Source organism: Mycolicibacterium komossense, from assembly GCF_025822605.1.
In the GTDB taxonomy this organism is placed as follows: domain Bacteria; phylum Actinomycetota; class Actinomycetes; order Mycobacteriales; family Mycobacteriaceae; genus Mycobacterium; species Mycobacterium komossense.
In genome coordinates this window covers 113,429-171,099 of sequence record NZ_JACKTY010000028.1, presented here as the reverse complement: position 1 = coordinate 171,099, position 57,671 = coordinate 113,429, and the positions used below count along the sequence as shown (strand labels likewise).

General features: G+C 64.3%; 50 protein-coding genes, 1 tRNA gene and 1 pseudogene (1 of these 52 cut by a window edge). 25 read left to right on the top strand and 27 right to left on the bottom strand.

The window, feature by feature from the left end:
* Both H7J73_RS11800 and H7J73_RS11795 read left to right on the top strand, forming a co-directional pair.
* Positions 1–998 (top strand): annotated as a pseudogene (locus H7J73_RS11800) (MFS transporter); it begins 417 nt to the left of the window's first position.
* Between the two features lie 11 nt (positions 999–1,009).
* On the top strand, positions 1,010–1,879 hold the full coding sequence (locus tag H7J73_RS11795; protein ID WP_264067549.1) for an SCO6745 family protein: 870 nt from the start codon (positions 1,010–1,012) through the stop codon (positions 1,877–1,879).
* A gap of 7 nt (positions 1,880–1,886) precedes the next feature.
* Here the strand turns inward: H7J73_RS11795 and H7J73_RS11790 are convergent, their stop codons facing one another.
* Positions 1,887–2,612 carry an MgtC/SapB family protein gene (locus tag H7J73_RS11790; RefSeq protein ID WP_264067548.1) on the bottom strand — a complete coding sequence of 242 codons (726 nt, stop codon included), beginning with the start codon at positions 2,610–2,612 and terminating at the stop codon, positions 1,887–1,889.
* 88 nt (positions 2,613–2,700) lie between these two features.
* Here H7J73_RS11790 and H7J73_RS11785 point away from each other — a divergent pair, with 88 nt between their 5' ends.
* The 3 genes from H7J73_RS11785 (at position 2,701) to H7J73_RS11775 (ending at position 4,407) form a co-directional block, all read left to right on the top strand.
* On the top strand, positions 2,701–3,468 hold the full coding sequence (locus H7J73_RS11785; RefSeq protein ID WP_264067547.1) for a DUF899 domain-containing protein: 768 nt from the start codon (positions 2,701–2,703) through the stop codon (positions 3,466–3,468).
* A 79-nt stretch (positions 3,469–3,547) separates the two neighbouring features.
* Positions 3,548–3,618 (top strand) — tRNA-Cys (locus H7J73_RS11780).
* 369 nt (positions 3,619–3,987) lie between these two features.
* Positions 3,988–4,407, top strand: a complete 420-nt coding sequence (locus H7J73_RS11775) for a nitroreductase family deazaflavin-dependent oxidoreductase (RefSeq protein WP_264067546.1) — start codon at positions 3,988–3,990, stop codon at positions 4,405–4,407.
* Positions 4,408–4,599: 192 nt separating this feature from the next.
* Here the strand turns inward: H7J73_RS11775 and H7J73_RS11770 are convergent, their stop codons facing one another.
* Entirely contained in the window at positions 4,600–5,004 is a 405-nt protein-coding gene (locus H7J73_RS11770; protein ID WP_264067545.1) for a phage holin family protein, read from the bottom strand.
* 28 nt (positions 5,005–5,032) lie between these two features.
* Positions 5,033–6,598: a glycosyltransferase family 39 protein gene (locus H7J73_RS11765; protein ID WP_264067544.1), complete on the bottom strand. Its 1,566-nt coding sequence runs from the start codon at positions 6,596–6,598 to the stop codon at positions 5,033–5,035.
* 336 nt (positions 6,599–6,934) lie between these two features.
* Here H7J73_RS11765 and H7J73_RS11760 point away from each other — a divergent pair, with 336 nt between their 5' ends.
* A complete protein-coding gene (locus H7J73_RS11760) occupies positions 6,935–7,381 on the top strand; it encodes a universal stress protein (protein ID WP_264067543.1) in 447 nt (148 codons plus the stop codon).
* A gap of 7 nt (positions 7,382–7,388) precedes the next feature.
* Here the strand turns inward: H7J73_RS11760 and H7J73_RS11755 are convergent, their stop codons facing one another.
* Positions 7,389–8,747, bottom strand: coding sequence for a flavin monoamine oxidase family protein (locus H7J73_RS11755; RefSeq protein ID WP_264067542.1), 1,359 nt, complete (start codon positions 8,745–8,747; stop codon positions 7,389–7,391).
* A gap of 52 nt (positions 8,748–8,799) precedes the next feature.
* Complete coding sequence (locus tag H7J73_RS11750) at positions 8,800–9,477, bottom strand: MBL fold metallo-hydrolase (protein ID WP_264067541.1); 678 nt, start codon at positions 9,475–9,477, stop codon at positions 8,800–8,802.
* Positions 9,478–9,611: 134 nt separating this feature from the next.
* On the opposite strand from H7J73_RS11750, the gene uvrA reads away from it, so the two are divergent.
* Positions 9,612–12,527 carry an excinuclease ABC subunit UvrA gene (gene uvrA, locus H7J73_RS11745; protein ID WP_264067540.1) on the top strand — a complete coding sequence of 972 codons (2,916 nt, stop codon included), beginning with the start codon at positions 9,612–9,614 and terminating at the stop codon, positions 12,525–12,527.
* A gap of 2 nt (positions 12,528–12,529) precedes the next feature.
* Here the strand turns inward: uvrA and H7J73_RS11740 are convergent, their stop codons facing one another.
* The 7 genes from H7J73_RS11740 to H7J73_RS11710 are packed head-to-tail and all read right to left on the bottom strand — an operon-like array spanning position 12,530 to position 19,094.
* Positions 12,530–13,486, bottom strand: a complete 957-nt coding sequence (locus tag H7J73_RS11740; RefSeq protein ID WP_264067539.1) for a PDR/VanB family oxidoreductase — start codon at positions 13,484–13,486, stop codon at positions 12,530–12,532.
* On the bottom strand, positions 13,467–14,507 hold the full coding sequence (locus H7J73_RS11735; RefSeq protein ID WP_264067538.1) for a Rieske 2Fe-2S domain-containing protein: 1,041 nt from the start codon (positions 14,505–14,507) through the stop codon (positions 13,467–13,469). Before H7J73_RS11735 ends, H7J73_RS11740 begins: the two co-directional genes overlap by 20 nt.
* A 33-nt stretch (positions 14,508–14,540) precedes the next feature.
* Positions 14,541–15,305, bottom strand: a complete 765-nt coding sequence (locus tag H7J73_RS11730) for an SDR family NAD(P)-dependent oxidoreductase (RefSeq protein ID WP_264067537.1) — start codon at positions 15,303–15,305, stop codon at positions 14,541–14,543.
* A gap of 1 nt (position 15,306) precedes the next feature.
* Positions 15,307–15,723: a VOC family protein gene (locus tag H7J73_RS11725; RefSeq protein WP_264067536.1), complete on the bottom strand. Its 417-nt coding sequence runs from the start codon at positions 15,721–15,723 to the stop codon at positions 15,307–15,309.
* 19 nt (positions 15,724–15,742) lie between these two features.
* Positions 15,743–16,804: a C45 family autoproteolytic acyltransferase/hydrolase gene (locus tag H7J73_RS11720; protein ID WP_264067534.1), complete on the bottom strand. Its 1,062-nt coding sequence runs from the start codon at positions 16,802–16,804 to the stop codon at positions 15,743–15,745.
* Positions 16,801–17,628, bottom strand: coding sequence for a polysaccharide deacetylase family protein (locus H7J73_RS11715; RefSeq protein WP_264067532.1), 828 nt, complete (start codon positions 17,626–17,628; stop codon positions 16,801–16,803). The genes H7J73_RS11720 and H7J73_RS11715 overlap by 4 nt, the downstream gene beginning before the upstream one ends.
* Complete coding sequence (locus tag H7J73_RS11710) at positions 17,625–19,094, bottom strand: APC family permease (RefSeq protein ID WP_264067530.1); 1,470 nt, start codon at positions 19,092–19,094, stop codon at positions 17,625–17,627. Before H7J73_RS11710 ends, H7J73_RS11715 begins: the two co-directional genes overlap by 4 nt.
* A 240-nt stretch (positions 19,095–19,334) precedes the next feature.
* Here H7J73_RS11710 and H7J73_RS11705 point away from each other — a divergent pair, with 240 nt between their 5' ends.
* Positions 19,335–19,793: an Lrp/AsnC family transcriptional regulator gene (locus H7J73_RS11705; RefSeq protein ID WP_264067529.1), complete on the top strand. Its 459-nt coding sequence runs from the start codon at positions 19,335–19,337 to the stop codon at positions 19,791–19,793.
* A 70-nt stretch (positions 19,794–19,863) separates the two neighbouring features.
* On the opposite strand, the gene H7J73_RS11700 is transcribed toward H7J73_RS11705, so the two are convergent.
* From H7J73_RS11700 to H7J73_RS11685, 4 genes are all read right to left on the bottom strand, one after another.
* Positions 19,864–20,211: a hypothetical protein gene (locus H7J73_RS11700; RefSeq protein ID WP_264067528.1), complete on the bottom strand. Its 348-nt coding sequence runs from the start codon at positions 20,209–20,211 to the stop codon at positions 19,864–19,866.
* Between the two features lie 39 nt (positions 20,212–20,250).
* On the bottom strand, positions 20,251–21,102 hold the full coding sequence (locus tag H7J73_RS33980) for an alpha/beta hydrolase (protein ID WP_435405483.1): 852 nt from the start codon (positions 21,100–21,102) through the stop codon (positions 20,251–20,253).
* 749 nt (positions 21,103–21,851) lie between these two features.
* Complete coding sequence (gene lysX / locus H7J73_RS11690) at positions 21,852–25,175, bottom strand: bifunctional lysylphosphatidylglycerol synthetase/lysine--tRNA ligase LysX (protein ID WP_264067527.1); 3,324 nt, start codon at positions 25,173–25,175, stop codon at positions 21,852–21,854.
* Between the two features lie 44 nt (positions 25,176–25,219).
* On the bottom strand, positions 25,220–25,594 hold the full coding sequence (locus H7J73_RS11685; protein WP_264067526.1) for a DUF1844 domain-containing protein: 375 nt from the start codon (positions 25,592–25,594) through the stop codon (positions 25,220–25,222).
* Between the two features lie 205 nt (positions 25,595–25,799).
* On the opposite strand from H7J73_RS11685, the gene infC reads away from it, so the two are divergent.
* Genes infC through H7J73_RS11665 form a run of 4 tightly spaced genes read left to right on the top strand, consistent with a single transcriptional unit; the run spans position 25,800 to position 27,983 of the window.
* Positions 25,800–26,504 (top strand): translation initiation factor IF-3, encoded by a 705-nt coding sequence (infC, locus tag H7J73_RS11680; RefSeq protein WP_264067525.1) that lies wholly within the window; start codon positions 25,800–25,802, stop codon positions 26,502–26,504.
* A 42-nt stretch (positions 26,505–26,546) separates the two neighbouring features.
* Entirely contained in the window at positions 26,547–26,741 is a 195-nt protein-coding gene (gene rpmI, locus H7J73_RS11675) for a 50S ribosomal protein L35 (RefSeq protein WP_264067524.1), read from the top strand.
* Between the two features lie 52 nt (positions 26,742–26,793).
* Positions 26,794–27,183, top strand: coding sequence for a 50S ribosomal protein L20 (gene rplT / locus H7J73_RS11670; RefSeq protein WP_264067523.1), 390 nt, complete (start codon positions 26,794–26,796; stop codon positions 27,181–27,183).
* Positions 27,184–27,221: 38 nt separating this feature from the next.
* Positions 27,222–27,983 carry a TrmH family RNA methyltransferase gene (locus tag H7J73_RS11665; protein ID WP_264067522.1) on the top strand — a complete coding sequence of 254 codons (762 nt, stop codon included), beginning with the start codon at positions 27,222–27,224 and terminating at the stop codon, positions 27,981–27,983.
* Positions 27,984–28,010: 27 nt separating this feature from the next.
* Here the strand turns inward: H7J73_RS11665 and H7J73_RS11660 are convergent, their stop codons facing one another.
* From H7J73_RS11660 to H7J73_RS11635, 6 genes are all read right to left on the bottom strand, one after another.
* Entirely contained in the window at positions 28,011–29,504 is a 1,494-nt protein-coding gene (locus tag H7J73_RS11660) for an amino acid permease (RefSeq protein ID WP_264067521.1), read from the bottom strand.
* 24 nt (positions 29,505–29,528) lie between these two features.
* On the bottom strand, positions 29,529–29,756 hold the full coding sequence (locus tag H7J73_RS11655; RefSeq protein ID WP_264067520.1) for a hypothetical protein: 228 nt from the start codon (positions 29,754–29,756) through the stop codon (positions 29,529–29,531).
* 142 nt (positions 29,757–29,898) lie between these two features.
* Positions 29,899–30,780 (bottom strand): hypothetical protein, encoded by an 882-nt coding sequence (locus tag H7J73_RS11650; RefSeq protein WP_264067519.1) that lies wholly within the window; start codon positions 30,778–30,780, stop codon positions 29,899–29,901.
* A 10-nt stretch (positions 30,781–30,790) separates the two neighbouring features.
* Positions 30,791–32,989, bottom strand: coding sequence for a S15 peptidase family protein (locus tag H7J73_RS11645; RefSeq protein ID WP_264067518.1), 2,199 nt, complete (start codon positions 32,987–32,989; stop codon positions 30,791–30,793).
* 15 nt (positions 32,990–33,004) lie between these two features.
* On the bottom strand, positions 33,005–34,447 hold the full coding sequence (locus H7J73_RS11640; protein ID WP_264067517.1) for a DUF2252 domain-containing protein: 1,443 nt from the start codon (positions 34,445–34,447) through the stop codon (positions 33,005–33,007).
* Positions 34,448–34,512: 65 nt separating this feature from the next.
* A complete protein-coding gene (locus H7J73_RS11635) occupies positions 34,513–35,301 on the bottom strand; it encodes an Rv3717 family N-acetylmuramoyl-L-alanine amidase (protein ID WP_435405469.1) in 789 nt (262 codons plus the stop codon).
* Positions 35,302–35,538: 237 nt separating this feature from the next.
* On the opposite strand from H7J73_RS11635, the gene cbiM reads away from it, so the two are divergent.
* From cbiM to H7J73_RS11615, 4 genes are all read left to right on the top strand, one after another.
* Positions 35,539–36,630 (top strand): cobalt transporter CbiM, encoded by a 1,092-nt coding sequence (cbiM, locus tag H7J73_RS11630; RefSeq protein WP_264067515.1) that lies wholly within the window; start codon positions 35,539–35,541, stop codon positions 36,628–36,630.
* Entirely contained in the window at positions 36,627–37,565 is a 939-nt protein-coding gene (gene cbiQ / locus H7J73_RS11625; protein WP_264067514.1) for a cobalt ECF transporter T component CbiQ, read from the top strand. The genes cbiM and cbiQ overlap by 4 nt, the downstream gene beginning before the upstream one ends.
* Positions 37,543–38,355, top strand: a complete 813-nt coding sequence (locus tag H7J73_RS11620) for an energy-coupling factor ABC transporter ATP-binding protein (protein ID WP_264067513.1) — start codon at positions 37,543–37,545, stop codon at positions 38,353–38,355. The genes cbiQ and H7J73_RS11620 overlap by 23 nt, the downstream gene beginning before the upstream one ends.
* Positions 38,356–38,427: 72 nt before the next feature.
* Positions 38,428–38,889: a Fur family transcriptional regulator gene (locus tag H7J73_RS11615; RefSeq protein ID WP_264067512.1), complete on the top strand. Its 462-nt coding sequence runs from the start codon at positions 38,428–38,430 to the stop codon at positions 38,887–38,889.
* A 48-nt stretch (positions 38,890–38,937) separates the two neighbouring features.
* Here H7J73_RS11615 and H7J73_RS11610 read toward each other — a convergent pair whose 3' ends face one another.
* The gene (locus H7J73_RS11610) at positions 38,938–41,268 is read right to left on the bottom strand and encodes a GGDEF domain-containing protein (RefSeq protein ID WP_264067511.1); all 2,331 of its coding nucleotides are present in this window, start codon (positions 41,266–41,268) and stop codon (positions 38,938–38,940) included.
* Positions 41,269–42,162: 894 nt separating this feature from the next.
* Here H7J73_RS11610 and H7J73_RS11605 point away from each other — a divergent pair.
* The 6 genes from H7J73_RS11605 (at position 42,163) to H7J73_RS11580 (ending at position 48,953) form a co-directional block, all read left to right on the top strand.
* Positions 42,163–43,266: a tyrosine-type recombinase/integrase gene (locus H7J73_RS11605; protein WP_264067510.1), complete on the top strand. Its 1,104-nt coding sequence runs from the start codon at positions 42,163–42,165 to the stop codon at positions 43,264–43,266.
* A complete protein-coding gene (locus H7J73_RS11600; protein WP_020729198.1) occupies positions 43,263–43,610 on the top strand; it encodes a helix-turn-helix domain-containing protein in 348 nt (115 codons plus the stop codon). The genes H7J73_RS11605 and H7J73_RS11600 overlap by 4 nt, the downstream gene beginning before the upstream one ends.
* Positions 43,611–43,686: 76 nt before the next feature.
* Positions 43,687–45,138 carry a hypothetical protein gene (locus H7J73_RS11595; protein ID WP_264067509.1) on the top strand — a complete coding sequence of 484 codons (1,452 nt, stop codon included), beginning with the start codon at positions 43,687–43,689 and terminating at the stop codon, positions 45,136–45,138.
* Positions 45,125–46,093, top strand: coding sequence for a hypothetical protein (locus H7J73_RS11590; RefSeq protein WP_264067508.1), 969 nt, complete (start codon positions 45,125–45,127; stop codon positions 46,091–46,093). The genes H7J73_RS11595 and H7J73_RS11590 overlap by 14 nt, the downstream gene beginning before the upstream one ends.
* Positions 46,094–46,197: 104 nt before the next feature.
* Positions 46,198–46,386 carry a hypothetical protein gene (locus H7J73_RS11585; RefSeq protein ID WP_264067507.1) on the top strand — a complete coding sequence of 63 codons (189 nt, stop codon included), beginning with the start codon at positions 46,198–46,200 and terminating at the stop codon, positions 46,384–46,386.
* Positions 46,383–48,953, top strand: coding sequence for an ATP-binding protein (locus tag H7J73_RS11580; RefSeq protein ID WP_264067506.1), 2,571 nt, complete (start codon positions 46,383–46,385; stop codon positions 48,951–48,953). The genes H7J73_RS11585 and H7J73_RS11580 overlap by 4 nt, the downstream gene beginning before the upstream one ends.
* A 148-nt stretch (positions 48,954–49,101) precedes the next feature.
* Here the strand turns inward: H7J73_RS11580 and H7J73_RS11575 are convergent, their stop codons facing one another.
* The 4 genes from H7J73_RS11575 to H7J73_RS11560 form a co-directional block, all read right to left on the bottom strand.
* The gene (locus H7J73_RS11575) at positions 49,102–49,860 is read right to left on the bottom strand and encodes a hypothetical protein (RefSeq protein WP_264067505.1); all 759 of its coding nucleotides are present in this window, start codon (positions 49,858–49,860) and stop codon (positions 49,102–49,104) included.
* Between the two features lie 105 nt (positions 49,861–49,965).
* Positions 49,966–51,066, bottom strand: coding sequence for a hypothetical protein (locus tag H7J73_RS11570; protein WP_264067504.1), 1,101 nt, complete (start codon positions 51,064–51,066; stop codon positions 49,966–49,968).
* A 511-nt stretch (positions 51,067–51,577) separates the two neighbouring features.
* The gene (gene mdlC / locus H7J73_RS11565) at positions 51,578–53,191 is read right to left on the bottom strand and encodes a benzoylformate decarboxylase (protein WP_264067503.1); all 1,614 of its coding nucleotides are present in this window, start codon (positions 53,189–53,191) and stop codon (positions 51,578–51,580) included.
* A 176-nt stretch (positions 53,192–53,367) separates the two neighbouring features.
* Positions 53,368–54,171: an alpha/beta hydrolase gene (locus H7J73_RS11560; RefSeq protein ID WP_264067502.1), complete on the bottom strand. Its 804-nt coding sequence runs from the start codon at positions 54,169–54,171 to the stop codon at positions 53,368–53,370.
* 235 nt (positions 54,172–54,406) lie between these two features.
* Between H7J73_RS11560 and H7J73_RS11555 the strand changes: the two genes are divergently transcribed.
* From H7J73_RS11555 to H7J73_RS11545, 3 genes are all read left to right on the top strand, one after another.
* Positions 54,407–55,432 (top strand): helix-turn-helix domain-containing protein, encoded by a 1,026-nt coding sequence (locus H7J73_RS11555; protein WP_264067501.1) that lies wholly within the window; start codon positions 54,407–54,409, stop codon positions 55,430–55,432.
* Positions 55,416–56,405 (top strand): helix-turn-helix domain-containing protein, encoded by a 990-nt coding sequence (locus tag H7J73_RS11550; protein WP_264067500.1) that lies wholly within the window; start codon positions 55,416–55,418, stop codon positions 56,403–56,405. The genes H7J73_RS11555 and H7J73_RS11550 overlap by 17 nt, the downstream gene beginning before the upstream one ends.
* A gap of 350 nt (positions 56,406–56,755) precedes the next feature.
* Positions 56,756–57,589 (top strand): bestrophin-like domain, encoded by an 834-nt coding sequence (locus tag H7J73_RS11545; protein ID WP_264067499.1) that lies wholly within the window; start codon positions 56,756–56,758, stop codon positions 57,587–57,589.
* Positions 57,590–57,671: the final 82 nt, after the last annotated feature.

The following is a 57,671-nucleotide window of genomic DNA, read 5'->3' as shown; positions in this document are numbered from 1 at the left end:
CAATCACTCTGGATCAAAGGATCGGCCCTGGTTTCGGCGATGTGGGGTGTCGGTATCCTCGTCGGGCCCGCGATGGGCGGGCTGTTCGCCCAATTCGGTTCCTGGCGCTGGGCGTTCGGTACCCTGGCGATCCTGACGGTTGCGATGGCCGCGCTGGTCCCGGTCGCACTGCCTGGTCCCAGCGCCGAGGAAGCTGCCGTGGCGACCGGTGCCGGCCTGCGGATCCCTATCTGGTCTCTGCTGCTGTTGGGCTGCGCTGCGTTCGCAGTGTCCGTGGCCGGTATCCCGCGCAACCCGGTGGTGACCGCCGGCCTGCTGGTACTGGGCGTGGTGCTGGTCGGGCTGTTTCTGATCGTCGACCGGCGGGCGGCCGTATCGGTGTTGCCCGCCACGGCTTTTCGGCCCGGCCCGTTGAAATGGATTTACGTGACGCTTGGGCTGTTGATGGCCGCGACGATGGCCGACATGTATGTGCCGTTGTTCGGTCAGCGGCTCGCGCACCTGGAGCCGGTGGTGGCCGGGTTCCTCGGGGCCACGGTGTCGATCGGTTGGACGACGGGGGAGCTGGTCAGCGCGTCGATCAAGAAGACTGCGCTGACGGTTCGGGTGGTCACCGTGGCCCCGGTGGTGATGGCCGCCGGGCTTGGCCTCGCGGCGCTGAGCCAGGTGGACAATGCCGCGGTCGGCGCCATCATCGTGTGGGCGGTGGCGTTGGTGATTGCCGGCACTGGCGTGGGTATGGCGTGGCCGCACCTGTCGGCGTGGGCGATGGGCGGGGGGATGATCCGGCCGAGGGTGGCACCGCCGCCGCGGCGATCAGCACCGTGCAGCTGATCTGCGGCGCGTTCGGCGCCGGGCTGGCCGGCGTCATCGTGAACATGACGGACCGCGGTGATGCCACTGCACCGCGTTGGCTCTTCGGCGGGTTCGCGGTTGCGGCCGTTCTGGGTTCCATCGCCTCGTATCGCGCGAGCCGTGGTCGGGTCACCACGAGCTAGAGTCGACAGCCGTGGACGCCTTCGCTGCCGGCCAACTGAGCCGTTCCCTGGATGCCCTGCACTCGGCGAGCTATTTCGTGCCTGAGGCGGGGGAGAGGTTCGGGGCTCTCGGCCTGGGCGGCCGGATGGCGTACTTCGCCGCGCGGTCGGCCCCGATGGGCGCGGTCGGCCCGAAAGTCGTTGCTGCGACGTTCTTTAACTTCAGCCCGGACCTGATTGCCTCGGCCATTCCGGCGGCCTGGCATCTGGCCACTCCGGATACCGTGACCCGGGTTCGCTACGAAGTCGTTGAGCACGCTCTGCCGAGGCTGTTGGGCCCGGAACTGGCGCATTCAGCCGAGATCGTTCAGGCGGCCGAGTTGTTGCGCCGCACCGCCGAGTCGATCCCCGCCGCCGACGGCAGGCCGCTCTACGCCGGCCACGCTGAGCTGGACTGGCCCGAACAGCCGTATGCGCAAGTGTGGCATGCCATTACGCTGCTGCGTGAGTACCGTGGCGACGGCCATATCGCTGTTCTGGTGGCTAACGGACTCAGTGGCATCGAGGCTCTGGTCACCCACACCGCGACGGGAATCGGATTCGACCCCGAGTTCGGTCGCTGGTTGCGGGGGTGGACCGCCGAGGAGTGGGACGCCGCCGTCGACCGCTTGCAGCAGCGCGGCCTGCTCGACCGGGACGGCGCACTCACCTCGGCCGGGGTCGACCTGCGCGGTGTTATCGAGGATCGCACCGACGAACTTGCCTACGCCCCCTGGGCCACACTCGCCGAGGACGAGGCCGCCGAGCTCACCCGGACTGCAGCGACGCTGCGGGCAGCGATCCAAGCCGCCAAGGTCTTCCCGTCAGGTGCATTCGGGCCACGCCACGGCCAGCATCGCTGATTCCCGATCACTCGGGCTCGTCGTCGAGCTGGCGCAGCGCTGTGACACCGTCGACTGCAGCCAGAATTGCGGGCGCCTGAAGAATCGAGGTGCCGCTCAAGGTGAGGAGCACGCCGACCTGGCCGGTGTTCTCGGTCCCCGGTGCGTCGGAGGAGAGCTCGTTGAGCGTCCAGCGGTGTCTGTCGCAGAGCTGCAGGATCTGGTGCATGGCGCCATGCCCGTCCTGGTAGGTCAGGTGTAGTCGGACGGTTCCGCTGAGCCGCGAGGCCAATCTGCGGGCCAGCGGATTGAGCCCCACCACGATCACGAAGTGCAACCCGGTCACGGCGATCGCCAATGTCAGCAGACCGGACCCCGCGGCCATACCGATCGCCGCGCATTCCCAGATCGCGGCGGCAGTGGTCAGGCCGTGTACGGCTCCGCTACGGGTGATGATCAAGCCGGCGCCGAGAAAGCCGATTCCCGAGACGATCTGGGCCGCGACGCGGGACGGGTCGACCATGACCAGACCGGGCTGCAGGACGTCGGCGAAGCCGTACTTACTGATCAGCAAGATGAGCGCAGCCGACGTACCGACGATGGACTGGGTGCGCACGCCTGCGCTCTTGCCCCGGATCTCGCGTTCCAGGCCGATCAGCGCGGTAAGGCCGAATGCGACCAACAACTCGACGATCTGGCGGGTGCCCTGCCCTGCGCCGCCGAATAGTGGGGGGTCTGCGAGCCAGATCTCCATGACCACTAGTTAACCGGGTGGGACCCGCGCGATGACTTTTGACACGCGGTGCGGTCTGACTGGGTGAGACCAACTTCGAGGAGAACCCATGCCCCAGATCCCCGCCGCCTTTCCCGCCGTCTCGGGCCGTGACGAATGGCTGACCGCGCGCAGGAAGTTGCTGACCCGTGAGCGTGAGGTCACGCACCTGCGTGACGCCGTCAACGCCGAACGGAAGCGGTTACCGATGGTCAGGGTGGAGAAGGACTACGTCTTCGAGGGACCTGACGGTGAGCTGCGCCTGGTCGACATGTTCGAGGGCCGCAGCCAGCTCTACATCCACCACTTCATGTGGATCGACGCCGTCGATGCGGGCTGCCCGAGCTGCACGGTCGCCGGTGATCTGCAGTTCAACGAGCAGAGCCTGGCAATGCTGCACGGTCGAGACCTGAGTCTGGCCTGCATATCTCGCGCGCCGTATGCGAGCATCGCTCGCCACCGGGACAGTCACAAATGGACGTTCCCGTGGTATTCGTCGCGCGACAGCGACTTCACCTACGACTTCCACGTCACGCTGGATCCGGCGCGGGCGCCGATCGAATACAACTACATGTCGCTCCATGAACTGCACGACGCAGGTTTCACCGACGATGAGCTCCGCGGTGACTTCCCGGGTGCCAGCGTGTTCCTGCGCCGCGGTAGCGACGTCTTCCACACATACTCCGCCTACGCGCGCGGTCTCGACCACGCGTCGGTGGGCTATCCGTTCCTGGACCTGACGCCGTACGGCCGGCGGGAAGCCTGGGAGGACGCGCCCGCCGGCTGGCCGCAGGACGGCGCCGCCGAAGGAGTGCCACGTGACGTGGTCTGCCACTGAGCTGCTTCGATCAGGCCGATTCAAACGGTAGGCGGGCCAATACCGTGCTGGCATTGTCGTAGACACGACACAACACAACGCGGGTGTGGCCGAGTGGCTAGGCACCGGCCTGCAAAGCCGTTCACGCGGGTTCGAATCCCGCCACTCGCTCGCGTATTTGGGCTCGCTGCACCCACACCTCGGCGTAGCGTGCTGATGTGTGACAACGATGTCCGAATGGAAGAGGACCGGCGCCGTTTGTAAGAACGGCAAGCCGGTCGAAGAACGTGAGATAACCACCCACTTTGCCAACGGCGAACCGTTGATCGAAGTGGAGACGCGGTGCTGTGAGGCCTGCGAGCCTCACGATAGTTAGTGCCCGCGGTGACGGGACGTATCCCTCTTGTTCTCTCTCACCTCGGAGATTCCGATGTCTCTTTCGCTCTACCTGACCCACACCAGCCCTCCGTTGGGCATCGAGGGGGCGTCGGAGCCTCATCGAGCGCGGTCCCTGGGTAGCTCCGTGGTTAGGGTGGCGGTATGACATCGAGACAAGAGCATCCGAACAACGCGCCCGGTGTCCCGATGCTGATCCCACCGTGGCTCGAGAACCTCCAGATCAAATACGTCAACCGGCTGATGTTCCCGTTGACCAAGCGGATGCCCGGGTTCGCCGTCATCACTCACCGCGGACGTACTTCCGGTAGACGCTTCGAGACCATCGTCACCGCTTACCGTAAAGACAACGTCCTGGCCATCGGTCTCCTGCACGGGAAGACCAACTGGGTCAAGAACGTCCTCGCGGCCGGGGAGGCCGATATCCGTATCGGTGGCAACGATCTGCACCTGGTCAACCCCCGCATCCTGCCGGTGGGCACCGTCGACCCGACGCTGCCGCGGGTTCCACAGATGCTGGCCAAACGTCAAGGCACGTTCGTCGCCGACATCGCGCCCGCCTGAGCCCTGGCGCGCCACGCCGTCACGGGTGGTCGGCCCGTTGCAGTTCCTCGGGGGAGTCGGGTTGGCGCCGCGATAGCCTCCAGCGTTGCGAGCTCGATCGGTTCGGATTTGATGTCCGGCTCGTGCAGTTTCGCGCGCAGTTCGGCGGTCCGTCGTCTCGACCCTCGACCGGAGGCATCGGGAGTAACTCGGTCAGATCTGGCGGGCGGGCTTGGTGGATTCCGGGATGATCACCGACAGACCCCAGCTGACGATCGACAACACAATCGCAGCCCAGATCGCCGTCCACCAGAATTCGTCGATGTGCAGGCCCCAGTGCGTGGTGTTGTCGGTGATCCACGACGTGATCCACAGCATCAGCGCATTGATCACGATGTGGAACAACCCGAGGGTGAGGATGTAGAGCGGGATCGACAGGATCTGGACGACGGGTTTGATGATCGCGTTCACCAGGCCGAAGATGACGGCGACGACGAGGATTATGCCGATCCGGTGCAGCGTTGTCTCGCCGCCGACGAAATCGATCCCCGGCACGATCAGCGTCACCACCCACAGTGCGAATCCGGTCAGTGCGGTACGGATGACAAATGGCCCCATGGCGATGATCTTGTCACGGCTGCCTCGGTCAGTGGGTGGCCTTCACCACCTGGGCGAAATGGAACTGCCACCGTTCGACGATCCGGAAGCCGTGACCAGCGGCGGCCTGGAATGCGGGTACCGAGTTCAGCCGTTGCCCGGGCGTGAGCCGGTCTCCAGTCTGGTGATCTGGTTGCGTCGCGTCACGATCGGACACCAGCCACAACGCAGGGCATGTTCTCAGTCGATCGGCCCAGCTCCAGATCGAAAGATGGCTGTCCCACAACATATTTCGATCTACAGCGAGGCGGCCCCGGCCGGGATCGACGAGTTTGTCGTACACCCACGGCCTGGCCGCCGTCAGCGCCCGAATCGGACCTGGTTTCCAGGTCTCGGTATTGTCCAGTGCCAGACAGTCGCCGGGGGCGGCGTGTGCGGAGAGGACATCGGCTACCTGGCTGAAATCCATCCCTTCGTTGGCGTACGGGCCGCGTTGTACGACAAGGTAGTTGGGCGAGGCCGCCGCGCCGAGGAGGCCAACGAGAACAGCCACCGGGACCATCGACCGGCCCAGTGCAACCACGCTGACCCCGAGGAACAAGGCCATCGCCGGTGCGGTGAAACTCAGGTACCGCGGGTAGTAGACGGGTGTGCTGAGCGCCGAGTGCACCAACAACACGACGGTGGGGACGACCATCCATACCAGCGTGACCAATACCAGCCGCCATGCGCCGTGGTCGGGCAACCATCTACTCGGTCGGCGCAACAGCGCCGCCGCCACCACCACAACGGCGGCCAGCAACGCGAAGGGAACGCTCTCGGTGAAGTACTGTGCGCGCAGCACGTCGCCGACACTGTGCCGGCCCAGCGGCGAGATCCACTGCACCTGGGCGATCTGAGCTCGGCTGAAGACCAGAAACGGCACGGCAGTGAGGATTCCGGCGCCGACGGCGAGAACCCACGGGACCATGGCGTGGGGCCGGCGCTCGGCCGCCAGCGTAACCACCACAGCATGGGCCGCGATGACCAGCAGCACATAGACATTCAACGCGGTGGCCATCACCACTCCCACTGAGTACATCAGCCACCAGGGCGCTGCCCGGCGCCGAGTCGCGGTCACGCACAGCACGGTCAGCCACACCGCAGCCGCCATCGTCAGTGCGTACGACCGAGCTTCGATGCCGGCCCAGGTCACCCGGGGCAGTATCGCGAAGATCAGCCCGGCGGTCAGCGCCACCGCGCGCGTCGAAAGCTGTTTGGCGAGAACGACTATGCCAGCGGCGGCGATGCCCACCGCGGCGGTGCTGGGCAGGCGCAGGACCAGCTCGGTTGGGTGGACGCCCGGGGGCAGGATGGCCAGCCAGCAGTGCATCAAGAGGTAGTACAGGCCGTGGACGGCGTCGATGTTGTGCACCATCGACCACAACTCGGGCAGCGGCCGCGATGCTGCCGACAGCGTCGCCGCCTCGTCGTACCACAGCGATGGCTTATCGACTCCGATGACAGCGACCACCATCGTCACGGCCGCGATGACGCCGGGGTCCGGCGCGCCGCGGTGCCGCCCGGTCGGGCCGCGCAGAGTCTCGACACGCTCGAAGGTAGGTGTCAAAACCATGCAGTCACCCGCATTCCGGTGTCGGCGCTGTGGGGCCGGGATGCCACACGCTAACCCCGTCGGCTCGGTCTCGCGCGCCGAGTGGAACCGCGGCCGCAGATGGGCTACGAGTTTTGTTGGCGGACAGCCGAAAACATGTGTCCTGGATAACGTCGCAAGTGCGATACCCGTCACGTGTCGGCTGACACACGTCATCCCGCCGACTGGCATCACCAGTGGTTATGCGGTAATAGACGCGGCGATCGCGGCAGGGGTTGTACGCAATCGCGCCCATCGCCGCCGGGCTACGGGTTACTGTCTCGATTGGCGTTGCAACTGAACACTTGGAGGCTATTGATGAGCAGCTACAAGACCGTTGTCGTCGGCACCGACGGCTCAGACTCGTCGCTGCGTGCTGTCGACCGGGCGGGTGCGCTCGCTTCTGGGCCGGATGCAAAGGTGATCATCGCTACCGCGTACTTCCCGTCGTCCGACGATTCGCGCGCAAGTGACGTACTCAAGGACGAGGGTTACAAGCTTTCCGGCAACGCGCCGATCTACGCCATCCTGCGCGAGGCCAGGGACAGGGCCAAGGCTGCCGGAGCGACCAACGTCGAGGAGAAGGCCGTGGTCGGCGCTCCTGTCGACGCACTGGTCGAACTCGCAGAGGAGTCCAACGCTGACCTGCTCGTGGTCGGCAACGTCGGCCTGAGCACCATCGCCGGCCGTCTGCTGGGCTCGGTGCCCGCGAACGTCGCGCGCCGGTCGAAGACCGACGTGCTGATCGTTCACACCACGGGTTAGGCCTGGTTCAGGCCAACGACTGCAGTACTTCGCCGACCGCGCGTTCGGCGGACTCCACGGCACCTTCCATGTAGGCGCTCCATTGGGTGGCGGTATCGGTCGACGCCCAGTGCAGCGGTCCGATCGGCGCGCTGAGCGCATGGCCGTAGGTGGTCCACACGAACGGGCCCATGTTGGCGTTGTAGCAGCCGCGCGTCCAGGGCCGTTCGGTCCACTCACCGTCGACGTAGGCGATCGGGTGCGCGGCTTTGGGGCCGAAGACACGGACCATTTGGGCGATCAGCGCTTCACGACGCTTGATCTCGTCCCACCGGTGGAACGTTCGGGCTTGCGCGCCCTCGAGGAACGCCAGGATGACGCCTTCCTCACGCCCCTCGATGCAGGTGTCGTTGGACATGTGGGCCGGCCCGACATCGGAGATGAACTGGCCGTTGAAGCCGTCTTCGCGCCAAAACGGCTCCTCGTAGATGAAGAACGCCTTCATCGCGGAACCGTGGGGCATCCGCTGGGTGACCTGGTCGCGTACGCCGGGCAGCGCCGGGTCGTACAAGATGCGTGAGGCCAGGGTGGGTGCGATCGCCACGATCGCCCGTTTGGCCCGGAACGTGCGGCCACCACGGCAGTGCACCGTGACGGAGTCACCACTGTGCTCGATCGTCTGGACCGGCGCGTCCAAGATCAGCTGATCGCTGAGCTGCGCGGCCAGCCGGTCGGTGAGCTGCGCGGTGCCCCCGACGAACCGGGTGGTCTGCGCGCCCCCTTCGGCCTCGGAAAACAGCGCCGCGCCCACCCCGCACGTCTGAATGGTGAACAGCAGATGCAGGAAGGACACCTCGACGGTGGGGACAGCCAGAATTCCGACCGTGCAGATCTCGAGCAGCGTGCGGGCGATCGGCGTCAGCCCCTGCGCGTCGTACCAGGCACCGGCGGTGATCGCATCCCACTGCGCTGCCTCGGGTGCCAGCCACGGAGCCTCGGCAGACACCGTCGCCGCCAGTGTGTCCAACGTCGCGAGCACCCGGTTGACCGACGCCACGTCGTCACCGAAGCGCTGGTAGAACTCGGTCTGGTCCAGCACACCGGTGCCGCACAGCTCGTATTTGGTCTCCCCGGCCTCGAATTGCGGGTAGGTCTGGACGCCGAGTTCGGCGGCCAGCCGGAACATCCGGGTGTGGGTGTCACCGATCCACTGCGCGCCGATCTCCAGCGGGATCCCGGGGAGGGGGGATTCGGTCAGGATCCGGCCGCCGGTGCGATCGTTGGCCTCCAGGATCAGCGGCTCGTAACCGGCCGCCTTGAGTTCCCGGGCGGCGTAAAGGCCTGACAGACCGGCCCCCACGATGATGACGTCAGCCTCGCGCTCCATGCACAGGGACAGTACTGAAGTGGTGGCCGGCTATCCCGCCGTTGAACAGCTGTCACCAACCGCGTTCGCGCCATTCCGCCAGGTGTGGGCGCTCGGCGCCGAGCGTGGTGTCGTCCCCGTGGCCCGGATACACCACCGTCGAGTCCGCGTAGACGTCGAAGAGCCTGGTGGACACGTCGTCGAGCAGCTTCTCGAAATCGCCCGGTTGCCATGTTTTCCCGACACCACCGGGGAACAGGCAGTCGCCGGTGAACAGCTGGGTCACCCCGCCTACCGCGTCACCGGACAGCGCCAGCGCCACCGACCCCGGGGTGTGTCCGCGCAGGTGGATCACATCGAACGAGAGGTCACCGACGGTCACGGTGTCACCGCCGGCGAGGATCCGCGACGGGGTCACCGGCAGCGGCCCGGCGTCGAGCTCGTGGGCGGCGGTCGGCGCCCCGGTCGCCGCGGCCAGTGCCTCGAGCGCGAGCCAGTGGTCCTGATGTTGATGCGACGTCACGATGAGGGAGACTGAGGGGGCGTATCGCTTGACGACGTCGACCAGGGTGTCGGCATCGTTGGCGGCGTCGATGAGTAGCGATTCGCCGGTGCGGGAACACGTGACCAGGTAGGCGTTGTTATCCATCGGGCCGACGGACACTTTCACGATCGACGCACCGGGCAGGACGCGACGTGCGCCAGTACCAGGTTCGACATGGCCGGTGTACTCGTCGTCGACGACAGTCATGGTGGCCACGTTATCCCTGCCGTCGAACTCTTGTCGGTGGGGGCACCTAGCATGGATAGCGACGTCTACGGTTTGTCGCTGACGGCGTTGTGAACTGCATGAATGAGCACTATTGAGCTTGTGGAAGGGGCCGGGTGGCTGATCGCCTGATCGTCAAGGGAGCGCGTGAGCACAACTTGCGCAGTGTCGACCTTGATCTGCCCCGTGATTCCCTGATCGTCTTCACGGGACTGTCGGGGTCCGGTAAGTCGTCGCTGGCGTTCGACACGATTTTCGCGGAGGGCCAGAGGCGCTACGTGGAGTCGTTGTCGGCCTACGCCCGGCAGTTCCTCGGGCAGATGGACAAGCCCGATGTCGACTTCATCGAAGGCCTGTCGCCTGCGGTGTCGATCGACCAGAAGTCGACCAACCGCAACCCGCGATCGACCGTCGGCACCATCACCGAGGTGTATGACTATCTGCGCCTGTTGTATGCCCGCGCGGGTAGTCCGCACTGCCCGGTGTGTGGCGAGCGGATCGCCAAGCAGACCCCCCAGCAGATCGTCGACCAGGTTCTGGCGATGGATGAGGGCATCCGGTTCCAGGTACTCGCGCCGGTGGTCCGCACACGCAAGGGTGAGTTCGTCGACCTGTTCGAGAAGCTCAATGCGCAGGGCTACAGCCGGGTCCGCGTCGATGGGGTCGTGCATTCGCTGACCGAAGCGCCGAAACTCAAAAAGCAGGAGAAGCACGATATCGAGGTGGTCGTCGACCGCCTCACCGTCAAGGCGAGCGCCAAACAGCGCCTGACCGACTCGATCGAGACGGCGCTGAACCTGGCCGACGGCATCGTCGTCCTCGAGTTCGTAGACCAGGAAGAGGGCACGGCGCACCGCGAACAGCGTTTCTCGGAGAAACTGGCCTGCCCGAACGGGCACGCGCTTGCCGTCGACGACCTCGAACCCCGGTCGTTCTCGTTCAACTCGCCCTATGGTGCCTGCCCGGAGTGCTCGGGCCTCGGCATCCGCAAGGAGGTCGATTCAGAACTCGTCGTCCCCGACCCTGAGCTGACGCTGGCCGAGGGGGCGATCGCGCCGTGGTCGATGGGGCACACGTCGGAGTACTTCACCCGGATGATGTCAGGTCTGGGCGAAGCACTCGGCTTCGATGTGAACACTCCGTGGAAGAAGCTCCCGGCCAAGGCGCGTAAGGCCCTTCTCGAAGGTTCCGACGAGCAGGTGCACGTCAAGTACAAGAATCGCTACGGGCGAACCAGGTCGTATTACGCCGATTTCGAAGGCGTCATGCCGTTCTTGCACCGCCGGATGGAACAGACCGAGTCTGAGCAGATGAAGGAGCGCTACGACGGCTTCATGCGCGACGTGCCGTGCCCGGTCTGTGAAGGTACGCGCCTCAAGCCCGAGATCCTGGCCGTCACGTTGTCCGCGGGTGACCGTGGCGAGAAGTCGATCGCCGAAGTGTGTGCCCTGTCCATCTCCGATTGCGCAGATTTCCTCAATGCGCTGACCCTGGGACACCGCGAGGCGGCCATCGCCGGACAGGTTCTCAAAGAGGTGCAGTCGCGGTTGGGCTTCCTGCTCGACGTCGGCCTGGAGTATCTGTCACTCGAGCGGGCTGCGGGCACGCTGTCCGGTGGTGAGGCACAGCGCATCAGGCTTGCCACCCAGATCGGCTCCGGGCTCGCCGGTGTTCTCTATGTGTTGGACGAGCCGTCGATCGGGCTGCATCAGCGCGACAACCGTCGACTCATCGAAACCCTCACCCGTCTCAGGGATTTGGGTAACACGCTGATTGTCGTCGAGCACGACGAGGACACCATCGCCCACTCCGACTGGGTGGTCGACATCGGCCCGGCGGCCGGTGAACACGGCGGCACCGTGGTGCACAGCGGGTCCTATGCGGATCTGCTGAAGAACCCGAACTCGATCACCGGTGCCTATCTGGCGGGCCGGGAGAGCATCGAGATCCCGGCGATCCGTCGCCCGATCGACCGCAAGCGGCAGCTCACCGTGGTGGGGGCCCGCGAGAACAACCTGCGCGAGATCGACGTCGCGTTCCCACTGGGCGTGCTCACCTCGATCACCGGCGTATCCGGGTCCGGCAAGTCCACCCTCGTCAACGACATCCTGGCTTCGGTGCTCGCCAACAAGCTCAACGGCGCCAGGCAGGTGCCGGGCCGACACACCAGGATCAACGGTCTGGATAACCTGGACAAGCTCGTCCGGGTGGATCAGTCGCCGATCGGCCGCACGCCGCGCTCGAACCCGGCGACCTACACCGGAGTGTTCGACAAGATCCGCACGCTCTTCGCGGCCACCACCGAGGCGAAGGTGCGTGGGTATCAGCCGGGCCGCTTCTCGTTCAACGTGAAAGGTGGCCGGTGCGAGGCCTGTTCGGGTGACGGCACCATCAAGATCGAGATGAACTTCCTGCCGGATGTGTACGTTCCGTGCGAGGTCTGCCACGGCGCCCGGTACAACCGGGAGACCCTCGAGGTGCACTACAAGGGCAAGACCATCTCCGAGGTCCTCGATATGTCAATCGAGGAGGCGGCGGAGTTCTTCGAGCCGATCTCCAGCATCCATCGCTATCTGAAGACGCTGGTCGATGTCGGGCTGGGCTATGTGCGGCTGGGGCAGCCGGCGCCGACGCTCTCGGGTGGTGAGGCGCAACGGGTCAAGCTGGCCGCCGAACTGCAGAAGCGGTCGACGGGTCGGACGGTCTACATTCTCGACGAGCCGACCACCGGCCTGCATTTCGAGGACATCCGCAAACTCCTCAAGGTGATCAACGGCCTTGTCGACAAAGGTAATTCGGTGATCGTCATCGAACACAACCTGGATGTCATCAAGACCTCGGACTGGATCATCGATATGGGGCCCGAGGGCGGCGCCGGCGGTGGCACCGTGGTGGCCCAGGGCACCCCGGAGGACGTCGCCGACGTACCGGAGAGCTATACCGGAAAGTTCCTCGCCGAGGTTCTCGGCGGTCGGGCACCGGTGGCAGCAACCCCGAAACGGGCGCCACGCAAGCGGAAGGTCAGTGCCTAGAACTACAGGTCGAGGACCAATCGCGGACCCGCGGCGCGGGACACGCAGATCATCATTGTCGATCCCTGCCGCTTCTCGTCGTCGGTGAGCAGGTCGTCGCGATGGGCGACGGTACCGGACAGCACCTTGGTCTCGCAGGTGCCGCAGATCCCCATCTCGCACGATGCCGGAGCGTCGACTCCGGCAGAGCGGACCGCCTCGAGCACGCTCTGGTTGCGTCCGACGTCGATCGTCAGCCCAGACCGCGCGAGTTCGACTGTGAACAGTTCAGAAACAACGCTTCCGGACGGCGGGTTGGCTGTGGTGAAGCGCTCGATGTGCACATCGTCGCGACCGGCGGCGGTCATCTGCGCAGCCAACGAATCCATCAGGCCGGCCGGTCCGCAGCAGAAGACGGCGGCGCCATCAGCATCGGCGACCAGTGTGCCCAGATCAGGCCGGCCATCGACATCCTCGGCCAGCAGGCGCACCTTGCCGCCACCGAGCGAGCGCAGCTCCCCGGCGAAGGAGAAGTGTTGCGCACTGCGCGCGCAGTACGTGAGCTCCCACGGGGTGCCGGTGCGCTCCAGGCTGTTGATCATCGGGAGCAACGGTGTGATACCAATTCCGCCGGCGATGAATACGTACCGTGCCGCGTCGACGAGAGCAAACGCCGAGCGCGGGGCCGAAGCACCGATGACGACACCGGGTCGCAGCTCGCGGTGCGCCTCGACGGAACCACCACGGCCACCGGTCAATTCGAGCACGGCAATGCGATAGCGGGTTCGATCGGCAATATCGCCACACAGGGAGTACTGCCGAACTCTTCCGGACGGAAGATGAATGTCGATATGCGCGCCGGGAGTCCACGCCGGCAGCGTCGCACCGTCGGTCGCGGCCAGTTCGAATGATGTGACACCGTCGCTTTCGAAGCGGGCGGCCGTCACCCGGAGCAGCAGATCAGGCTTTCCGGGTGTCATCGTCCACGTCCTCCAGGCGGCCCATCAGCTCGTTGAAACAGCGCCGGTAGTTCAGGGTGAACCTATCGGCGGGCACGGAGAACTCATGAACCTCGTTATCCCAAGGGATCTCCCGCGGGTCGAGGTCTTTGACCACCGGAGCGTCTTCGAGATACACCATCTCCTCAAGACGCAGGCATTCTTCGAGGCTCTCACCTCGGTAGCCGACCTCGTTGGCCACTCCCCAGAAAATCTTGACGTGTTCGTAGCTGATGGGCGACGGGAATCCGGCGACAACTCGGCGGCCCAGCTTCTCATAGTCGTAGGTGATCGACGCCAGGCCCGGGGCAACGCAGTGGTAGCGCATCATGCAGTTGCCGTCGTTCGCCCATTCGCCACTGCCAGCATCCAGTGGGCGGTCCATCCAGGTGTCGATCCCGTCACGGTTGACCTGCAGCGGCTCGACCACTTCCGGGCTTGGGCCCATCGAAACCTGGTGCACGAAGGGGAAATGCGCGACGTCGCGAAAATTCTCGATGGTGGCTCCGACCCCGACGGGGGAGTCGATCGGGCTGGCGGCCAGCCACTCAAGGTCGATACCCCGCCATTCGGCCAGATCGTACATTTCGGTGATTGGGTCCTCCAGTACCGTCCATACGTGACCGTACTTCAGGACGGCCGGGTAGGTGGCGATGCCGGCCTTCGGTGGGATTTTCGACTGATCGGCGAGTGACGGGATCCGGCTGCACCCACCGTGGCTGCTGTCGAATTCCCAGCCGTGGTAGGGGCAGGCGATGGAGCTCTCGTGGACCTGGCCGATGGACAGATCGCCGCCGCGGTGGGGGCAGCGCCTGGACTGAACCGATACCACACCCGAAGGGCCCCGGTAGACAACGAGTTTCACCCCGAGCAGGGTGGCTTGTTGCGGCGTGTCGAGGTCGGCGATTCGTGCGACAGGGAACCACGAACGCCGCATTGCAGCTTCGGCGAGCTCACGTTTGGTGGTCTTCGCGGGCGTAGGGGACAGCACGGCGGCGGTCATCGTTAGTACCTTTCGGATGGACTGTGAAGTGGGTCAGATGCCGACGAGCAAGGCGCCGCCGTTAACGGGGATCGTCTGGCCGGTGATGAAGCCGGCGCCGTCAGAGGCCAGAAACGCAACAGCGGAGGCGATCTCGCTCGGTTCGGCGAGCCGGCCGAGGGGGACGGCGGCCACCTCGGCCTCGTAGTAATGGTCGGGGATCATCCTGGTATGCACCGCGCCGGGGGCGATGGCGTTGACCAGGATCCCGTCGGTGACCAATTCCTGGGCCAGTGCTTTCATCAGCCCGAGTTGAGCGGCTTTGGACACCATGTAGCCGTAGGAGTGCCCGTCCGGCACCTGGCCCCACTGCGATGAGATGAAGATGACTCGCGGCGCATCGCTGCGACGCAGGTGAGGCACCGCCGCTCGGGTGATGTCGAACGGAGCGAGCACGTTGACGTTCAGATAGGGCTGCAATTGGTCGGAGGTGGTATCGGCCAGCGTCGTGAAATTGTGCATGAGACCGGCGTTGTGCACCAGCACATCCAGGCGACCCCACGTTGTGATGGCAGCGTCGATGATCCGCGCGGATGCTTGCGGTTCGGTGATGTCACCGGCGACGGTGACGACCTCAGCGTGCCTGTCTTCGCGCAATTCCTTCGCGACGGCGTCGAGTTCGCCCTGGTCCAGATCGGTGAGTACCAGACGGGCTCCCTGTGCGGCCAGCGTGTGGGCGTGGGCTGCCCCCATGCCCCTGGCTGCACCGGTGACGATCGCGACGCGGCCGTCGAGCCGACTTCCGGGCAGTGTGTTCATCTCAGGTGTCCGACGAGTGCGGCTCGGTGATGTACAGCATGTTTCCGTCGGGATCGAAGAACGGCCGGTACCGGTACCAGGTTCCGTTCGGGTGTTTCCATTCGATCCGCTCGTCGACCCATTCAACCTTGCCTTCGAGATAAGCCTCGGATTCGTCGAGGTCGTCCACCTCGAATGCGAATGAGTCGATCCCGGGAGCGTTGTCGGGATTGACCGCGGTGCGCCGGGGCGCATGCTCACCGACCTCGGATTTGAAGATATAGAGCGTCAAATTACCGAAATCGATTGCCGCCCAATCTTCCTCGGCCTCGTATGGCAGGTAGAACGGCAGGCCGAGCGTGCCGTGATAGAAGTCGACAAGGGCCTGGACGTCCTTGGTCAGGATGTCCATGTTGTCGATACGCTTGAGCTTGAGCATGAGGAATCTCCTTGCGGAACTAGGTATTACGAGGGAACGTGCACGGGCCACCGTCGTGTGCGGTAAGGGTGCCGCCCACGACATCGAGGGCGACGGTGGCCAGAGTCTGGAATTGCGCAGCGGCGGGCAGCGCCGGGTCGGCATGGCAGCACAGCGCACCGCCGCCGAGCAGGTGCGAGTTCATTGCGCTGACAACGTCGCTCACGTCCAGGTCTGCGCGGCCGGCCAACCGGCGGCGCAGGGTGTCATAGCGCAGTACGGTGTCCGGTCCGGTGCGTAACTCGGTGTCGTGGAACGCGGCCGGCGTGCTCAGAAAGTGGTTGGTGTGCAACAACAGTCCGCCGTCATCGGGAAGCGCGTAGCCGACGCCGCCAGGGTTGCACTCCACGCTGACCGCCGCACTCTCGCCGTTCGACGCCGCGATCAGTGTCAACGACGATGATGCTGACACCGGTGCCGTCGAGAGGCGCACCAGCGCCTGGTTCAGATCCTGCGCATCATCGAGCACGGCGCGGGCCAGGACGTGCACCGGCGCACCGATTCCTGCACCGTCGGACCCGTGGTGGAGGATGTTGAAAAGTACGCCGAGTCCGCGGGTACTGACACCGATCTTGCCGACGATGCCGTATTCGGTCAGTGTCGTCGTGACATGGCCATCGGGGTGCGGGATTTCCCACACGAACCACAGGTCAGCCAGGTCTGCGTACCAGTCCCATGCCTGAACCGCAACGGGTTGCCCGTGCCCGAGCAGGACGGCCGTCGAACATTCGTGGACACCGATTGCCCCAACCGCGGCCAGGATCTCGGTTCGCGCATTGACCGCCGCGATCGAGGTGATCGGCAGCCCGGCTCCCTCTGCGATACCGCTGATCTCCGCTGCCAGCGCCGGGGAGACGAGCGCAATCTGCTCTGCGGCCAGTGCGCCGAGGTGCGCGAGGTCGACGGGCGCGCCGGCTGCTCTGTCGAACAGCCGCTGGTAGGCATCGACAGTGGCGGTGATCTCATCCGCGAACGCCCGGCCGAGTTCTCGACCGCGGCCCTCGGCCGCGGTGGCCGACGAGCGGAAGGTCCGCACGGTCATGACGGCCCGGTCAAGCGCGGTGCGGCGTGTTCGGCGACCTCGTCGAGGCGGGCGAACCACACATCATCTGAGGATGCGATGTGCTCGACGACCTTCTCCAGTTGCGCCATCCGGTAGGGGCGCCCGATCACCTCCGGGTGCATGGTGAAGCTGGTGTGCCGCTGCTCGCTTCGGGCCGCTTCGAACTCCGCGATCCAGCTGCGGGTCAACTCGGCCGGATCCGCGACGTTGCCGCCGCCGTCGATGTTCCAGCCGAACCTGGGCCAGTCGTCGAGCGACCAGTGCACGGGTATCTCCAGGATCGAAAGGTGCTTCCACCGCTCGAGGTACGGGCGGTCGTCGCCCATGCAGCTCGAGTCGTAGCGGAAATCGTTGTCCACCAAGAGTTCCAAGGTCTCGGGTGTGAGCTCCCAGGACGTCGAACGATAGCCGACGGGCCGCGGTGCACCAGCCTTCGCCAGCGCCTCGAATCCCCGGTGGATTTCCTCGGTCTGCTCCTGCACGCTGACCTTGTCGCTACGCAAGTGCAGATAGCCGTGGTGGGCCACCTCGTGTCCGCCTGCCAGTAGGCTCTCGACCAGACCGGGGTGAACCTCGGCGGTGTAGCCGGGTACGAAGAATGTCGCGGGAATCGAATAGCGGCGCAACAACTCCAGGATCCTTGGCACCCCGCGGACCACACCGTAGCGGCCTTCGGACAGGATGGTCAGCCGTCGGGCGTACTCCTCACCTTCACCGAGCCAGCCGGATTCGGCGTCGACGTCGAAGGTCAGCGAGACTGCGGCCGATGCGCCGCCGGGAAACGTGCTCTGCTGGTCGGTCATGCTGCCCCCACTTCAGTCTTCGGCTCCTTCGGGCCTTGCAGCGAAGCGGAGTGTTCGTCAGTGGCTTTGAACTGAAAGGTGTTGCCTTCCTGGACGATTTGGCGGTAAGCGAAGAGCAGTACCGAGATGGACAGGACGACGACGCCGATCAACAGTTCCCTGATTCCGCCGTACCCGGTGATTTGCGCCGACAGCGCGCCGACAGCGACCAGCACGGTATCGAAGGCGGCGAGCACGCCTGCGATATAGATCCACTGGCGGCCCAGCTTGATCGGCCGATTGGCGTCGGGCTGCTCGCGGCGCAGGTTGATGAACCCGGTCAACGCGAGTACGTGACAGATCAGGTAGCCCAGGATGCCGGCGACGATCACTGCTAGTGCTTGCCCGACGAACAGGATGAGCACGACATTGACCACCAGGTCCAGCGTCATCGCCCGACCCGGAACCTTGAATCGGTTGAGCTGGCCCAGCTGCTTGATCGTCAGGCCCTCCAGCGCGCTGCCGTGCAGTACGCGTCCGCCGTCGGCGGTGGTCATCACCATGAGCAGCAGCAAGCCGGCGATCAGGCAGACCGTCATCAACCAGGCGGAGCCAGGGATCAACTTCTCGAACGCGCCGAGATAAAAGGAGACCGGGTCGGCGGCGGCATCGGCCTGATTGGTCAGTCCGCCCACGCCCAGTGGCACCAGCAAGTAGACGACGATGACGAAGATGCCGGCCAGTCGCAGCGCAATCCGGGTGTCGCGGTTGGTGTCTCGGAATTCCGGAACGAATGTCGCTACCGCCTCGATGCCGTAGACCGACCAGGCGAAGACGAACATCCAGGCGATCGCGGTGCGCCAGCCGGGGAATCCGCTGGCCGCCAGGTCCCAGTGCAGGTTGGAAATAGACCAGTCACCGCTGATCAGTGGGGCGGCGGCGAACAGGACCAGCGGGATCAGCACCAAGATGCCGGTGGCATACATGATCCACATTGCTGGGCGCATACCGAGAACATTGAGCGCCCAACCGAGCAGCAGCACTCCGAGTGCGACCATGTGCGGGAAGCCGATCGTGGCCAGGCCTGTGGAGAACGTCCACGTCTGGCCGGGAAACCATTCGGCCTGGACCAGGCTGCCGATCTGCAGGCCGTAGATGGCCAGGGAGCTCGACCAGGCGAACCAGTAGCCGTAGGTGGCCAATGGGCCGGCCAGTGTCGTCTTTCGTCGCCAGCCCTGGTTGGCGTACATGGAGATGCCGCCCACCTTGTCGCTGAACATGCCCGCCATCTCGGAGTAGATGTAGTTTTGCAGGCAGGCCACCACGGCGACAGTGCCCAGCAGTGCCAACGCCGTCCACGCACCGATGAAGCCGATGCCGTAACCGAGACTGATGAACAGCGCGGCCGGGATGGACAGGCTGATGGTGAAGCCGTCCCACCACCGGAGGGTCTTCTCGTAGGCAGGCTGGGTGTCAGGTGAAGTCATGGGCACTCTCCTCAAGTTCGGATATGCATTGCGTGGCTGATCATGCGATGGCTGCGCATTGCGTCTGTGTTAACCCACAGAATCACGCATTCAGGCGTTGGGGGGACGCTAGCACTGGCGCGATGCGAAGGCAACAGATTCTTGCGCATTAGCCCAGTGTTTCTTCCGCAGGCTGCGCGAAGCATCAATAGAGCCCGGCAAATAACCGCAAAGCGCTATCGACGACCTATGCTTCTCGGCATGGCGGAGTACACCCTCGATGATCTGGACCGAGCCATCCTGCGTGAGCTAGAGGAGGACGGCCGGCGGGCCTTCCGCGAGATCGGGCGCTCGCTCGGCGCCTCGGAGGCGACGATCCGGGCCCGCGTGAAACGGCTTCAAGACCTCAAGATCCTGCGCATCGTTGCCTTCGTCGATCCCGAGCAGGTCGGGGGCACCCAGCTTTCCCTCATCCACCTCAGTGTCGAGTTGGCTCGGCACGAGAAGGTCGTCGAGGAACTCGTCGAACTCCCCGAAGTGACGTACGTGTCGACGTTGTTGGGTCGGACCGACATCTGTGTCGAGGTGTCCACGACGGACAACGCCGAGCTGTGGAGCTTCCTACGGGACAAGCTCGGCCCCATCGACGGCATCAAATCGGTGGAGACGATGTCGATACTGAAGGTCCACAAGCTGCGCTATACGTCCCCGGCGATCTAACGAGCGGGCACCTACGTAACCGGGGGAGTCAAGCGGCTCGTCGTTCGGCGCCGATGAATGACCGCACCTGTCAGGCTTTTCCGCGTTCTCCCGTCGGCGCCTGATCGGGATGCATCTCGGCGCGGATCTGCGCCAGCCGCTCAGCCCCGGCCTTGTGCCGTGCCTCGTACTGCTCCTCTATGCTGCGCCCCTCGGGAGTCTCGGCGTCCAGCTCGGCCCCACCCAGCGATGCGCCGTATCGGGTCTCGATCTTCGCGCGGACCGAATCGAACGTCGGGACGCCGCTCGCCGTGTAACCGGAGTCCAGCCCGGTCAGAACCGGGCCGGCCGAGAAAGGCTCCGACGGGAGCACTTCGGCGTCGAGTACATCGTCCGGCTCGTCACGCCGTGCATGGCGGCCGCGGGATTCCTCAGGCATGCCGCCACCGTACTCCCGGCGTCAGACAGCGCAGGCGCACTAAGGACCTATGCCTTGGGCCCGCACCGTCGTGTTCAGCGGAGGAACCGGGGACGCCATCACCGTGTCGGGCCCAGCAGTCTGCCCCGGCAGGGCGACCGGCGGGTCACCCGGCGTGCCGATCGCCCCCGCCAGCCATGGCAGCGAGGCGACGAAGGCCTTCTCGGCGAAGGGCCAGTCGTGCTTGCCGGGCTGCGCGACGACCGCGCAGTCGAAACCGTTGGCGCGGCCCAACCCGCAGAGTGTGTTGGCGGCGACGGTCTGGTCACCGGGATTGCCCGTGGCATCGCGGCCACCGAGCCCGACAGCTCCCGCGTCGCCCGCGGGCACATTGCGATGCTGCTGGGCCGTCTGGCTCCCCGAGATCGCGAACCAGCCCGAAACCCCGGTGTAGGGGCCGTGTTTGGCGATGACCGTGGCGGGGTCGAATGACGCCCAGGCCGCGGAGCTGCCACCGAACAACCGGTCGATCGTCTGCACCTTGTTGCCGGCATTGGGGGACATGTCGCCGGCGATGTCGACGAATGAGCTGAACATGTCGGGATGCATCGCGGTCAGGTCGACCGCACAGGTGCCGCCCATGGACCAGCCCACGATGCCCCAGTTGGCGGCTTTGGTGCTGACACCGAAGTTCGAGGCCATAAACGGCACAACATCTTTGGTGAGGTGATCGGCGGCCATCCCGCGTGGGCCGTTCACACACTCGGTGTCGTTGTTGAACGAGCCACCCGAGTCGACGAACACCAGCACCGGTGCGTTGCCGCCGTGCGCGGCGGCGTACGCGTCGATGGTGGAGATCGCATTGCCGGTGCGCAGCCAATCCGACGGGGTGTTGAACTCGCCACCGATCATCATGACCGTCGGCAGCTTCGGCGGGGGACTGGTGGCGAACCACGCCGGTGGCAGGTAGACGAGCTCGTCGCGGTGTTTGAAACCGGACGCGGTGGCTGGGATGGTGACGCTGACGACGCTGCCCTTGGCCGGCAGAACGTGCTTGGCCTGCGCCTGCGCAGCCGTCGCAACCACGGTGGCGCGGTCGGTCTGGTCGGGCAGCGGCCCGGCGGACAGCTGATTCCAGGCGGTTTGTACCGTCGGGAAATAACCGACCCAGAGATTCACCGCCAGCGCCGCGCTGAGCAGGCAGAGCGGAACTGCCAACAACGAGACGCCGCGGCGCCACCAGCGGGCGCTGCGCCAGCCCACGACCAGGACACCCGCCGCCAAGCCGGACAGCGCCACCCACAGCCAGAGCTGGTTGGGCGCCGGATCCCCAGCCAAACCGTCAGACGCGATGTACCAGTGGGCCAAGGCGGCAACCCCACCCCCGACCACCGCGGCCACCGGTACCCAGATCAGGCGCCAGCGACGTGAGCGCCAACCGACGGCCAACACGAGCACGAGGGCGGCCACCACCTGGACCGTTATCGGTATCCAGCCGTGCATCAACGACATTCGGTGTTGTGCGGAACCGGCCGGATCCGCCAGCAGAGATGTGGCACGACCCGTAACCAGAGGCAGCGAAGGTGTCACGGCACCATCGTGAACCGACTTGCTTACCGGCCGCTGTGAGCGGGCTGGGACACCACCGAAGTGATTGCCAGCTAACGCGGTTTGGCCAAGGGGAAGGGCAACGTCTCACGGATGCTGCGGCCGGTGATCAACATGACCACGCGATCAACACCCATTCCCAGACCGCCTGTCGGAGGCATCCCGTACTCCATCGCCTGCAGGAAATCTTCGTCGAGTTCCATCGCCTCGGGATCGCCGCCCGCGGCCAGCAACGATTGCTCTTGCAACCGGCGGCGCTGCTCCACCGGGTCGGTGAGCTCGCTGTAGGCGGTGCCGAGTTCGACGCCCCAGGCCACCAGGTCCCACCGCTCGGCGACGCCGGGCAGGCTGCGGTGAGGCCGGGTCAACGGTGAGACCGAGGTCGGGAAGTCCTTGTAGAACGTCGGGTTCTCCGTGCGGTCCTCGACGAGGTGCTCATACATCTCCAGGACGACGGCGCCGGGGTCCCAGTGGGTCTGGTAAGGAATTCTCGCCGCGTCCGCGTAGCGCCGCAGAGTGGCCAGGTCGGTGGTGGTGTCGACGTTCTCACCCAATGCTTCTGACACCGCACCATGGACTGTTTTGACGGCCCACTGCCCTGAGATGTCGACAGGTTCGAGACTGCCGTCCTCCCGTGGCCGCATGACGACGTGCGCGCCGTTGGCGGCCAGGGCAGCGTTCTGGATCAGTTCGCGGCACCCGTCGATCCAGACGTTGTAGTCGGCGTGCGCCTGGTACGCCTCCAGCAGCGTGAATTCGGGGTTGTGGCTGAAGTCCACGCCTTCGTTACGGAAGGCCCGGCCCAGCTCGAACACCCGTTCCACCCCGCCGACGCAGAGCCGCTTGAGGTACAGCTCCGGGGCGATCCGCAGGTAGAGCGCGAGATCGTAGGCGTTGATATGGGTGATGAACGGGCGGGCGTTCGCACCGCCGTGGATCTGCTGCAGGATCGGGGTCTCGACTTCGAGGAAGTCCTTGGCGAACAACGTTTCCCGGATGGCGTGCAGGACCTGGCTGCGGGCTCGGATCAGGTCGCGCGCCTCGGTGTTGATGGCCAGGTCGACATAGCGGGTGCGCACCCGCGCCTCCTGGTCGGTCAACCCCTTCCACTTGTCGGGCAGCGGGCGCAGGCATTTGCCGATCAGGCGCCAGCTCTGCACCAGCACCGAGCGGGTGCCGTTCTTGCTGGCACCCATCGTCCCGGTCACTTCCACCAGGTCGCCGAGGTCGATGGCCGCGGTGAAGCCGGCGGTGTCGCCCCCGGTCAGCGATGAGTTGTCGAACAGCAGCTGCACATCGCCCGACCAATCGCGCAGCTCGGCGAACAGCACACCGCCGTAGTCCCGTATCCGCAGCACCCGGCCTGCCACGCTGACGGTCGTGCCGTCCTCACAGTCGAGCGCCTGGGCCACCGTGTGCGACGGCGGGCTGCCCACCGGGTAAGCATCGATTCCGCTGGCCTGCAACGATTTCAGCTTCGCCATCCGGACCCGTACCTGCTCGGGTAGCCGTGGTCCGCGGTCGACCTCGGGAGTGCCGATACTGAACCCACTGATATCCGGGGCCGAGCCGTCCTCGTGCAGCAGCCCGGTGTCGACGAGAGTCTGCGGCACCGACGAGTGCTGGCCGGTGTGCTGTCTGGCGCGCCGGCTGAACGGCAGTACCAAGAAGCCCTCGGCGATCACCGATGCGACGCCGACGCGAGGGATCAGCCGGGCATCCTCGTAGCAGGCGTACCGCGGCACCCACTCGGGCTGATATTTCATGTTCGAGCGATAGAGCGTTTCCAGCTGCCACCACCGGGAGAAGAACACCAGCAGCGCCCGCCAGAGCCGGGCGACCGGACCCGCACCGAGTTGGGCGCCCTCTTCGAAAGCGGACCGAAACATCGCGAAGTTCAGGGAGATCCGTGTCACCCCAATGCTTTCGGACTGCAAAGCCAACTCGCTGACCATCAGCTCGATGGTTCCGTTCGGGGAGTCAGGTGAGCGGCGCATCAGGTCCAGCGACACACCGTTGGCGCCCCACGGGACCAGCGAGAGCATTGCGACGACGTCATTGTCCGCGTCGTCGGGCTCGCCACGGACGGCCTCGACGAGCAGGCAGTCGGAATCCGCCGGGTCGCCGAGGCGGCCCAGGGCCATCGAGAAACCACGCTCGGTCTCGGTGTCGCGCCAGCGGTCAGCCCGTCTGGTGACCTCGACCATCTCCTCGGCGGTCAGCTCACGGTGCCGCCGGATACGAACCGTCAGCCCGGCTCGGCGCGCCCGCGTCACGGCTTGGCGGACCGGTTTCATGTCCGGGCCGGACAGCTTGTAGCGGTCCGGGTACAGGATGGCTTCGTCGCCGAGCTCGATCGCGTTCAGCCCCGCCTCGCGGAACGCCTGCGCGGCAGCTGAGCTCGCACCCATCACACCCGGCGCCCAGCCGTACTCCTGGCACAGGGCCAGCCATTCGGCCATGGCCGCGGGCCACGCCCGCGGGTCACCGAGCGGGTCCCCGCTGGCCAGGCAGACGCCTGCTTCGACGCGATAGGTGATCGCCGCCCGGCCGTTGGGGGCGAACACCACAGACTTGTCCCGACGAGTGGCGAAATAACCCAGTGAGTCGTTCTTGCCGTACAGCTCGAGCAGGCCGCGGATCGCGGATTCGTCCTCGCCGGTCAGCGCATTCGCGGCGCGTTGCGACTGGAACAGGACGACGGCCGCGACCATCAGCGCCACTGCGCCGAACAAACCGAGCAGGGCGTTGACGAAGACATGCGGGTGATGGCCGGAGAAGGCATCCGCGTCGACGCCGGCGAAGACCACGACCCGGTTCGCCGCGTAAGGCAGCCGCTCGTCATGGTCCAGCGACCCGGGGAACATCGACAACAGTCCCCAGCCGACCAGGATGCCGATCGCCATGCCGGCCACCAGGACTGCGGCGGCCTTGAACAGCGCACCGCGGCGGACCCTGGCCCAGAACTCTTTGCGGGCCAGCACCAGGAACGCGATCGCCGCCACGTGGAAGAGCAGGCCGATGACTTCACCGGCGTCCTCCATCGCCGAATCGCCGCCGGTGATCAGATCGCCGACGTTCCACACGATCGCGGCGACCATGTAGAGAACCAAGATCCACCAGGCGAGGCTCTTGCGTGCCGCCAGCGCGGCTGCGAGCAGTGCCAGAACGAACGCCCAAGCAAAGCTGGTGTCGGGGAAATTGAAAATGTAGTTGTTGACGAATTCCCGCGGAATTTTGATGAGCCACCGCACCGCGGGGGACACGCTGGCCAGCAACGACAAGGTGGCGATGACGCCGATGGTCCAGCCGGCGGCTGCGGGCACCCACCGGTATCGCGTCTTCGGCTGGCTCGCCGAACGGCTAACGAGGGTCATAGGCCGCGAGGATAAACGCTGGAACCTGGGAATGGGTGTGGGACCTACCAGACCGGCCCCGTGTATTTCTCACCCGGACCCTGGCCGGGCTCGTCAGGTATGGCGCTGGCTTCCCGAAAAGCCAACTGCAACGTCTTCAGGCCGTCTCGCACCGGTCCGGCGTGCGGGCCAAGGTATTCGACCGAGGCGGTGACGAGACCGGCCAGCGCGACGATCAGCCGCCGCGCCTCATCGAGGTCGCGGTAGGGGCTGTTCTCGGGATCGGCCGACGACAGTCCAAGCTTTTCGGCCGCCGCGCTCATCAGCATCACGGCCGCCCGGGTGATGACCTCGACGGCTGGTATGTCGGCCAGCTCACGTAGTGGTAGGTCGTCGGGGTCTGCGGAGTCGTCCGTCGCGATTCTGGGATCATCGGTCATGCCTGCTAGACTGGCATGCGCGACCGTCCCGGCTAACGCCAGGACAGCAAGTGGAGTCCCACTCCCACCGTTGGCCACGGAAAGATCCAAAGGCTCAGCGGTCCGGTCACAGACATCCTACGGATGTCTGTTCTGCGTCTCACGCAGGCGGTTTACGCCGCGACCGGTCGGCATCGGGCCCTGCATATGCAGGGCCTTCTCGCTGATGGCGTGGCATATTTCTCGCTGTTCTGCGTTGTTCTCCGTGGTCGGTCCTGACCAGAGGAACAACCCGGGAGGCCCCATCAGCACTGAGACCCGCATCAATGAGCGCATTCGCGTACCTGAAGTCCGCCTGATCGGACCTGGTGGCGAGCAGGTAGGCATCGTGCGCATCGAAGATGCTCTCCGCGTCGCGGTAGACGCCGATCTCGACCTTGTCGAAGTGGCGCCAGACGCCAAACCACCGGTCTGCAAGATCATGGACTACGGCAAGTTCAAATACGAGACGGCTCTCAAGGAGCGCGAGTCTCGCAAGAACCAGCAGCAGACCGTCGTCAAGGAACAGAAGCTTCGCCCCAAGATCGACCCGCACGACTACGAGACCAAGAAGGGTCACGTCGTGCGCTTCCTCGAGGCCGGGTCGAAGGTCAAGGTGACCATCATGTTCCGCGGACGCGAGCAGTCGCGGCCCGAACTGGGTTACCGCCTCCTGCAGAAGCTGGGCGCCGACGTTGCCGATTACGGCTTCGTCGAGACGTCCGCGAAGCAGGACGGTCGCAACATGACGATGGTGCTGGCACCACACCGAGGCGCCAAGACCAAGGCGAGGGCGGCCCACGACGCTGCTGCGCCACCGGCACAGCGCGCGGCGGCGAGCAGCCCGGCTCCGGCGGAGCCGACTGAGACACCAGACCCAACACCGACCTGATTCAGCGACGAACACTGAATCATCACTGAGAACTGAGGACACATGCCCAAGGCCAAGACCCACAGCGGCGCTTCGAAGCGGTTCCGCCGAACGGGAACGGGAAAGATCGTGCGCCAGAAGGCCGGCCGTCGCCACCTTCTCGAGCACAAGTCGTCGCGACGGACTCGTCGCCTCGACGGCACCGCTGTCGTCGCTGAGAACGACACCAAACGCGTCAACAAGATGCTGAACGGTTAATCCCGTACCCCCATATTCGTAGTTCGACCGAGAATCAAGAAGAGGACAACCCATGGCACGCGTGAAGCGGGCAGTCAACGCGCAAAAGAAGCGGCGTACCGTACTCAAGGCCTCTAAGGGCTACCGCGGTCAGCGGTCCAGGCTCTACCGCAAAGCCAAAGAGCAGCAGCTGCATTCATTGACCTACGCCTACCGCGACCGGAAGGCCCGCAAGGGTGACTTCCGTAAGCTGTGGATCTCGCGGATCAATGCTGCCGGCCGGGCCAACGGCATCACCTACAACCGACTGATCCAGGGCCTCAAGCTCGCCGGTGTCGAGGTGGACCGCAAGAACCTCTCGGAGATCGCCATCAGCGACCCGGCCGCGTTCACCGCACTGGTCGAGATCGCGAAGGCTGCTCTGCCTGAGGACGTCAACGCGCCGTCCGGGGAAGCCGCCTGAGCCTGGCCGAAGGCCCGCTGACCGAACGCTCCGCGAGAGTGGCGGCAGCGCTCAAACTGCACCGAACAGTCGGACGCCGCCGCGCCGCACGCTTTCTCGCCGAGGGACCTAATCTCGTCGAGACCGCGTCGCGGCGCGGTTTGGTGTCGGAGGTGTTCGCCACCGAAGCCGCACTCGACCGGTTCGGGTCGATGCTGGTTGATGTTCCGGTCCATGTGGTCACCGAACGAGCCGCAAAAGCACTGTCGGAGACCGTAACTCCCGTCGGCTTGGTGGCAGTGTGTGAAGTGCCGCAGGTGACGTTGGCCGAGGTATTGAGCTCGGCCCCACGGTTGGTGTCGGTGGCAGTCGGCATCTCCGAGCCCGGCAATGCCGGCACCCTGATCCGGATCGCCGACGCTATGGGCGCGGGTGCGGTGGTGCTGGCCGGACACAGCGTCGACCCGTACAACGGGAAATGCCTGCGCGCGTCGACGGGCAGCATTTTCTCGATACCGGTGGTGGAAGAGCCGGACGCCGCCGCGGCGGTCGCCGCGTTGCACGAGGCAGGGTTGCGGACGTTGGCGACCACGGTGGATGGCGAACTCGACCTCGACGCTGCCGAATCGCTACTCGGTGAGCCGACGGCTTGGGTGTTCGGCCCTGAATCTCAGGGCCTGCCGGCCGACGTCGCTACGCTTGCGCAGCACCGGGTGCGGATCCCGATGCCTGGGAACGCCGAGAGCCTCAACGTCGCCGCCGCCGCCGCGATCTGCATGTACCAGAGCGCGCGAGCAGGGCGGCTGGGCTCCAGGCACTGATCCGTCCCTCGGGTTGATCGCAAAACTCTAAACGTTGTCCTTGTCGTCGGGCAGTGGCCGGTTCGCGACGACGGGGAACGGCCCGGTGTATCCCTGCCGTTCCTGCGCGACCGCCAGCACCCGGGAGCGCACCGCAAACCAGCCGATGGTCAGCGCGGGGACGATCACCACCAACGTCGCTACCGTCCACGTCCCGATGGGATGGTCGAACGCCATCAGGACCAGGACCGCTACCAGGAACACCAACGTGACGTAGCCGGTCCAGGGCGAACCCCACAGCTGGAATGACGGTCGATTCAGGATGCCCCGTTTCGACCACCGGAACAGCTGGATCTGACAGATGACGATGGTGCCCCAGGACGCGATGATGCCCAATGCGGCCATGTTGAGCACGATCTCAAATGCCTGGCCAGGTACGACGCCGTTGAGAAGAACGCCGAACAATCCGATGAACGCGGTGAGCAGGATTCCGCCGTAGGGCACACCGCCCTTGGACATTCGCGAGGTGAATTTGGGGGCACTGCCGTTCATCGCCATCGATCGCAGGATGCGGCCGGTGGAGTACAGACCAGCGTTGAGGCTGGAGAACGCAGCGGTCAGCACCACGATGTTCATGATCGTGCCCGCACCCTCGAAGCCGATCTTGGAGAAGAACGTGACGAACGGGCTCTCGCCGGCTTTGTAGGCGGTGTAGGGCAGCAGCAGGCCCAGCAGGAACAACGAACCCACGTAGAACAGGGCGATACGGGCAATCACCGAGTTGATGGCGCGCGGCATGATCCTCTCGGGATCGGCTGTTTCGCCGGCCGCGGTGCCGACGAGTTCGACTGCAGCATAAGCGAACACGACGCCGGAGGTGACGATCACCAGCGGTAGCAGGCCGGTCGGGAACAGTCCGCCGGCGTGCGACATCATGCCGAATCCGGTGGACTGGCCCTCGACCTTGTAGCGGCCGGCCAGAAATACGGTTCCCACCACCAGGAAAGTCACCAGCGCAACCACTTTGATAAGCGCTGCCCAGAACTCGAGTTCGCCGAACAGGGTCACCGAGATCAGGTTCAAGCACAGCACGACAGCCAGCGCGATCAACGCGATGAGCCATTGCGGGATGCTCGAGAACGACGACCAGAAGTGGAAGTAGGTGGCAATGGCCGTCGAGTCCACGATCGCCGTCATCGCCCAGTTCAGGAAGTACATCCAGCCGGCCACATAGGCTGCCTTCTCGCCCAGGAACTCGCGCGCATAGGACACGAACGATCCGGAGGACGGGCGGTGCAAAACCAGCTCACCGAGTGCCCGGAGGATGAAGAAGACGAAGACACCGCAGATGGCATAGACGATGAACAACGCTGGTCCCGCGCTGGCAAGGCGGCCGCCGGCACCGAGGAACAGGCCGGTACCAATCGCGCCGCCGATGGCGATCATCTGGAGCTGACGCGGTTTCAGCCCCTTGTGGTAGCCCTCGTCCTCTTGGGTAAACGCCGAGGTGTCATATTCCGCCGCAGAGGCTTTCTTCGCCATCTGGTCATGTCCTCCCACTAATGATCAGGGTCGGCGGGCGTCACGATCGCCGGCGGCCGGTGGTGAATTGTCGGACACGTCGCGGAAGGTGAGGACGAATCCGACAACCGCGATCACCGCAGCGATCGCATAACCGATGATCGAATACCAGCCGGCGTGCAGGTAGGCGGTCACCGCGACGATTGCCATCGCCAAGAACACCATGCACATGCCGATCAACGGGATCTTGGCGAACAAGTCACCTGGTGCCATCAGCCTCACCTCGCTCGATTCTGCGATATCTCACAGTGAACACCTGCTGCCGGTGGGGTGGCAGCGGAATTCGTCAAATGCGCACCGCGCTCGGGTGGGCGGACGAACGTGCGGCCGGGGTCGTCTTCGTCCGGCCGGATTTTCAGGTCAGGTCGTCTTCTTGCGACTCGATGACAGTCTGGGACGGGGCGGACCGCTCCCACAGCACCGCTCCCACGCAGGCCGTGACCACCCAGGCCGTGCCGATGACCCCGCACCAGGTCAACAGCGCCATCGCCACCCCAATCGGGCCCAACTCGTCCCATCCGTTGAGCAGGCGGGGGAACACGATCCGGGCGGCGATCGGAATGATGGTTCCGTCGATGACAACGCCGGCCAGGCCGGCAAGCACCACATACTTCCGGCCGCGGCCGCCATCGCGGACCAGCAGCATCGGCGTCAACGACCAGAAGATCCAGACCGGGATGAGTGAGGCCACGAAGCGAACCACTCGCAGGAGGCCGTGGTGATCGCCGCCGAATGCAATTCGCTCCCGGAAGCCGATCATCGCCAGATATAGCGCGAACCACGCGACACCGCGCCAGACCTTGCCGACCAAGCCGAATTGCTCACGGCGCCAGGCTTTCGCGAAGACCCCGGCGATCGTCGTCCCCATCGGGATCACCCATATCAGGAAGCCGGCGACGCCGACGAAGGTCCAGCTGGATCTCAGCCCCGACGAATGTCCAAAGGCGTCGCGCACATGGTCGGTCAGCGGTGCCACCAGGCCGAGAGCGCGACTGAACACCGTTCCGGGACTGGCGTTGTCGGCGAAACCCGTCAAATAGCTGAACCCCATGATGATCAACGGGATGACGGTGGTGAACAGCTGAACCGACACGAGAATGCCCAGGGTGCTGCCGTCGATCTCGTTGAACCGGGTGATGATCGCCGCCGCCGGACGGACTTGGCGTGCCGCCGCCAGCTGACGATAGCGCTCTTCGAGCCGTCGACGGACGGCAAGCGGGTTGGGGCCTTCGCTCACGAGTGGGACGCTACCTCGGCATGACCGAGGCGACCACTACCGCGTCGTCGACTGTGGGCAGGGTGATCTGGATGTGCGATACCGTGAGTGCGCCTGCGGTCCAGAGGGTTTGGTAATCCGCCGACGAGGCGACCAGCTGCAGGGTGACCGTGTGCCCGGGTTGCAGGGTCTCGGCCACTGGTTGCAGCGTGATGTTGACGGTGTGAGGCTGGCCGTCCAACGTCACCGGGATCGGCGTGATCTGATTTCCGAGCACCTGGCCGGTGGTGTCATCGACGAGTTGGGCGTAGACGTGGCTGCTGATTCCCTGGCCGGAATAGGTCAGGCTCAGCTGTGGTGCGCCGACGATATACGTCGTGCTGGTGGGCGCCGGGACGGTGAGGTTGTAGGCATTCAACGCCCGTGTCCCACCGATGGGTGCAACCAGCAACAGCGGGCCAGAACCGCCGATGAAGGGCAGCAACGGCATAGTGCCAATGCTGTTACTCGACGCGCTGATTGGGGTTCCTGCCGATGCCGGGTAGCTGCTCGACGAGTAGTACTGCCCACTCTGGTCGACCCACTCGAACTGAGGGCCGGTGACCGCGCTCTGGTCTTGCTTGACGTAGCGCGCGAGCCAGGCGAGGGTGTCCGCCGTGATCAGGTTGCCGTCGGTGGGGTCGAACAGGTTGTTCGTGCACAGCCCGTGGCCGCCGCAGAACCATACGACCTTGGTGGGTACGCCGGCATTGATCAAGGTCAATGCATTCAGATTCGCTTCCTGCAGCGTGAACAGTGTGTCGACAGTGCCCTGGATGATCAGGGTCGGCGCGGTGACGTCGCCGACGAGTGCGGCGGGACCGCGCGCGGTCAGCAGGTCCCGCTGCTCCGGAGTCAAGCTTCCGGTCAGCAGGCCGTAGATCGCCGCCGGGTAGATCGCCGGATTCGGCCGGGCCAGCGTCGCCACCAGGACGGCGGTCAGCAGAGATCCCCAACCGCTCTTGAAGGCTTGGTTCGGATAGAGCGAGGAGTTCAGTGTGTTCCATGAGATGGCCGGAACAATCGCGTCTACCCGGTGGTCCGTGGCCGCTGTCACCCACTGGACACCACCGCCATAGGAGGCGCCGACCATCCCGAAGCGTGGGTCGCCAGGAGCGTCGAGCTGAACCTCCGGTTGGGTGGCCATCCAGCTCACGATGGCCGAGACGTCGCGGGCCTCGAAGTCGGGGGAGTCGAGCTCCAGTTCCCCGCCGGAGTTGTATTCACCGCGCGGATCCCAGGTGACGACGTTGTAACCGGCATTGCGCAGAGTGCCGACCTGCACTGCGCCCAGGAAATCGGTCAGGATGCCGTCGAACGGCGTGCCATCGAGGCTGGTGCTGCCGGGCATGCCGAGACCGGGCCCCGCCAGGATCGTGGGAGCTTGTTGCCCGGCTTGCAGTCCTGTGGCGGGCATGAAGTGCACATAGATCTGGGTGCCGTCGAATGAGGTCAGCTTGATGTCGCGGGCGACCGGCGCGTTGGCCGGTGCGCTCGGGTCCACCGGGTAGCCGACGAACGGATGCACCAGATCGCCGAAGATCGGGATCTGGTGGATGAACGCGACGATCGGTGTCACCAAGACCGGCCCAAGCACTGGGATGCGTTGCAAGAAGGCCAGTGGCGGCGTCTGGGTGACGGCGACGCCGGGTAGTGCGGCCGGTGTGACTACGACGTTCGCGGCCTCCGTAGTGAGGGCTGCGGACACCGGCCCGCTGTTCGCGGCGATCGAGGTGGGAGGGCGGGCGCCACTCTCGGTGTGTTTGCGCGCCACAGCCAGGGTGGACCACGTCGCCGCCACGTCCAAGGGCGGCGTTGTCGGAGCGCCGTCGGTGGAGGGGATGGTCAGGCTCACGATGGGCGCGGCTGCCCTGTCGACCAGATGACCGGTGGCTGGTGCGGAGTCGACAGTGGTGCCGGCTGTCGAGGTGGCGGGTACCGCTGCGGTTCTGGTGCTGTATGCGCCTGGCGCCCTCGCCCCGGCCTTGGCGACAGTGGTTGCGGCTCGGGGCTTTCCGGCTGTGGTACTCCCCGACTTCGAGTCCGAGCCTGCACTCGCCGAGGACGATGCCGAACCGGAGGGTGCACCCGTGTCGGCGGATGCCGCACCGCAGCCGTACAGCACTGCGGCACCGATCCCCAGGGCTGCCGCCAAACCGCCGACCCGTCCCACGTACGCCGCTGCCCCCATACCCACCAGACTCCGTCAGATCCCGCGTTCCACCGGCAGCAATCCGCGCTCGACGGCTGCCACGAGTGCGGCATGGTCGGCTTCGGTCTGGTCGGCATACCGCCGCGCGAACACAGCCAATGCCTTGTCCACGCGATCGGAATGTCCCATGTATCCGGCGATCATCGAGGCACCGCTGGTTCGGGCATGTCCTTTGGCCAGCAGCTGCCCCACGACGGCGGCGTAATCCTCGAGAGTGGAGGCGTCGATGGCATCAAGTGGGATGCGGCCCTTCATATTTCGGAACTGTCGCACGTAGTACTGCCGGCCGGCCATCGTGGTCCACCCCAGCAGCGGATCACTGACCGTCTGCAGCGACTGCTGGTACTCCACAACTCGTTGGCCTTGATGCGCATGCCACGCCGACTCGCCGTGCACATAGCGTGCCAGCACCGATCGGCGGGCCTGCTTGAGCTGTAGGAACACCACGTCTTCGGGCGAGGAGCCCTCGAGGAGCGCGACGTAGGCGCGCAGTCCGACGCTACCGACCCCGACGACCTTGTGCGCGACATCGAGCAGCGTGTAGCCGCCGAGTACCCGACGCCAATACGGGGACAGAGTTTCCAGATAATCGTCCAGGGCCTGCGCCAGCAGCTCCGCCTCGCGTTCGGGCAGCCGCGTGATCAGCGGCGGTTCCGCGATGATCTTCCGGACGCCGTCGACTTCATGGGTGAAGCGCGGCAACGCCCGGTCACCGGTCCGGGAGCGCGCCCGCTCCGCGGAACGGGCCACCTCCGCCTGCAGCGGGCCGGCCGTCTCGGCAGCCAGCCGGTCGACGTCCAGCCGGACGAAGGCGCGGGTGAACAGTGGCAGGTCGGCCAACCTGCGCAACTCGTGGCGGTAGGCCGCCACGCAGGACAGCACTGCGTCCTCACAGTGCTGTTCCGACGCTCCGTTCTCTCGGCCCGCCACCCAGATACTGGCCACCAGTCGCCGCAGGTCCCATTCCCAACCGCCCGGGTGCGCCTCGTCGAAGTCGTTGAGGTCGATGACCAGATCGCGTTCCGGTGACGCGTAAAAGCCGAAATTGCCCAGGTGGGAATCGCCGCACACCACGGGCGTGATCCCGGTGGAGGGCAGGTGCGCGACATCCTCGGCCATCACCACGGCGGTGCCGCGAAGAAAGCCGTAGGGGGAGGCGATCATTCGGCCAACCCGGATCGGGATGAGCCGGTGGACTCTGCCCTGGTGACTGAGATTGATCAGGGCTACCGGGTCTGGCCGGTCTCCTGGAGGTGTCCACTCGGCTAATGAACTGCGCGGCACCTTCTCTCGGAGCCTTTTGCCCAGCGCATAACGTTCTGCTCTCGTCACGGGTCGCTGCCGCAACGAGCGGTAGGACCCACCGTCGACCTCCGCGAGCACGGTGTGGCCGGCGGCCGCCTTGGCGCCACCGGCGCTTTTCGATGAGTTGTCCATCCCGGCCTACCTTCTCACGAAACAGGCCCGGTGATACCCGCTAACACCAACTGAGCAGGCGCGGGTCAGGTCGACGCCAAGTACGTCGCGATTCCCCGGGTGACGGCAGCCGCATAACTCCTCCTGCCGTCGACGGAGCTCAAGACGGCGGCATCCTCGGTGTTCTTCATGTTGCCCATCTCGATGAGAATCGACGGGTACTGGGCGAGGTTGAGGCCGGCCAGGTCGGCGCGTCCGTAGAGGCCGTCGGTGCCGCGGTAGGTGGAGGGTTGCATTCCGGCGGAGACCAACTGGTCGCGCATGACGGTGGCGAATCTCGGCGCAGGCCCGGACTGTGCGTCGTTGAGCGGCGGGTTGGAGTAGTTGACGTGAAACCCGCGCCCATCCGTCGGTCCGCCGTCGGCGTGGATACTGACGATCGCGTCCGGGCGAAGGGCGTTGGCCATTTCGGCGCGCTGGTCGACGCAGGGCCCCAGCGCATCGTCGTCACCGCGCGACATGGCGGTGCGTACTCCGAGTTGACTGAGTTCGGCCCGGATGCGTAGCACGGTGTCCCAGTTGAAGGAGTGTTCGGGGTACCCGCCATCGGTTGTGGTGCCGGTGGTTTGGCATTCCTTGGTCCCACCGCGACCGGTGGGCACCTGTCGGTTGATGGAGGCATCGTTGGCGCCGTTGTGCCCGGGATCGAGGAAGACGATCTTGCCTGCGAGGCTCGACGTGGCCCTGGCTGCCGGAGTGTTGAGTAAGGGGATCGTATTCAGGGTCAACAACACTGGTGCGCTGGCTGCGTACCTGAGTACGGTGCGCCGAGTGGGGCGGTCGCCTCGGCACCCGCGCGATTGGTCGTCTTGCATGGCGGAAAGGTAGCCACCCAACCTTGGGTCCGGTCAACGACATGTGAGGCAGCGGTCATCGAAACCCGATCGCATGCGTATTGATACCGGTGCGTGATTCGATGCTCGTGTCGTCGGAGACCACCGCGGCGACTGCCAGTCTGCTGTGAATGTTGGCGCCCGGGACGCATGGGTGCTGTTGGGGCGTAGCGTCCTGCAAGTCATTGGCAAGTAGTACGTACCGAGGAGATGGACGGGATGCACATTCCGGACGGCTATCTGTCTCCTGCGACGTGCGCGGTCGGCTTGGCCGTCGCGGTCCCGCTGCTTGCCGTTGCTTCCGTGCGGGTGAAGAAGGTGGTCAAAACTCGGCAGGTGCCTACGCTGGCGATGCTGTCGGCGGTCTGCTTCCTGACGATGATGTTCAACGTGCCGATCCCGGACGGCACCACCGCACATGCCGTGGGTGGGGCGCTGGTAGCCGTCCTACTGGGACCGTGGGCCGCGATGATCGCCGTCGCCGTCGCGTTGGCCTTCCAGGCCCTGCTGTTCGGGGACGGTGGGGTGCTCAGCTACGGCGTCAACGTGTTCAATATGGCCGTCGTGTTGCCGTTCGTGGCCTACGGCGTCTACCGCCTCGTCTCCCGTGGAAGCACGCTGACCTCGGGGCGGCGCGTTGTGGCCGCCGCCGTCGGTGGCTACGTCGGGCTCACTACGGCCGCGCTGTGCTGCGGCATCGAACTCGGCATCCAGCCCATCTTCTTTCATGACGCATCGGGGACTCCGCTGTATTCGCCCTACCATCTTTCGCAGTCGGTTCCGGCGATGTTGTTGGCACACATGGTGGTTGCCGGTGTCGTCGAAGCGTTGATCACCGGCGGCGTCGTCGCCTACCTGCAGCGGGCCAATGTGCCTCTGCTCCAAGTGAATAACCCGGGAGTTCCGGTCGACGCCGATGGAGATCCGGCACCGCGGCCCAAGGTGCGACCCATCGTGGTAGCGGCGAGCGCGATGGCGGTCTTGGTGATACTCACACCGTTGGGTCTGCTGGCGCCCGGGGGAGCGTTTGGTGAAGCTGCTCCAGAAGACCTCGACCTCGGAAAGTTTGGCTTGAAGGCCATCCCCGCCGGGCTGGCGAAGTACGCCGGGTTCTGGCACCACACGCTGCTCGGCGACTACGGCTTCTCCGACGGCTCGCACCCGAGCATTGGTTACCTGGTGTCTGCGCTCGTGGGAATCGTCGTTGTCGGCGCCGCGGTGTACCTCATCGTGCGCGCAGTGCAGGCGGTCACGGGGCGCAGAACAGGTGACCAGAGCGACGTCGATACGCCGGCGGAGACCTCTGCATGACGGCGGTGGCATCTACCGATGCGTCCGCACCGGACTGGCTGCTCAACCGCGAGGTTGCTCTGTGCCCGTGCGGATGTATCGGCAAGCGCCGCAAGGGTTCCTACGTCGAGAAGACCCTCACCGGCGGTGCTGATCTGCTGCGGCAGGTGATGTTCAGCGACGACACGTCGGAGCAGAGCGGGCTGCTGCAACGGATCGACCCGCGGGTCAAGCTGGTCTCGCTGTTCGGGTTGCTGGTCGTCGGAGCCTTGCTGCACTCCATACCTGCGCTCCTGGTGCTCTACGCAAGCACCTTGGTGCTCGCCGCGAGCAGCGCGCTGCCACTCGGGTTCTTCGTCAAACGGGTCTGGCTCTTCGTCCCCATCTTCACCGGATTCGTCCTGATACCAGCTACTCTGAGCATCGTCACCCGAGGTGACGTGATACTGACTCTGTGGCACTGGAACGGCCAGCCGCAAGGAATCACCCAGCAGGGACTGGTGTCCGCGCTACTGGTCATCTGTCGCGTCGCGTCGTCCATCAGCCTGGTGATTCTCCTGACGCTCACGACTCCGTGGACCCGGCTGCTGGCGTCCTTGCGCGCGCTGGGAGTGCCACGCATGTTCGTGCTGATCATCGGGATGGCGTACCGATACCTGTTCTTGCTGCTCGGTACGGTGACGGACATGTACGAGGCCCGCAAGGCGCGCACGGTCGGCGCAGAGAAGCACGACGGAGCCGCCCGCAAATTCGTCTTCGCTTCCGCCGGTGCGTTGATCGGAAAGTCGTTGGCGCTCTCCGAAGAGGTGCATCAGGCGATGGTCTCGCGTGGTTATCGTGGTGACGTAAGGGTTCTCACCCAATCGAGACCTGCCCGAGCGGAACTGCTGTTCGCCGCCGGCGTTGCCGCGTTTGGCGCCGCGCTGTTGATCGGTGAGCGCTTCCTTGTCGGCTGAAAACTCGGGGCCGATCCTCGCGTGCACCGACCTCGTCTACCGCTACCTCGGGAAGTTCGAAGCGCTCGCGGGCGTGTCGTTGACGGTTGCGGCAGGGGAGAAGGTCGCACTGTTGGGTGCGAACGGATGCGGAAAGTCGACGCTTCTCAAAGTCCTCGACGGCCTGGTGTTCCCGGACAGCGGCGGCTACACCGCGTTCGGCGAACCCGTCACCGAGGACACCCTCGAGGACGAACAGATGAACATGGGCTTTCGATCCCGGATCGGTTTCGTCTTCCAGAACAGCGACGCCCAGGTCTTCTCGCCGACCGTGCGCGACGAACTCGCCTTCGGGCCGCTGCAGCTCGGCCTGGATCGCGCTGAGACAGCTGGCCGCGTGGATGACGTTCTTCGTCTGCTGGGGATCGAAGACCTGGTCGATCGGGCGCCGTTCCAGCTCTCCGGGGGCCAGAAGAAACGGGTTGCCATCGGAACGGTGCTCACGATGAACCCCGAGGTGTTGCTCTTCGACGAGCCGACCGCAGCGCTCGACCCACGGACCTCCGAGTGGCTGACCGGGTTGATCGAAGAACTCGCCACGGCAGGCAAGACCATCGTGCTGGCGACCCACGACCTCGACAGCCTCGACCGCCTTGCCGACCGCTGCATCGTCTTCGGCGAGGATCACACAATCTTGACGGACGGATCGCCGAAAGACGTTCTGGACGACCGGATGCTACTGCTCGAGGCCAATCTGATCCACGAAAGAACGCGGCTGGCAGGCCAGACTCGCGGCCGCTCAGGCGGGTGAGTGTGCGTGCTCCCCGGTGACCGCTTATCCGCATTTATGCGCAGATATTAGGAGAGGGGGCATACTGCGAACATGACGAAAGGGAGCGCGGCTACGGATCACAGCGTCGAGCAGGCGCGGTCGATCCTGCGCCGTCACGGTCTGCGGTGCACAGCGCCCCGGCTGGCCGTGACGTCGGTGTTGTTCGCGGTGCCGGAAGCAGGCCACCTCAACGCGCAGGAGATCGTGGCACTACTCGAGGAGCGCGGCGACCCCGTAGATCTCACCACCGTCTATCGAACTCTGGCCACCCTGGTCGACGTCGGGGCGCTACACGCACTCACCGTCCACGAGCGCACGACCTACGGTCTGACCGCTAACGCTCACCACCACGCGGTGTGCACTTCCTGCGGCGAGGTCATTGAGGTTCCCGCCGAACAACTCTCCCAAGCCTTGGCGCATGCCAGTGATGGCAGCAGATTTGCACTGTCCGCCACGGCGGGTCTCACCCTGCACGGCCTCTGCCCGCGTTGCCAGTTGCAGGCGAGTGGATGAGCAGTACCGGCAACAGTGCACCCCTGCAGCCGCGCGTGCGGATTTGACCTACTCAGATGGCTGAAGGTGAGTGATGACGGCGAGATCTCGGCCGGCATCTTTGGCGGCATAAAGGGCGGCGTCTGCTTGCCGGTGGAGCACGTCCGCCAACTCGACCGGATCCCGATGCGCGGGTGTGACGACGATTCCCGCTGACACAGTCACCGCGCGACTTCCCGGCGCCGGTCGTATTCCCAGCTGCGGGACACCCTGCCGGATCTGTTCGGCTCGTTCGCTACCGTCACCGCTGGTATCGATCCAGACGATCGCGAACTCTTCACCGCCAAGCCGTGCTGCGATCCCGCCGACCGCGGCCGCCATCTCGGTGAGGTACTGGCCCACGACGCGCAGGCACTCATCGCCGGCGAGGTGCCCCAATCCGTCGTTGTAATCCTTGAATGAGTCGATATCAAGAATCGCGAACGCGACTTGCCTATCAGCCTGAACGGCCGACCGGAGCAGATCGTTTAACGACTGATCGAATTGTCTGCGGTTGAGCAGTCCGGTCAACGGGTCTTCTCGGGCGAGTCTGTCCAACCGTTGATCGACGAGCCAACTGATCCGTCGGGAGCGCTCGAGTTTGTACGCGAAGCGCAGTGTCACCGACACCATCACGATGCAGGCGCTGACGGCGAGCAGCCGATTACCGGTGATCGGGAAAGCCGTGAGTTCGACGGCCACTATTCCAGTCAGTCCCGCCAGCGCAGCGGGTGCCAGCATGGTGAAAGGGATCTGGACTACGGTCAGGCTCAACAAAACTGACAGCGGCATGATCAGCGGCACGACGTCGTAGCCTTTGGGCAGCTGTACCACTCGTTCGGCCATCTGGGCAGACAGAATGACTGCCACCCCGGCGATGTAGAGCTGTGGCGACCAACGATTCAGGCGGGTCCAGGTGTTGCCCACCAAGGCCAGCAGTGCACCCGGGGTCAGCCCGAAGATGAGTGTGAGCCGGCCGAGTCGGTCGGCTTCAGGGGGAATCTTCAATAGCGGAGTCTGAAACATGAGCAGCAGCGCAATCACGACGAGCAGACCGATCATGATGAGCCGGCGTGCACTGCGTCCCTCGGCGGCGAACACCGCCTGGAACTTCGATTCGGGACCAGGCGCAAAGCGCAGCGAGCGCGGCAGCTCAAACTCGCCCGCAGTGGAAGGCTGACGTTCGGTCGGGTCATCGTATCGATCGCGGGAACCGCGAAGTTCCTGTCCGGCGAACACGATCAACGAGTCACGTCCGGCACGTTTGGCCTCATACAGCGCGGTGTCCGCCCGCGCGAACAAATCACTGACAACGCTGTCGATATCGGAGTCGCCGGGCGCCATACATGCAAGTCCTGCAGATGCAGTGATCGTGGTTGGGACACCAGGCAGCGGTTCCAGCGTGATATTCGCCAGGCCATGGCGCAATTGCTCTCCGCGCGTGGCGGCCGTTGCGCCATCGAACCACAAGACGGCGAACTCCTCGCCGCCGAGGCGCGCAACGAACCCGTCGGTTCCAGTTGCCATCGTGAGATGCTCGGCGACCACGGCCAGGCACCCATCCCCGGCCGGGTGACCGTACTTATCGTTGTAGGTCTTGAAGTAATCGACATCCAGAATCATGAGTGCGAAGGCGCCGTCGCGCTGCCGAGTGGATTCGACCGTGGTCCGCAAGATCTCATTGAAATGTCGCCGATTCGCCAGGCCGGTGAGCGGATCTGTCTTCGTCAAAAGATCCAGCTCGCGCTGGCGCAGCCAGCCGAGGCGGGTCCAGCGTTCGAGGTCATAGGCGGCGGGCAGAGCGACCGTGACCATCGCGGCAGCGGCCGCGATGTCGAACAGCCCGTTGCTATCGGTATCTAGCACCAGTAACTCGACACCGACCAAGCCGACCAATCCCAACAGGATCGCTGGGGCCAGGACCACAAACCGGATCTGCACGACGATCAGGCTCATGAGCACCGCGATAGGCATAACCAGCGGAACGATGTCGATACCGTTGTCCAGGCACGCGACTCGCAGCGCCATCATTGCGCCGATATCGATGTAAACCGAGGCGATGAACAACGCCGAAGACCACCTGCGCAGCGGACTGCGATCGCCACTGAACCAGCGCAACACCATCGGAACCAGCACACCGATGACCAGGAAGCGACCGAGCGGCAACACGTCGGGCGGCACATCCAGAAGCACCCGGTTGCAGATCAGCACGATCGTGATGACCACCAGCATGATCAGCCACATCTCTGATCGCGCGCTGCGCCCTATCCGGTCGAAATAGACCCGGTACTCGGCCTCTAGCGGACCGTCGAAACGAATCGAACCCAGTACCGGCGCCCAGGCTCGTCGCAAACGGCTCAACATCGCATCGGTGCCATCGCCGACATGCCCACGCAAGCACAGCGAGCCGCATCGAGGGGGGAGTAGGCCGCACTCGACTCAATGCCGGCAACAAACTCGGAACTCGTCACGCCCCCCCTTGCGTCATCCACGGCGGGGCTGACCGCGGCCGTTCCTGCGGGCAAAGAAGTCCCGAGTATGGCGGCCGTCAAGTCAGCCCAGCCGAAACGGCTGTGACGCACAACCTGTCACATCAGGATTGGAATCCAGCGCTGTTACCACCACAGGAACATAGCCACCGTGGACACTGAACAAAGCCGGCGCTGTACCCACATCCGAAAACTACCGCCTGCTGCGTTTCGTCAAGTGATTTGGCCCCACCGTCGTCACGAATTTCGGCCCCACCTCGTCTAGCTGGTGAGCTTGAGTGAACTGCCATCGACATCTCGTCACCTAACAATGAAATCGTTCATTAAGTGATTGAAATCTTCGTCGAGCTGGAGCAATGGTCAACAGATGACACGGGGTGCCGTTGGATAGAACGGGAGGGGTCAAGCGTGTCAGCTGCGCCGACGTTGTCATCACGCAGAGGTGCGAGTCCTTGCACCTCATGCAACTCGCATTAGTTTATTGCCGATAAGCTACATTATGTCAACTCATGTACGCCGTTTTCATCTGATGAATCAGGAACGCTTTGAGCGGCCCCTCACCCGCAGTGTTGGGTCGAGTTGCCAAAGCGCCTTGACGCCAACAGGTTCAGTGGATTGCGCCAGGTTCTCGCCACCTCCTTCCGGTGCAGTTGTCGCGACACGCGCCTATCAACGTTCGTTTCACGATGGACCTACCAGGCCCGATGTGGTAATGATTCAGTAGATGATTCAATGATGCATCAGATGAGACGTCCGGGAGGCCGAATTGCCCGTCGATAAGAGCGGTCGCGTGTTCCTGGTTGGTTCCGTTCCGCTGCTGCATCCTGAGGTCCAAACGGTCGAGGAAATGTTGGACGGCTGGCGCAACCAGCAACTGTGCCGCAACCTCGACCACGACACCATCGACGGCCGTATCGGCCTGGTTCGCCGGTTCATCGCGCACACCAACGAGTTCCCTTGGTCGTGGACACCGGCCATCGTCGAGGAATTCTTCGCCGATCTGCGTGGCATCAAGGGCCGCCGCCAATCCACGATCCGCGGCTATCAGAACGGCCTACGGTTGTTCTGCTCCTACATCGCTGATCCCGACTACGGCTGGGACCGAGTCTGCGAGCAACGATTCGGCACGCACCCGGCACAGGTGTTCTTCGCCTGGAACACCGCCACCCACGTCCAGGACAACGAACAAGACCCTGAGAAGCGGCCCTTCACCAAACGGGAGCTGCAGGACTTCTTCGACCACGCCGACGATCAGGTCACGCTGATCGCCAACTCGAAGAAGAAGGGCTGGTTACCGGCCTACCGCGATGCGGTGATGTTCAAGGTCGCCTACTCCTACGGAGTGCGCTTCAACGAGCTGCGGCACCTTCAGACCGTCGACTTCTCCCGCAACCCACACGCACCGGAGTTCGGCCGCTACGGCGTAGTGAAGGTCCGCTACGGCAAGGCCAAGAAAGGCTCCCCACCCAAGCGGAGGACCGTTCTGACGGTGTTCGACTGGACGCCTGACATCATCAGTGACTGGCTCACTCACGGTCAGCCCTACCTCGACGACGGCATCGACCTGTTCCCCAGTGAGCGCGGCGCTCTGGTTGCCGAACGGACGCTGCTGCGCAGATTTCGGCGGTACTGCAACGACCTCGAGCTCTCCGCTGGCCTGGATCTGCACTCGTTTCGGCGTTCTTACATTACCCACCTCATCGAAGACGGTTGGGACGCCAAGTTCGTGCAGGACCAGGCCGGCCACGAGTACGCGAGCACCACCTCGCTCTACACGGGCGTCTCAAGTGACTTCCGCACCCGTACTCTGCGCCGCGTCCTGGACCAGACCATCAAAGATGCTCTCTCCTTCGGCGAAGAGACATCGTGAAACGCGACGTCGACTACACCTGGCGCCTCGCCGAGCTGATGGCCGCGCACGGCATGCACAACAGCACCGACCTCATCCCCCGCCTCGCTGAACGCGGAATACAGCTGTCCCGGCCACAGGTCTACCGCATCGTGCACCAACGTCCCGAACGCGTAGCCCTGCAGTTGATGGCAGCACTGTGCGACATCCTCGGTTGCGGCGTCGAAGATCTCGTCACCGTCACGGCCACCGACGCTCGCAAGAAGAAGACCGCCTCGGGCACAACTGCACCACCCAACGTCGTCGAACTCAACAAGTCCATCCGACCCCGACGAGCACGAGTCATCACCGATGGCAACGATTAACCCCACACCGCGATCCACTACCCGCGGTCGACCACGCGTCACTACCGGCGCCCTCGAATGCAGCCGATGCCACCGAATGGCCAACAAGCTGCGGGTCTACTGGCCTGGAGATCAGCTCTGCCACAGCTGCTTCTACACCGCGATGCGCACCCACGGCATTTGTCCCAACTGTGGACACGACGGCGTCCTTCCTGGCCGAACTGACGACACCGACTCGCGCCCGGTCTGCCTGACGTGCGCCGGCATTCCGGGCGACTTCACCTGCAGGACCTGCCATGGCGAAGGCGAGATCTACCGCCGCGGCCGGTGCGCCCGCTGCGCCCTGCGCGAGGACCTGTGCAAGATTCTGCTGCACGATCCCGCCGACTTGTCCGCCATGCAAGCACTCATCGAAGTACTCTGCGCAGTGGAGCGACCCGAGAGCATTCTGACCTGGAAGCGCAATCAACAAGTGCTGGAGCTACTTGGCGGAATCAACTCCGGCGCAATATCACTGACCCACGACGGCCTTACTGCGGCAGGTTCCGGCCGCCATATCGATCACCTGCGCAGCCTCCTGCAACACCACGGACTGCTCCCACAACGCGACGAACACCTGGCGCGCTTCGAAGTCTGGCTGGCCGCCAAAATCGACGCGATCGACTCCCCGACGGTTCGCACTCCGGTCGAGCAATTCGCGACCTGGCACCATCTCCGACGCCTGCGCAGCGAATCTAGACCCGGCCAATCATCCGACGGCCCAAAACGTTCGGCGAAGCAAGAGATCACCGAGACCGTAAAGTTCCTCACCTGGCTCGAACAGACACACCAGTGCACCGTCGCTGACTGCACACAACAAGATGTCGACGAGTACCTCGCCTCTGGTCCGACTACCCGCCATCTGATCCGGACCTTCTTCATCTGGGCGAAGAAGAGCAAGATCAACGTCGCGGTCCAGATCGGTTTCCGAGACGCGAAAACCAGTCCGACGATCACCCAAGACCAACGCCTGGCATGGCTCAAGGAACTGCTCACTGGCGACTCCGAGAGCCTTCCCTACCGGGTTGCCGGCGTCCTGCTACTCCTCTACGCCCAGCCGCTGACCAAGATCGCGGCCCTGCAGTCCACTGCGATATCTCAAGCCGATGGAGAGACCCGGATCGCGCTCGGTAAGGACCCCATCCCCGTCCCCGAGCCATTCGCCTCCCAACTGAACTACCACCTTCGCCATCGCCCCAACCTGCGTACCACCGGCGGAGCAGTAGGCACACCGTGGCTCTTCCCGAGTAGCCGACCCGGTCGGCACATTGATCCGCAGGCCGTCATGATGCGACTACGGGGAGTCGGCATAAACCTGCAAGGTGCGCGCAACACCGCCCTCCAAACTCTCGTCTCCGAAATCCCCGCTCCCCTGGTCGCCGAAATGCTCGGCTACAGCGATCAAGTCACCCAGAAACACGCGGATCTGGCCGGGACGACCTGGGCAAACTACGCAAGTTCGCGAAACGCGGCACCGTCAAGGAGTGAACGGACTGATGGATCTAACTGAGAGTGAAGAGCGTTACATCCGGGACTACGTCAATACCCAGTCACCCGATGACGACCAAGCCGGGTTGGTCCAGAAGATTGGGTCGCAACGTGTCCTTGGTCGTACCCACGAAATCTACGACGTCCATGGCGCATCGACGCGATGGTGGGTGGTCACCGACCCGACCAACCTCTACCTACAGACGGATTTCCCAAAGGCCGAACACGCATTGACATTTCATATCGGACTTGGCGTAATGATGGCTGAACGTAGCCGATCGGAACTTGCGGACGAGGACGAAGAACACGTTCCGACGTCTTGGCGTCGTTATCGTCAGGCACTTCAGGCTATGAACGAGGCGACGGAAGCCGAGGACTACCAGGCAGTCGGCATCAAATGCCGAGACGCACTTATCGCAGTGGCCAAAGAACACGCTGACTCAGAATGGGTTGGTGAAATCGCCGAACGGCCGAAGGCCGCGGACTTCAAAGGCTGGGCGAATATCTTCGCCGACCGCCTCACCGAAGGACGCATGCGGTCTTACATGAAGGCGCTCGCCGAGAAGACTTGGGACCTAACCGTGTGGCTCCAACACAACAGTAACGCAAACGAATACGACGCAGATCTCGTGCTCGAAGCTACAGCGCATGTTCTTGGGAGTCTCGGCAAATTGATCCGCCGACACGAAGATGGAGAACCTGAGCGGTGCCCGAGGTGCGAATCTTACAAATTGGAGGAGGACATCGTAAAAGATGACTCTCGCGAAGGGTTTTACGAGTCCACGGTCTGCGGTGCCTGCAACTGGCGGTCGGAGCCAACGTACACGTCGTGGGCAGAACACTTTAAAGACGCTGATCTTGAGGGGTACTTGACGGGCCCCGGTCTCGGGCTATGCGACCGCCTGCACCACGACCACGACGACAGCGAAAACCCGGCTGGCTCAACACCTCAGAAGTCCCCAGGCGCGCAAACGTGAGGATCGCTACACGGCTACCACTGCGTGTTCCCGGGCCAAGTGGCGGTGGGCCGGTTGGCTAGCGAAGCGCTTGCAGACGGCGCCGAATCAAGATGGAGAATTCGATGAATGACCTCATACCTAACCTGGACAAGCTCGCTCAGTTGCTCGAAAAGGACTCGGACGCAGCCCAATTGGTGGCAGCGTTTTCAGCCGCTTCTCTGCCGGAAGCTCAAGCGAACCTTCGAAAGATTGCCAGCGGTTGGGACGGGCCCGACGAGCGGGAAAACTCCACGGGTAAGGCACGCTCTTGACGATCTCGTACATCGAAGTCTGTGGGTTTCGGTCATACGGTGTCGAGCCGCAGCGGGTTGAGCTAAGCGCTGGGTTGACGGTCATCCACGCAGACAACAGCCAAGGAAAAACGAGCCTGGCCGAGGCATTTGAATTTCTTCACACCGGCACAATCTCGCGGCGTCAACTCGCCGGCGGCAGCCCGGGTGAATTCGAAGGGGCCTTGCGAAACGCGCATATCGGTCCGGCGGCTCAGGTCTACGTAGAAGTGGGATTGCTCGACGCAAATGGGACTGAGGCGATCATCCGCCGAGAACTCAACGTCGATTACCGCGGAGCTACCGACTGCGAAAGCACGTTGACGGTGAACGGGGTAACGACCGAGTCGGTGACCGACGTCGGTCTTCACCTATCAGATCCTCCTCTAGCTGCCCCGGTGCTGCTTGAACATGCACTGCGCTATGCGGTTTCTGCCAAGCCGGGCGATCGAAGCGACTACTTCAAAGCAATGCTCGAAGTCGCTGACCTGGACTTAGTGCGCACCGAAATCGCCTCCCTCGTCACCGAAAGGGAGGCACGACCGCGGGAGTCATTAGTCCAGAAGTTTGACTCGCTTGCCTCAGTCCCAGCGTTGTCGCAAATGCTGACAGCTTCGCAGGTGACGAGCGAACAGCAACTCGCGACTTCCATGCTGACAGTGCTGAACACGATCATGCCGCCCCCACCGGAAGACGTACCAGATGAGCAACCGCTCGTCACGGCAATTGACCGAGTCCAGCGCGAGCTTGCTTCGCGGCAGAACAGCGTGGTGCCCGTTCGCCAACTACGGCCAAGTCGAAATACTCAGCCAGGTATACACATTGAGGTCACAAGATCTGAAAAGCATGAGCAAGTCCCCGACGACGTAGCGCTAACAGCGCGATTATCCGACTACAACACACTTGCAGGCACCCTAGAGCGATCCGTCTCCGACGTGCTGCCGCTTCTCACGGCCGCGCTCAGTGTCGATGTGGTCGTGCAACATGACGGTGACGGACCCATTGACTGTCCGCTGTGTCAGACATCTGATGCCTTGACCGCTGAGCGACTTGCCGCCATCCGGCGGCAGGTGGCCGACCAACAAGGCCTTACGCAATCTGGATCCGCGCTTCGCACCACAGTCCTCAGTCTCGCCGCTGATCTGAAGAGGATCAGAGACTGGTCAGCACAGACAACGCCGACCGCTGCATCGTGGACCGTTGAGCAACGCAGTGCATACAGCGGAACGATCCTCCAACTGGGTGATAGCACCGAGGACTTCGATATTGCTGTGGCGGCAGCGATTTCACTCAAGACTGCGGCCAACGACCTCAACGATGCAATCGAGGCAGTACAGCCCGTCCTCGGGCGAATCGTCGATCGACTTGAACAGCTACTCGACGTCGCGGACCCAGACATCACCGAGCTAGTACAGCGCGACCTCGTCATGCGTCAATGCCTGGAGAAGCACGCATCGGCAGTCGAAAGATCCCTTGCGGCATCAGATATCTGCATCGAGGACGTGGAGCCCAGACTCTCGGCGCTGAGTGCGACCGACGGCTGGATGGCGCTGATTGAGCTTTCCAGCAATACCGAATTGGTGTGGCAGGCCATCGTTCGACAAAGGAACGCAGATGGCTGCACCACTCGTTTGAAGGCGGCGCAACGCGTCATTGTCAGCGCCATTAAGAAGGTCCTCGACCAAAAGCTCGAGCTGATGGCCGACGAGATTCGGACCTGGTGGTCACTGATGCGCCCCAACGAACTAACCGTGTTCGATCGCATTTCCCGGCGCGGTTCGGGAAACCGCTACCTCGACTTGACGGCGTCGCTAGTGCCCGAACCGGCTGGCAGTGGAGTGATCCGCAACGCGCTCGCCGTCCTCAGTAACAGCCAGGTCAACGCCTTGGGCTTGGCAGCCTTCTTGGCCCGATGCCAGTTGCTGGACTGCCCTGCCATTTTCCTTGATGACCCAGTACCGGGCTCCGACCGGGAGCATCGCTATACCTTCGCAGGCTCTGTCGTCGCAAAACTGCTCGAGGATGGCCGCCAAGTGATCGTGGCAACACATGACGCAGAGCTTGCCCGAACGCTTCAAACTCTTCATCAGCATCTGCGCATCAACGAATTTTGCGCCAATCTCCTTGATCCACGAGTTGGCACGCGCATCATCCGCACAGGCGATGACTTTGAGCGCCTCATGCTCGACGCCTCCAGTCAAATGAGTTCACCACTGATAGAGAATCGAAGGGCTGCGGGAAACAGTCTCCGGATTGCAACGGAGAGGCTCGCAAAACACATTCTGGTAGCGGCGCGGGCTGCCGCAGGCGATGTGGATGCCTCGCTCCCCGACTACGACAATAAGAACTTAAGAGAACTTCGCCCGTTGGTCACCGGCCACGCCAAGGCCCCCAACGAGCCGGGACAGTGGACGACTCTTGCTCGTATTCTCAACGATTCCGACCACGACACAAGTCCACCTCAGCCTGCCGATCTGAAGATCTGCCACGACATGCTGAGGGATATCAAGCGACGGCACAAAGTGAGCACTCCGGCCGATGCCCAGTGAGCGCCTGGGTCTCCGCTTCAGCGAGGCCGGCAGGCCCAGCGGCTTCAGTGCCGCACCGATGCACATCATTACCCAAACAGCTTCTTCCCGAGGAACCGACCACGACTATCGAGGAGTCGCCGAAACTCGGAGTGGGCGAATGTAGAAGCTATGGTGCGCGACTAGACGCGGAAGCCGCGCGCGGTTGTGCGACGTCGTAGACGATCTTGCCGCCCGTCAGGTCGTGGTCGAATCCGATGATTAACCGCACATCGGGGGAGCTGAGGTCAGTCCCCTTCTCTCGCACGGTCGCGAGAATGTGGCTGACCGCCCGCTCGAGGTCGGCGCCGTGTTGCGGCTCAACGGGACGAGTCTCGCAGATCAGCACCGCGGCAATGCCGTTGGGGACTCTCATACCGGCGAACGGTGTGAACCCTGGCACGTCGATCATGCCAGGCCGAAGCGCGCGGGCAACGAACACGCAAATACGCACCTCGTGGCCCTCGGGCGGAGTGGGAAGCCAGATTGTTTCCGGATTCAACTCTTTGGGCTCGGCGACTTCGACTAGGTCTTGATGACGCACACGGATCTCAAGTCCGCGCCGCAATCCGGTGCCGCCGATCTCGTCGGGCGGATCCCACTCCTGGATCGCCCGGTCGCCTTGGTGACCTAGTTCCATGGCTCTCGCCGACGCCTCAGCGGATTTGACCCAGGCGTGCCGCCATTTGCCCTTCGGATGCAAGCTCCACTTCTGGTACTCGACGATGTCCTTCACGGCGATGTACACGTCCGCAACGGTTTTGCCGCCCCACATCCGCCACACCGCTGAATGGCGCCCCGGCTTGCCGACGACGAACCGGATGCCCCTCGGCCCCGGCAAAACCAAGTCAGAAGTGCGGCCTTGCTCGTCGTGGAGTTTGACGACCATCGGTGGGATCGAAGGCATTATCCGCTATCCCCCTCTACGAACTCCTCGACACATCTCTACGGGATACATGAGGGCGCCATCGTGTCAGCGCGTCATCTCCGAAGGTCACTGCTCCGCCAAAGGAAGGGCATCGATAAGGTCGGCCAAGTCGTCAGGTTTACGCGGCATCTCGGTCTTGAAAACTGACAGTTCCCGACAGCTGATCACCTTGTCCCGCACAGCCTTATCGGTAAACACGATGTCGCAGTAGGGCACCGCGACCGATAGCGCGTCGATGTCGTGGATGTCGTTTGGGGTCCACACGTGCTTGGCGTTCTTGTGGTAAATCGTCTTCAGCGACACTGCCACACGCGTGGACGGCATGCGGTCGCTGATATCGCGGATTTGGGTGCGATCGATCTTATCGAAGGCACTTGCCGAGGTCCCGGCGATCGCCGTGTTGATTACGTCGAGAAGCTCGATGCTCATTTCGCGCGCGCCGACCACATCCCGCAGATTTCCTTGCCGCGACGCTGGATCGGCATTGAGCAGTGTTACAAGTTCTTGTTCCTGATCGGCGCGCTTCGTCAAGATGTTGCGCCAACCGGCGAGGGAATACCCTGCAGCCTGCAACTGGGGATCCTCATGGTCGTCGGGGCCGGTGAGGAGCGCACGCTCGGCCCACCGCTCCAAACTTGCACACGCGTCGTCACCGGGATCGATACCCATCCCTCGGCACATCTGCCTGGCGATCGCGTCCGCATCCGGCGCGTTGGTAATCAGGCCTCCCCGCATGCCGAACGCCCACTGCAGGCTCGGGCCGATGAGGCCGATCGGACTGCGGGACGGGATGGATACTCCAGGAAGCTCGCCGAATGCGGACTCGACCTCAAGCCTTTGGAGTTGCGGCCGCCCAAGGAGATAGGAGAATCCCGACAGCTGTTCCATCACCGCGACACGGGCACGGCGACGACTGACATCGGCGATGTTGTAGAGCTCGATCGCTGCCGTGGACGACAGCGGGAACAATGCTCTACCTTCGCTTCTCGCCCGGCGGCAGGCTTCCAGGACACGCGCGTAGCCAGCAGGCGCCGTATTACCTGCATCTACCTCGGCCATGTTGATCCACCCCAGCATGTCGAGATAGACGAGCGCCGGTGGTCGAGGGGGCAGGACCAGACTCCTCGGCCAGATCACATCGTCGCGAATCGCATATGTGGCGGCCACGCACATACCACCTTCCTACGTTCATAACGACCTTGGTCATGCTCCTCGCGGTCGCTTCATGGGTCAACTCAATTTCCGCGTGCGATCCCGTGCCACAACACGCACACGACACATCTGCCCGCGCGTACGTCATCCGTCACCGCGCCAGGTTCCGTCCATCGATCGCTCGGGCCTGCGGGAAGGGGGGTTGCGGAGGTCTTGGCCGACGTCGACCTCGCAGCCGTCCGATGGTGCGGCTATCTGGGTGGACCGGTCCCTAACTTCGCGGCGGCAGGCGGAGCAAGGCCGTGATGCTCTGCGCGGTCCACTGCAGGCCCTATCAGGCAGTCAGCAAACAGCTCATGGGTTCGATATGCGGGTCGATGTGCAGGCGCCGCGGGCCGGGGACGTCTGGGTCAGAACGCCGTCGCGTGGCAAATGTCGAATTGTGTGGAGCTACGGGCCGCTTCTGAACGGCCAGACTTGGTTGGTGCAACCCCGTTGCGCTGTGTCTGGCCGAGCCCTAGGTCGCTCAACCCAGGTGTATGGGTTGGGGTTTGGTGGGCACCACGATCACGGTCGGGCCGTCTGCGTCCAAGGCAGCGGTGAACTCGCGGGCCAGTGCCTCGGTGTCATCGACATCGACCGTGTGGCAGCCGAAACCCCTTGCCAAGGAACCGATGTCGAGGCCGGGCAGATCCAGGCCGGGTACCCCGGGCGTCTGCTCCAACACGGCGAACGACTTGAGGATGGAGTATTCGCCGTTACGCATCACCACGAAGATGATCGGCAGGTGATGCTGGGCGGCAGTCCAAATGGCCTGCACCGAGTATTGGAACGATCCGTCACCGATGGTGGCCACCACGGTGCGCTTGACCCCACGGGCGCGATCGCCCAGTGCGATTCCGACGGCACCGGGCACCCCCCAGCCGATGCCACCGCTGGCGGTGGCGAAGAACGACGCCGGACGCGTCGTCGGCAGAAACCGCATCTGTTGGGCCAACGTCGACGTCGACTCAGTGACCAGTGGTGAATCGGCGGGCTTCACGTCGCGCAACGTCGCCCACACCGCGTCCGCCGACAGCGGCGCGGAACCCGTCAGATCGACATCGTCAGTCGGCCTGTGCGCGACCGGGACATTCCGATCGGTGTGGTCATCGATCAGCTCGACGAGCTGCTCCAGGGTCAGCAGCGCATCCCCGATCAGGCTGTCACCTACGGGCGCCGTAGCGGCCAGCCGCGGATCGGAAGTGATCTGGAGCAACTCGGTGCCCTCGGGGAGATACTCCCCGGCGACCCAGGGGTAGTACCGGAAGACCTGCGCTCCGATCACCACCACCAGGTCGTGACCTCGCAGGGTGTCGCTGACACCGCCGACCGTCATCGGCAACTGCCCCTGGAACAACCGGTGATCTTCGGGGAATGACGCCCGGTCGGGCAGCGCGCTGCTGTAGACGGCGGCACCAACTTTCTCCGCGAAGGCCACCCCGGCAGCCCAGGCACCACTGCGATCCACCTCCGGCCCGAACACCAACACCGGACGCTGGGCGGCGTCGATGCGCTGGGCGAACGCGCGCAGCCGCGTCGGGTCCGGGCTGAACCGCTCGCTAAAGGTGCGGATCACCGCGGGTCCCAACGCCGGCTTCTCCCAGTCGTCCAGCGGGATCGACAGATACACCGGCCCGGCCGGGGGTTGCAGCGCAACGGTATAGGCGCGCATGAACGCTGCCGGGACGTCCTGGGCCCGCTTGGGCTCATAGGCCCACTTGACCCATGGCTGCGGGAGGACCGTTTCGTCGGGATTGCTCAGATACGGTTCACACAGCACCATTTCGCGGGTCTGTTGACCGGCGGTGACGATGAGCGGGGTGTTGCCCTTGAAGGCGGCGATCAGGCTGCCCATCGCGTTTCCGGTGCCGGCGGCGGTGTGGACGTTGACCAGGGCGGGCTTGCCGGTGGACTGGGCGAAGCCATCGGCCATGGCCATCACCGAGGCCTCCTGCAGACCCAACACGTAGGTGAAGTCCTCGGGGAAGTCCTTCAAGAACGTCTGCTCGGTGGAACCTGGATTGCCAAACACCGTCGTCAGCCCAAGGGCGCGTAGCAGATCGTAGGTCACCTCGTGAACGGATTTGTGGTCAGACATCGGTCGGCCTTTCGCTTGAGGATCCACTGGCTCCTGCCCCGCCACGTCCAGTTCCTCGGTGACGCTAATGTGGTCGGCGGGCGTGAATGCGCTCGTGGGTGCACGGTTTGCGCGTTTCCGTGCACACGTCGGCGGTCGCCCTTGTGAACCCCGGCGGGCACGGTGTGCGGTGGACATCAGACCCCGTGGTGACCGAGGAATTCCACGATGGCGTCGGCGACTTCGCGCCACCCATGGTCGGTGGGCAGGGAGTGACCGCGTCGGTCGAAGATGGCGAGTTGGGTGACCCCGCCATTGCGGCGTTGCACTTTATAGGCCGAATACACCGTCGCCGCAGACACCGTACGGTCGTTGCTGCCGGCGATCATCATTAGTGGCCCACGATCGCTGCGGGTGTCCACGGTGGCGTCTCGGTGGATGGCGAGGTTGGCCAGCATCGCCTGCCGCAGCGCCGAGGTGGGTGCGGGGATGCTGAAGGCGTGAAAGAGCCGGTCGGATTCATCGCGCGGCACAGCGTTGGCGATGCCGCGGTGGTAGCTCTGCGCGGTGTGCGACCAGCTGTTCGTCCGAAGCCTCCAACACCCGAGCGTCATTGCGGCGGTGCGGATCTGCGTGAAAGCCAGCCGAGGCACTCCCCGGAATGGGGCTGGTTCTATGGCGACGGCGGCACGCGCGAAGCCCCGCCCGAGCAGGCGTTGGGCAATCAACCCGCCAGCGCAGTGGCCGATCACTACCGGCGTTGCGGGCAGCTCGGCGATGATGGCCTGGTAGTGCTCGGTGATGGCACCGATCCGGTAGCCGTTCATCGCCTCGGGGTGGCGGCGCGTCTCCAGCACGGTGGCGGCCTCACCGGGCCACCCCGGGGCCATCGATGGATGGCCAGCGGCTTCGAACAGCGCAACCCAATCCCGCCAGCTGGTGGAATGCATCCACAACCCGTGGATGAACACCACCGGCGTGGGCGGGGCCTGAGCCGACATACCCGTCCTCCTGCCGTGGATGCGGCCTGGGCCCCGCTGGCGTCGGCCCGCTGCCGCTCCGTGAACATAAGCCGGTCGGCGCGCAAGGGTGTGCGCCGTAGTGCACGACTTGCGACGACTTGCGCACAGAATGCTGTGGACAATTCCTCGACCGCGCCCCGACCGGTCCTAACGTCCTACATTGCTAAGAGGTCATGGGTGCAGGAGTTGACCAGAGACGGAGAGGGAGCGCTCGATGGCGGTACTGCTCGACACGGACGGCCTGCCTCGGGCCGAACGCGCCGACGCGGTGACGTCGGCGATGCACGATTCATTCCTCTCGTCCTACATCGGACCGCAGGGCAACGGCGACGCCGTTTCGGCCCGCATGGACGAGTGGACCTTCGGCACCACCTCGCTGTGCCAATCGGCCATGCGGGGCATCCGGGTGGGCCGCACTGCCAAACAGGCGCGGAGCAGCCCGTCGCCTATGCTCGCGATCGCCGTGCAGGGCAACGGTGAATGCGCCTTCAGCCGCGACGAGGAACAGCACGTGCTCAGCACCGGGCAACTCATCGTCTACGACAAGAACACGCCCTACGAGTTCGGTTGGACCGGTCACGGCATCTCGTTGTGCCTATACGTCCCCCTCGACGACCTCGGAATGTCGCACGACGTCATCCGCGAGGCATGCACCCGACTGCACCTGAGCCCGCTATACCAGCTGGTAGTCGACCACATCGCCGGACTGGGTCGCAACGCCGTGGCGCTCGCCTCCGACCCCGCCGCTGCCGGAGTCGGTACCGCCAGCGTCGAATTGGTGCGAGCCCTGGTCGCGTCAGCCGCCCACGACGCGCGCGACCGACGCGAGGCCTTTGCGACCACCTTATTGACCCAAATCCGCGCCTACATCCGCCTGCACCTGTCCGATCCCGACCTCACGCCCGAGGCGATCGCCGCCGCGCACCACATCTCGGTACGCCATCTGTACAAGATGTGCGCCGCCGCGGACTTCAGCCTGCACGCATGGATCACCGCCCATCGCCTGCAGGGTGCCCACGACGAACTCGCGGGGACGACCAGCCAACATCGGTCCATCGCGATGATCGCGCAGCGCTGGGGGTACTCCAATCCGACGCACTTCAGCCGGCGCTTCCGCGACGCGTATGGCATCACCCCGCGCGACTGGCGCCGCATGGCCGGACACGGCGAGCAGTACTCATTGGTAGGAGGCGACATGCCTGGTGCAGGAGTGAGGGGTTCACGTGGTGGTAGTCCTTGACACCGAACTCCTCCCGGAGTCCGATCGCGCCGACGCGGTAATCACCGCCATGGGCGAGTCTTTCGTGGCGTCCTACGTTCCCCCCGAGGATCCCAGCGCATTCACCCGAGCCCGTATGGAGGTGTGGGCCTTCGGCTCCACCAGCATCTTTCGATCGGGCATGTCGGGGCAGCAACTGGTACGCACCGCCAAACGCACGCGCAGCCATCCGTCATCGACGCTCTCACTCGCAGTGCAACAGATCGGTGAGTCCGCATTCGACCAGCAGGGGCAGCAGCGGATCCTGGAAACCGGGTCGCTTCTCGTCCATGACGACAACTCGCCCTATGAGTACACCTGGTCGGGGTTCGGCGCGTGCACGTGCCTGTTCGTCTCGCTCCACGATTTGGGACTACCTGTCGACCTCATCCGGGATGCCAGCACACGCGTGCGCGCCAGCCCGATTCATGATTTGGTGGTCGACCACATTCTGGGGATGACTCGCAACGCGGACGCGTTGAGCGACGATCCCGCCGCAGCAGTGGGACTGGCCAACGTGAGCGTCGAGCTGGCCAGAGCTTTGCTGACTTCGGCCGCCGGGGATACGCGCCATCGTCGCGATGCCCTGGCTGCCACGTTGCTCACCCAGATCCGCGCCTACGTCCGCAAGCACCTCACCGACCCCGACCTGACACCAGGCAAGATCGCTGCGGCGCACCATATCTCGGTCCGACACCTCTATAAGGTCTGCGCCGACGCCAACTTCAGCCTGCACGAATGGATAACTGCCCTCCGGATGGAGGGAGCCCGAGAAGAACTCGCGGGCCGCGAGAGCCGGCACCGCTCCATCGCGATGATCGCGCAACGCTGGGGGTTCTCCAACCCGACGCACTTCAGCCGACGCTTCCGCGACGTCTACGGCATCACCCCGCGCGACTGGCGCCGCATGGCTGGACGACGCGAGGGTATAGACGGCGACACGTCTTCGGTCTGAGGACACCTCCTCGGCGTCGGCTCGTGCACGGATCGGACAGAACCGTGCACAGACGAGCCACCGCAGGCGATGACCGGTCGTTAGCGTGAAGGCGACGTCGATCCCCGATCCGAATTAGCGCCCGCCGGAGTCCGGTCCCTGCGATCTTACGAGCCACGCGACGGCCCGACGAAAGGAGAACCGTTGATGTCCAACGTCTTCGACGACTTCGTCGATCTGGTGACCAACCGGCGGCTGATCCGCTCTCGCCGTTCGCCATCTGCCTGTGCCGTGCGGCCCTTCTCGACGGATTGGCCTGACCCCACTGCTCCCCGGACCCGATGAGCTGGCGGGTCGGCAACCTCGCGTCGGTGAAGAGCTCGAGGTTCTGGTGGGGCTGGACGGCGCTGACTCTGCTGTGCGCCAGCACTGCGGTGGGCTTCGCGTTGAAGTCGCGCGTCCTCGGCTCCCACGGCCACGGGCACGACGAGGCGCTCGACTTCATCAGCGTGATCACCGCCTTCCTCACCACGACGGCAGCCATCGTGATGGGTCTGCTGATCAACGCGGCGAAGAGCTTCGTGGACACCACCGCTGACCACTGGGCGATGTACGCCGCGCAGCTGCTACGGCTCGATCAATGTCTGCGCAACTACGGCCCCGAGACCGAACCGATGCGTCGGAAACTGCAGAGCTTCACTGCCGCGGTCATCGCCAATACCTGGCGGACCGAATCCGGCCCGACCGCCGTCGGCTACCCCGAGGTGCGGTCCATGAGCCGCGAGCGCGCCAGCCTGGTTCTCAGCGACATCCTCAACGACGTCAAGATCGCGATCCTGCGACTGCAACCCAGCGACCCCGTGTCGATCAAGCTGGGCGCTGATTGCTTCGAGCAGTATCAGGAATTCGCCCGCGCCCGATGGTCACTGCTTCTGGGACCTCAAAATTCGGTCCCCTCGGCGTTCCTTCGGGTGCTGGTGTTCTGGTTGATGATCATCTTCATCTGCTTTGGCCTGCGCGCGCCAGCCAGCTCGATCGCCATCATCATGATCGGCCTGTCGGCCACCACACTCAGCAGCATGCTGTTCACGGTCGTGGACATGGTGAACCCCTACGACGGCATCTACGACATCTCCAGTGACACCATGCACGACGTCCTCGGTGTCATGACGTCACACAATCCGCCCGCAAACGTATTCCCCTGATTGCTAAACCACGAGGACTGAAGCGTCAGCGCCACAAGCCATATGCCCGTGTCAGGCTAGCCGCACGTGTAGAGGGTGCGGC

Excerpts from the sequence above, each read along its gene's own strand:
- H7J73_RS11790 (WP_264067548.1), bottom strand. The coding sequence starts at position 2,612 with ATGGAGATCTGGCTCGCAGACCCCCCACTATTCGGCGGCGCAGGGCAG.
- H7J73_RS11785 (WP_264067547.1), top strand. The coding sequence starts at position 2,701 with ATGCCCCAGATCCCCGCCGCCTTTCCCGCCGTCTCGGGCCGTGACGAA.
- H7J73_RS11775 (WP_264067546.1), top strand. The coding sequence starts at position 3,988 with ATGACATCGAGACAAGAGCATCCGAACAACGCGCCCGGTGTCCCGATG.
- H7J73_RS11770 (WP_264067545.1), bottom strand. The coding sequence starts at position 5,004 with ATGGGGCCATTTGTCATCCGTACCGCACTGACCGGATTCGCACTGTGG.
- H7J73_RS11765 (WP_264067544.1), bottom strand. The coding sequence starts at position 6,598 with ATGGTTTTGACACCTACCTTCGAGCGTGTCGAGACTCTGCGCGGCCCG.
- H7J73_RS11760 (WP_264067543.1), top strand. The coding sequence starts at position 6,935 with ATGAGCAGCTACAAGACCGTTGTCGTCGGCACCGACGGCTCAGACTCG.
- H7J73_RS11755 (WP_264067542.1), bottom strand. The coding sequence starts at position 8,747 with ATGGAGCGCGAGGCTGACGTCATCATCGTGGGGGCCGGTCTGTCAGGC.
- H7J73_RS11750 (WP_264067541.1), bottom strand. The coding sequence starts at position 9,477 with ATGACTGTCGTCGACGACGAGTACACCGGCCATGTCGAACCTGGTACT.
- H7J73_RS11740 (WP_264067539.1), bottom strand. The coding sequence starts at position 13,486 with ATGACACCCGGAAAGCCTGATCTGCTGCTCCGGGTGACGGCCGCCCGC.
- H7J73_RS11735 (WP_264067538.1), bottom strand. The coding sequence starts at position 14,507 with ATGACCGCCGCCGTGCTGTCCCCTACGCCCGCGAAGACCACCAAACGT.
- H7J73_RS11730 (WP_264067537.1), bottom strand. The coding sequence starts at position 15,305 with ATGAACACACTGCCCGGAAGTCGGCTCGACGGCCGCGTCGCGATCGTC.
- H7J73_RS11725 (WP_264067536.1), bottom strand. The coding sequence starts at position 15,723 with ATGCTCAAGCTCAAGCGTATCGACAACATGGACATCCTGACCAAGGAC.
- H7J73_RS11720 (WP_264067534.1), bottom strand. The coding sequence starts at position 16,804 with ATGACCGTGCGGACCTTCCGCTCGTCGGCCACCGCGGCCGAGGGCCGC.
- H7J73_RS11715 (WP_264067532.1), bottom strand. The coding sequence starts at position 17,628 with ATGACCGACCAGCAGAGCACGTTTCCCGGCGGCGCATCGGCCGCAGTC.
- H7J73_RS11710 (WP_264067530.1), bottom strand. The coding sequence starts at position 19,094 with ATGACTTCACCTGACACCCAGCCTGCCTACGAGAAGACCCTCCGGTGG.
- H7J73_RS11705 (WP_264067529.1), top strand. The coding sequence starts at position 19,335 with ATGGCGGAGTACACCCTCGATGATCTGGACCGAGCCATCCTGCGTGAG.
- H7J73_RS11700 (WP_264067528.1), bottom strand. The coding sequence starts at position 20,211 with ATGCCTGAGGAATCCCGCGGCCGCCATGCACGGCGTGACGAGCCGGAC.
- H7J73_RS33980 (WP_435405483.1), bottom strand. The coding sequence starts at position 21,102 with ATGATCGGTGGCGAGTTCAACACCCCGTCGGATTGGCTGCGCACCGGC.
- lysX (WP_264067527.1), bottom strand. The coding sequence starts at position 25,175 with ATGACCCTCGTTAGCCGTTCGGCGAGCCAGCCGAAGACGCGATACCGG.
- H7J73_RS11685 (WP_264067526.1), bottom strand. The coding sequence starts at position 25,594 with ATGACCGATGATCCCAGAATCGCGACGGACGACTCCGCAGACCCCGAC.
- infC (WP_264067525.1), top strand. The coding sequence starts at position 25,800 with ATGGCGTGGCATATTTCTCGCTGTTCTGCGTTGTTCTCCGTGGTCGGT.
- rpmI (WP_264067524.1), top strand. The coding sequence starts at position 26,547 with ATGCCCAAGGCCAAGACCCACAGCGGCGCTTCGAAGCGGTTCCGCCGA.
- rplT (WP_264067523.1), top strand. The coding sequence starts at position 26,794 with ATGGCACGCGTGAAGCGGGCAGTCAACGCGCAAAAGAAGCGGCGTACC.
- H7J73_RS11660 (WP_264067521.1), bottom strand. The coding sequence starts at position 29,504 with ATGGCGAAGAAAGCCTCTGCGGCGGAATATGACACCTCGGCGTTTACC.
- H7J73_RS11655 (WP_264067520.1), bottom strand. The coding sequence starts at position 29,756 with ATGGCACCAGGTGACTTGTTCGCCAAGATCCCGTTGATCGGCATGTGC.
- H7J73_RS11645 (WP_264067518.1), bottom strand. The coding sequence starts at position 32,989 with ATGGGGGCAGCGGCGTACGTGGGACGGGTCGGCGGTTTGGCGGCAGCC.
- H7J73_RS11640 (WP_264067517.1), bottom strand. The coding sequence starts at position 34,447 with ATGGACAACTCATCGAAAAGCGCCGGTGGCGCCAAGGCGGCCGCCGGC.
- H7J73_RS11635 (WP_435405469.1), bottom strand. The coding sequence starts at position 35,301 with ATGCAAGACGACCAATCGCGCGGGTGCCGAGGCGACCGCCCCACTCGG.
- cbiM (WP_264067515.1), top strand. The coding sequence starts at position 35,539 with ATGCACATTCCGGACGGCTATCTGTCTCCTGCGACGTGCGCGGTCGGC.
- cbiQ (WP_264067514.1), top strand. The coding sequence starts at position 36,627 with ATGACGGCGGTGGCATCTACCGATGCGTCCGCACCGGACTGGCTGCTC.
- H7J73_RS11615 (WP_264067512.1), top strand. The coding sequence starts at position 38,428 with ATGACGAAAGGGAGCGCGGCTACGGATCACAGCGTCGAGCAGGCGCGG.
- H7J73_RS11595 (WP_264067509.1), top strand. The coding sequence starts at position 43,687 with ATGGCCAACAAGCTGCGGGTCTACTGGCCTGGAGATCAGCTCTGCCAC.
- H7J73_RS11590 (WP_264067508.1), top strand. The coding sequence starts at position 45,125 with ATGGATCTAACTGAGAGTGAAGAGCGTTACATCCGGGACTACGTCAAT.
- H7J73_RS11585 (WP_264067507.1), top strand. The coding sequence starts at position 46,198 with ATGAATGACCTCATACCTAACCTGGACAAGCTCGCTCAGTTGCTCGAA.
- H7J73_RS11575 (WP_264067505.1), bottom strand. The coding sequence starts at position 49,860 with ATGGTCGTCAAACTCCACGACGAGCAAGGCCGCACTTCTGACTTGGTT.
- mdlC (WP_264067503.1), bottom strand. The coding sequence starts at position 53,191 with ATGTCTGACCACAAATCCGTTCACGAGGTGACCTACGATCTGCTACGC.
- H7J73_RS11560 (WP_264067502.1), bottom strand. The coding sequence starts at position 54,171 with ATGTCGGCTCAGGCCCCGCCCACGCCGGTGGTGTTCATCCACGGGTTG.
- H7J73_RS11555 (WP_264067501.1), top strand. The coding sequence starts at position 54,407 with ATGGCGGTACTGCTCGACACGGACGGCCTGCCTCGGGCCGAACGCGCC.